The sequence below is a fragment of the Sphingobium herbicidovorans genome (assembly GCF_002080435.1).
Classification (GTDB): Bacteria; Pseudomonadota; Alphaproteobacteria; order Sphingomonadales; family Sphingomonadaceae; genus Sphingobium; species Sphingobium herbicidovorans.
In genome coordinates, this window is record NZ_CP020538.1 from 1,477,455 (window position 1) to 1,535,125 (window position 57,671).

45 protein-coding genes and 4 pseudogenes (2 of these 49 cut by a window edge) are annotated in these 57,671 nt (G+C 62.1%); 23 read left to right on the plus strand and 26 right to left on the minus strand.

What is annotated here, in order from left to right:
• Window positions 1-394: the 3' end of a hypothetical protein gene (locus B6S01_RS07195; protein ID WP_037464368.1), read on the plus strand. The gene continues 761 nt to the left of window position 1, outside the view; only the last 394 of its 1,155 coding nucleotides appear in the window; the start codon falls outside the window, past its left edge; the stop codon is at window positions 392-394.
• Entirely contained in the window at window positions 387-3,851 is a 3,465-nt protein-coding gene (locus tag B6S01_RS07200) for a DUF4062 domain-containing protein (protein ID WP_037464366.1), read from the plus strand. Before B6S01_RS07195 ends, B6S01_RS07200 begins: the two co-directional genes overlap by 8 nt.
• Before the next feature lie 42 nt (window positions 3,852-3,893).
• Here B6S01_RS07200 and B6S01_RS07205 read toward each other — a convergent pair whose 3' ends face one another.
• The 6 genes and pseudogenes from B6S01_RS07205 to B6S01_RS07225 all read right to left on the minus strand — a co-directional run bounded on the left by B6S01_RS07205 (window position 3,894) and on the right by B6S01_RS07225 (window position 9,979).
• On the minus strand, window positions 3,894-5,246 hold the full coding sequence (locus B6S01_RS07205) for a DUF4209 domain-containing protein (RefSeq protein WP_156103343.1): 1,353 nt from the start codon (window positions 5,244-5,246) through the stop codon (window positions 3,894-3,896).
• Window positions 5,247-5,284: 38 nt separating this feature from the next.
• Window positions 5,285-5,779: pseudogene (locus B6S01_RS22225) on the minus strand (DUF7380 domain-containing protein); the annotation flags it as partial.
• A 347-nt stretch (window positions 5,780-6,126) separates the two neighbouring features.
• Entirely contained in the window at window positions 6,127-7,167 is a 1,041-nt protein-coding gene (locus B6S01_RS07210; protein WP_037464362.1) for an IS110 family RNA-guided transposase, read from the minus strand.
• A 185-nt stretch (window positions 7,168-7,352) separates the two neighbouring features.
• Window positions 7,353-8,201 (minus strand): hypothetical protein, encoded by an 849-nt coding sequence (locus B6S01_RS07215; protein ID WP_037464359.1) that lies wholly within the window; start codon window positions 8,199-8,201, stop codon window positions 7,353-7,355.
• Window positions 8,202-8,414: 213 nt separating this feature from the next.
• Window positions 8,415-9,389 (minus strand): radical SAM protein, encoded by a 975-nt coding sequence (locus B6S01_RS07220; RefSeq protein WP_037464356.1) that lies wholly within the window; start codon window positions 9,387-9,389, stop codon window positions 8,415-8,417.
• The gene (locus tag B6S01_RS07225) at window positions 9,386-9,979 is read right to left on the minus strand and encodes a cysteine hydrolase family protein (protein WP_037464353.1); all 594 of its coding nucleotides are present in this window, start codon (window positions 9,977-9,979) and stop codon (window positions 9,386-9,388) included. Before B6S01_RS07225 ends, B6S01_RS07220 begins: the two co-directional genes overlap by 4 nt.
• 76 nt (window positions 9,980-10,055) lie before the next feature.
• Here B6S01_RS07225 and B6S01_RS07230 point away from each other — a divergent pair, with 76 nt between their 5' ends.
• From B6S01_RS07230 to B6S01_RS07250, 5 genes are all read left to right on the plus strand, one after another.
• Window positions 10,056-10,790 carry an NUDIX hydrolase gene (locus B6S01_RS07230; protein ID WP_037464350.1) on the plus strand — a complete coding sequence of 245 codons (735 nt, stop codon included), beginning with the start codon at window positions 10,056-10,058 and terminating at the stop codon, window positions 10,788-10,790.
• Window positions 10,787-11,773 (plus strand): SPFH domain-containing protein, encoded by a 987-nt coding sequence (locus B6S01_RS07235; RefSeq protein WP_234810759.1) that lies wholly within the window; start codon window positions 10,787-10,789, stop codon window positions 11,771-11,773. The genes B6S01_RS07230 and B6S01_RS07235 overlap by 4 nt, the downstream gene beginning before the upstream one ends.
• A gap of 7 nt (window positions 11,774-11,780) precedes the next feature.
• On the plus strand, window positions 11,781-12,674 hold the full coding sequence (locus B6S01_RS07240) for an NAD(+)/NADH kinase (RefSeq protein ID WP_037464347.1): 894 nt from the start codon (window positions 11,781-11,783) through the stop codon (window positions 12,672-12,674).
• Between the two features lie 10 nt (window positions 12,675-12,684).
• Complete coding sequence (pncB, locus tag B6S01_RS07245) at window positions 12,685-13,989, plus strand: nicotinate phosphoribosyltransferase (protein ID WP_037464344.1); 1,305 nt, start codon at window positions 12,685-12,687, stop codon at window positions 13,987-13,989.
• A gap of 413 nt (window positions 13,990-14,402) precedes the next feature.
• Window positions 14,403-15,068 carry a hypothetical protein gene (locus B6S01_RS07250; protein ID WP_197053212.1) on the plus strand — a complete coding sequence of 222 codons (666 nt, stop codon included), beginning with the start codon at window positions 14,403-14,405 and terminating at the stop codon, window positions 15,066-15,068.
• 593 nt (window positions 15,069-15,661) lie between these two features.
• Here B6S01_RS07250 and B6S01_RS07255 read toward each other — a convergent pair.
• Window positions 15,662-16,156, minus strand: a complete 495-nt coding sequence (locus B6S01_RS07255; RefSeq protein ID WP_062792986.1) for a hypothetical protein — start codon at window positions 16,154-16,156, stop codon at window positions 15,662-15,664.
• A 169-nt stretch (window positions 16,157-16,325) separates the two neighbouring features.
• Here B6S01_RS07255 and B6S01_RS07260 point away from each other — a divergent pair, with 169 nt between their 5' ends.
• The 5 genes from B6S01_RS07260 to B6S01_RS07280 all read left to right on the plus strand — a co-directional run bounded on the left by B6S01_RS07260 (window position 16,326) and on the right by B6S01_RS07280 (window position 19,493).
• Complete coding sequence (locus B6S01_RS07260) at window positions 16,326-16,607, plus strand: hypothetical protein (protein ID WP_037464335.1); 282 nt, start codon at window positions 16,326-16,328, stop codon at window positions 16,605-16,607.
• Complete coding sequence (locus B6S01_RS07265; RefSeq protein ID WP_037464333.1) at window positions 16,600-16,932, plus strand: HigA family addiction module antitoxin; 333 nt, start codon at window positions 16,600-16,602, stop codon at window positions 16,930-16,932. The genes B6S01_RS07260 and B6S01_RS07265 overlap by 8 nt, the downstream gene beginning before the upstream one ends.
• A gap of 263 nt (window positions 16,933-17,195) precedes the next feature.
• A complete protein-coding gene (locus B6S01_RS07270; protein ID WP_051908196.1) occupies window positions 17,196-18,560 on the plus strand; it encodes a hypothetical protein in 1,365 nt (454 codons plus the stop codon).
• A gap of 9 nt (window positions 18,561-18,569) precedes the next feature.
• Window positions 18,570-19,244 (plus strand): hypothetical protein, encoded by a 675-nt coding sequence (locus tag B6S01_RS07275; protein ID WP_081570321.1) that lies wholly within the window; start codon window positions 18,570-18,572, stop codon window positions 19,242-19,244.
• Window positions 19,245-19,262: 18 nt separating this feature from the next.
• Window positions 19,263-19,493 (plus strand): hypothetical protein, encoded by a 231-nt coding sequence (locus tag B6S01_RS07280; protein WP_051908194.1) that lies wholly within the window; start codon window positions 19,263-19,265, stop codon window positions 19,491-19,493.
• Here the strand turns inward: B6S01_RS07280 and B6S01_RS07285 are convergent, their stop codons facing one another.
• The 10 genes and pseudogenes from B6S01_RS07285 to B6S01_RS07330 all read right to left on the minus strand — a co-directional run bounded on the left by B6S01_RS07285 (window position 19,494) and on the right by B6S01_RS07330 (window position 30,899).
• Entirely contained in the window at window positions 19,494-20,924 is a 1,431-nt protein-coding gene (locus tag B6S01_RS07285; protein WP_037464330.1) for a hypothetical protein, read from the minus strand.
• 5 nt (window positions 20,925-20,929) lie between these two features.
• Complete coding sequence (locus tag B6S01_RS07290; RefSeq protein WP_051908193.1) at window positions 20,930-22,645, minus strand: hypothetical protein; 1,716 nt, start codon at window positions 22,643-22,645, stop codon at window positions 20,930-20,932.
• A 472-nt stretch (window positions 22,646-23,117) separates the two neighbouring features.
• The gene (locus tag B6S01_RS21020) at window positions 23,118-23,294 is read right to left on the minus strand and encodes a hypothetical protein (RefSeq protein ID WP_156103341.1); all 177 of its coding nucleotides are present in this window, start codon (window positions 23,292-23,294) and stop codon (window positions 23,118-23,120) included.
• A gap of 134 nt (window positions 23,295-23,428) precedes the next feature.
• The gene (locus tag B6S01_RS07295; RefSeq protein ID WP_156479353.1) at window positions 23,429-24,181 is read right to left on the minus strand and encodes a hypothetical protein; all 753 of its coding nucleotides are present in this window, start codon (window positions 24,179-24,181) and stop codon (window positions 23,429-23,431) included.
• Between the two features lie 18 nt (window positions 24,182-24,199).
• Window positions 24,200-26,497 carry a TonB-dependent receptor gene (locus B6S01_RS07300; RefSeq protein ID WP_037464325.1) on the minus strand — a complete coding sequence of 766 codons (2,298 nt, stop codon included), beginning with the start codon at window positions 26,495-26,497 and terminating at the stop codon, window positions 24,200-24,202.
• A 203-nt stretch (window positions 26,498-26,700) separates the two neighbouring features.
• Window positions 26,701-27,285, minus strand: coding sequence for a TetR/AcrR family transcriptional regulator (locus B6S01_RS07305; RefSeq protein ID WP_156103340.1), 585 nt, complete (start codon window positions 27,283-27,285; stop codon window positions 26,701-26,703).
• 242 nt (window positions 27,286-27,527) lie between these two features.
• A complete protein-coding gene (locus B6S01_RS07310) occupies window positions 27,528-28,031 on the minus strand; it encodes a hypothetical protein (RefSeq protein WP_197689929.1) in 504 nt (167 codons plus the stop codon).
• Entirely contained in the window at window positions 28,022-29,296 is a 1,275-nt protein-coding gene (locus tag B6S01_RS07315; RefSeq protein ID WP_081570324.1) for a hypothetical protein, read from the minus strand. Before B6S01_RS07315 ends, B6S01_RS07310 begins: the two co-directional genes overlap by 10 nt.
• A gap of 444 nt (window positions 29,297-29,740) precedes the next feature.
• Window positions 29,741-30,166 (minus strand): annotated as a pseudogene (locus tag B6S01_RS21585) (tyrosine-type recombinase/integrase); the annotation flags it as partial.
• 241 nt (window positions 30,167-30,407) lie between these two features.
• Window positions 30,408-30,899, minus strand: a pseudogene (locus B6S01_RS07330) (SDR family NAD(P)-dependent oxidoreductase).
• A gap of 529 nt (window positions 30,900-31,428) precedes the next feature.
• Here B6S01_RS07330 and B6S01_RS07335 point away from each other — a divergent pair.
• The 4 genes from B6S01_RS07335 (at window position 31,429) to B6S01_RS07350 (ending at window position 36,320) form a co-directional block, all read left to right on the plus strand.
• Entirely contained in the window at window positions 31,429-32,076 is a 648-nt protein-coding gene (locus B6S01_RS07335) for a TetR/AcrR family transcriptional regulator (RefSeq protein WP_037465090.1), read from the plus strand.
• A 119-nt stretch (window positions 32,077-32,195) separates the two neighbouring features.
• Window positions 32,196-33,248, plus strand: coding sequence for a Gfo/Idh/MocA family protein (locus tag B6S01_RS07340; protein ID WP_062792988.1), 1,053 nt, complete (start codon window positions 32,196-32,198; stop codon window positions 33,246-33,248).
• 6 nt (window positions 33,249-33,254) lie between these two features.
• Window positions 33,255-34,202 (plus strand): hypothetical protein, encoded by a 948-nt coding sequence (locus tag B6S01_RS07345; RefSeq protein WP_051908188.1) that lies wholly within the window; start codon window positions 33,255-33,257, stop codon window positions 34,200-34,202.
• A gap of 90 nt (window positions 34,203-34,292) precedes the next feature.
• A complete protein-coding gene (locus tag B6S01_RS07350; protein WP_081570328.1) occupies window positions 34,293-36,320 on the plus strand; it encodes a molybdopterin-containing oxidoreductase family protein in 2,028 nt (675 codons plus the stop codon).
• Window positions 36,321-37,117: 797 nt separating this feature from the next.
• Here the strand turns inward: B6S01_RS07350 and B6S01_RS07355 are convergent.
• From B6S01_RS07355 to B6S01_RS07375, 5 genes are all read right to left on the minus strand, one after another.
• The gene (locus B6S01_RS07355; RefSeq protein WP_037464297.1) at window positions 37,118-37,855 is read right to left on the minus strand and encodes an SDR family oxidoreductase; all 738 of its coding nucleotides are present in this window, start codon (window positions 37,853-37,855) and stop codon (window positions 37,118-37,120) included.
• Complete coding sequence (locus tag B6S01_RS07360) at window positions 37,855-39,072, minus strand: hypothetical protein (protein ID WP_231567973.1); 1,218 nt, start codon at window positions 39,070-39,072, stop codon at window positions 37,855-37,857. The genes B6S01_RS07355 and B6S01_RS07360 overlap by 1 nt, the downstream gene beginning before the upstream one ends.
• A 28-nt stretch (window positions 39,073-39,100) precedes the next feature.
• The gene (locus B6S01_RS07365; RefSeq protein ID WP_157704811.1) at window positions 39,101-40,231 is read right to left on the minus strand and encodes an MFS transporter; all 1,131 of its coding nucleotides are present in this window, start codon (window positions 40,229-40,231) and stop codon (window positions 39,101-39,103) included.
• 105 nt (window positions 40,232-40,336) lie between these two features.
• Window positions 40,337-42,679, minus strand: coding sequence for a TonB-dependent receptor (locus tag B6S01_RS07370; RefSeq protein ID WP_051908186.1), 2,343 nt, complete (start codon window positions 42,677-42,679; stop codon window positions 40,337-40,339).
• A 352-nt stretch (window positions 42,680-43,031) separates the two neighbouring features.
• Window positions 43,032-45,281 carry an arylsulfatase gene (locus B6S01_RS07375; RefSeq protein ID WP_081570330.1) on the minus strand — a complete coding sequence of 750 codons (2,250 nt, stop codon included), beginning with the start codon at window positions 45,279-45,281 and terminating at the stop codon, window positions 43,032-43,034.
• A 203-nt stretch (window positions 45,282-45,484) separates the two neighbouring features.
• Here B6S01_RS07375 and B6S01_RS07380 point away from each other — a divergent pair, with 203 nt between their 5' ends.
• From B6S01_RS07380 to B6S01_RS07390, 3 genes and pseudogenes are all read left to right on the plus strand, one after another.
• A complete protein-coding gene (locus tag B6S01_RS07380; protein ID WP_051908184.1) occupies window positions 45,485-46,747 on the plus strand; it encodes a TetR/AcrR family transcriptional regulator in 1,263 nt (420 codons plus the stop codon).
• A gap of 127 nt (window positions 46,748-46,874) precedes the next feature.
• Window positions 46,875-47,317, plus strand: a pseudogene (locus B6S01_RS07385) (IS630 family transposase); the annotation flags it as partial.
• 66 nt (window positions 47,318-47,383) lie between these two features.
• Window positions 47,384-48,510, plus strand: a protein-coding gene (locus B6S01_RS07390) for an IS3 family transposase (RefSeq protein WP_202819442.1) whose coding sequence is annotated in 2 segments (ribosomal slippage) — window positions 47,384-47,615 and window positions 47,615-48,510 — 1,128 coding nt in all. Because the reading frame shifts where the segments join, the coding sequence is not laid out codon by codon here.
• Window positions 48,511-48,723: 213 nt separating this feature from the next.
• On the opposite strand, the gene B6S01_RS07395 is transcribed toward B6S01_RS07390, so the two are convergent.
• Entirely contained in the window at window positions 48,724-49,731 is a 1,008-nt protein-coding gene (locus B6S01_RS07395) for a GlxA family transcriptional regulator (protein WP_081570331.1), read from the minus strand.
• Window positions 49,732-50,073: 342 nt separating this feature from the next.
• Here B6S01_RS07395 and B6S01_RS07400 point away from each other — a divergent pair, with 342 nt between their 5' ends.
• The 3 genes from B6S01_RS07400 (at window position 50,074) to B6S01_RS07410 (ending at window position 52,978) form a co-directional block, all read left to right on the plus strand.
• On the plus strand, window positions 50,074-50,784 hold the full coding sequence (locus B6S01_RS07400; RefSeq protein ID WP_197053224.1) for a sterol desaturase family protein: 711 nt from the start codon (window positions 50,074-50,076) through the stop codon (window positions 50,782-50,784).
• Window positions 50,785-50,862: 78 nt separating this feature from the next.
• On the plus strand, window positions 50,863-51,933 hold the full coding sequence (locus B6S01_RS07405) for an alpha/beta hydrolase (protein WP_051908391.1): 1,071 nt from the start codon (window positions 50,863-50,865) through the stop codon (window positions 51,931-51,933).
• Window positions 51,934-52,363: 430 nt separating this feature from the next.
• On the plus strand, window positions 52,364-52,978 hold the full coding sequence (locus B6S01_RS07410) for a CPBP family intramembrane glutamic endopeptidase (protein ID WP_051908392.1): 615 nt from the start codon (window positions 52,364-52,366) through the stop codon (window positions 52,976-52,978).
• Window positions 52,979-53,081: 103 nt separating this feature from the next.
• Here the strand turns inward: B6S01_RS07410 and B6S01_RS07415 are convergent, their stop codons facing one another.
• Genes B6S01_RS07415 through B6S01_RS07425 form a run of 3 tightly spaced genes read right to left on the minus strand, consistent with a single transcriptional unit; the run spans window position 53,082 to window position 56,505 of the window.
• On the minus strand, window positions 53,082-54,332 hold the full coding sequence (locus B6S01_RS07415) for an ABC transporter permease (RefSeq protein ID WP_037467526.1): 1,251 nt from the start codon (window positions 54,330-54,332) through the stop codon (window positions 53,082-53,084).
• Complete coding sequence (locus B6S01_RS07420; RefSeq protein WP_037467528.1) at window positions 54,329-55,771, minus strand: ABC transporter permease; 1,443 nt, start codon at window positions 55,769-55,771, stop codon at window positions 54,329-54,331. Before B6S01_RS07420 ends, B6S01_RS07415 begins: the two co-directional genes overlap by 4 nt.
• A complete protein-coding gene (locus B6S01_RS07425; RefSeq protein ID WP_037467546.1) occupies window positions 55,768-56,505 on the minus strand; it encodes an ABC transporter ATP-binding protein in 738 nt (245 codons plus the stop codon). The genes B6S01_RS07420 and B6S01_RS07425 overlap by 4 nt, the downstream gene beginning before the upstream one ends.
• Window positions 56,506-56,656: 151 nt before the next feature.
• Between B6S01_RS07425 and B6S01_RS07430 the strand changes: the two genes are divergently transcribed.
• Window positions 56,657-57,671, plus strand: the beginning of a protein-coding gene (locus B6S01_RS07430) for a TonB-dependent siderophore receptor (protein WP_037467529.1). 1,178 nt of this gene lie beyond the right edge of the window; only the first 1,015 of its 2,193 coding nucleotides appear in the window; the start codon lies at window positions 56,657-56,659; its stop codon lies beyond the right edge, outside the window.

Genomic DNA, 57,671 nt, shown 5'->3' on the forward strand with positions numbered 1-57,671 from the left:
CGCCCGCGAACGGCGGCTCGCCGCGTCGATGCCCAAGACGCTCCACGTGCTCCGCAACACTCTCCGAGGTGCCGCGTTTCTGGAGCAGGCGTTGGTGCTGGGGTGTGCCCGGTGGCAGGTCGAGCAGGCGATCTGCAATATTCGGTCGGCCGATTTTCTTGCCTATCAGCCAAGCGGTGCACGCAAGCGCCTCGCCATGATCGACGCCGTCCGTCATCGGGTGCTGGAGCCGGCCTCAATGGACGTCGATCTCACCGTCATCTCGAACGATCAGATTAGCGCCCAGATCGGGCTCGACACCGCCTTCCTGTTGCGGCGTCTCGAACCCGACCGTGAGATCGGGGACGCCGTCGCTGAGCGGATCGAGCGCATTCGGGAGCTCGGTTATGGCTGACCCGCCCCTGGAGCGGGGGACGGCGGACCGCCTGCGGGTCTTCATCAGCTCGACAATTGGCGAGTGCGCGACCGAGCGGGAAGCCGCGCGCGCCGCTATCCGGGGTCTCAACTTCGAGCCTGTGCAATTCGAACGTGAAGGCGCGCGAGCGGAGGCGCCCCGCGACTTCTATCTGCGCAAGCTCCAGGACTCGCACATCGTCATCGGCATCTATCGCAAATCCTATGGATGGATCGACGAAGCCAAGGGGATGTCCATTTCCGGGCTCGAAGACGAGTTTCGCGAGACGCAGCGGCTCGGCAAGGATTTCCTAGCCTATGTGCTGAAATCCACGCCCGACCGCGATGCCCGGCTCGAAGCGATGGTGAGCGAGATGATGGGCGGTGCACACGTCCTCTATTTCTTCGATGACGGCGAGGATCTCAAGGCGCGGTTCCGAGATGACCTGACGGCGCTAGTCACCGACCGGGTTACGCTAGCGCAAACCCCGTCGCCAGCCATCGGCACGGCGAGCGCAACGCTTGCCGCCATCTTCCGCGGCGAAGCGCTGCGCGTCCGGCGCAACGGACTGCTCGATCAACTTTCGCGGTCCGCCGCACTGGCTCGGATCGTCTGGGTGACAGGAGCATCGGGCGCGGGCAAGACGGCGCTCGTGGCCGAATGGTCGCATGAGCGCGAAGCGGCTTATGTCAACGCGCGCGGCATGGACGCCCGCACGGCGCTGCTCGCCGCGGCTGAGCGGCTGGGGATCGCGCGCGGACCGGAGCTTGCGACACCCTTGTTCGAGGACGCCCGCTCGATGCTGGTCGCGCGCTGGCGACACGGCAATGGCTGGCCCTTGGTGCTGGACGATCCGGAAGATGCCGATGCGGTCTGGTCGGTGCTCGGCGCCTGTCTCGGGCAGAGCGGCACTGGCTCGGTGGTGATCGTCACGCGCGAAAAGCCGGAAGGCGCAGCAGGAGACGAGCTACCCGTAGAGGGCTTCACCAGCGATGAGCTGGTGGCGCTGCGCACGCTCGCCGGCGCGTCCGTCCCGGCCGGCCAGGGAGATCTGCCGCTCCTCCTTCGCACGAAGGCGGGGGCCGTGACAGGCAGCCAGCGCTACGACGCGCTAGATGCCGTCTCGCGCGAGATCCTCGGTTATCTGTCGCTTGCGCCGGCGATGCTGACCCTGTCCGACATGCAAGCTCTGCTCGGCAGTGCGGCCGCGACGGCAACCGAAATCACCGAACATGTCGCCGCTATGGACGATCTCCTGATGGAGGCCGCGGCCGGGTACGGCTTCATCCACGAGAGCCTGCGCGACGAGATTGGGCAGATTGTCCTTGAGCGTCCCCAATTGCATGGGCTGCTCGTCGATCGCTTGTCGAAGCGGCTCGCGCGCACCGGAAGATCCTGGGCGGCCTTCAGCCTGCGGCGAAGCGAGATGTCCGAGCGGGTCACGCGGCTCGCCAATCGGGCCGCCTCGGAGGCGGTGTTCAGTGGATCCACGCGACACCTGACCGATGCGCTCGACTATCTCGTTGACTATTATCGGTCGCGTTCGGAGAAGGGCCGCCTTGTTTCGGTTCTGATTGCGCTCGGCGAAGCGCGCGCGAACCAGGGCGCGACCAAAGCGGCCGAGCTGCTGTTGCAGGAGGCGCGCGACACCGCGGCGCAGATCGACGATCGCGAAGCCGGCGAGATGATCGATCTGCTCCAGGCCTCGATTGATCTGAGGCGTTCGGCATCGGCGACCGCCCTTGAGCGCGTGCGCGCGCTTCGCGACATTGCGCGAGCACAGGGTCGCAAGGATCGCGAGGGGCGGCTGCTGATTGACGAAGGCGTCGCCTATCTGAGCGTGAACGACACCGACGCAGCCGCGCCGATCTTTCGGCGCGCCCGCGAGGTTTTCGCGGAGCTCGAGGATGGATATGGCCTCGAGATCGCGACGCGCAATCTGATCGCGTCGCTCACACTCTCGAAAGAGGGGAGAAGCGAAGCCGAAGCACTCCGCGCCGAGCTGGAGGTCGACGAGCGCGATTCCCCACGTCATCGCGCGTGGCTGTGCAATTTGGAAACTCCGCGCCTCCGCATCGAGAAAAGGTTCGAGGAAGCCGAAGCGATGGCCCGCGAGGCGATCGCCATCGGCGAGGAACTGGGCGACGGATATCTGGTGGCGATCAACCAGATTATGCTCGGCAACGTGCTGCGCGATGCGGATGATCTCGCTGGCGCGAGAGAGGCCTATGCCGAGGGCGGCAAGCTCGGCCAGTCAGTGGGCAGGCCAGACATTGAGGGACGTAGCTCGCGTTTGCTCGCCTCAGTCGACAACCAGGCCGCCGCAGCGGCGGACGGCGTGGAAAGGCGCTCACTCGCAGCACGTGCCGAGCAATATGCGACCCACGCCGCTGGGCTCTTGGCGGACAGTTATGCCTGGGTCGAGCAGGCCTTCGCGCTTGAGGAGCGGGGAGACGCCCACCGGATTCAGGGGCGTGACCGTGACGCAATGTCCGACTATGCGCTCGCCATCGGCGGGTATCTGCGCGGGGATGATCGCACCGAAGCCGAGCGCCTGTTGCGCTACTTCGTACCGTTCATCGCCGAGGAGGAAAATCCCGAAACGCTGATCGCGCTCGCCTTCGATGGCCGGAGCGATCTCAAGGGGTCGAGTGCTTGGGTCGAAGCAATGACGGTAGCGCTATCGCGCTGCCCCAGCGCGGCCGCACCCAGCGTCCTCGGCTCTCTGGTCCGGTCCTTTCTCCCCGGCCGGAATGGTGCATTTTGGTTCGATTGTCTGGTCCGGTGCCTCCTTGCTGTCGACGAGCGGCGCGGTCTGAGAAAGCAGGGATCGCTGGGCTCTATGCTCTTGCTGGCGATCCTCGGCTTTGGTCGGCATCGCGCCTTCACTACCGCGGAATTGCTTACGCTTACGGGGATCTGCGCGAGCGGGCTGGACCATATGGTCGTGCGTCATCGCCCCGACGACGATTTGAACCTTGTCCTTCGGCTGGGCAGCACGCAGCGCCTGCTTTTCACCGTGCGCACCGATGCCAAGAAGCCCGAATCCATGTTCGTAGCACTGGTGATCGGAGCCTTCCTCGATGCTTTTGCGTACGAGCTTTCGGACATTCTCTCGCCGGACCTTCTTGAAGAGGGGGCCGCGATCGACGTCCATGTCTTTGCCCAAGCAGTCGAGAGTCAGACGGTCGCGGACTTTTTTAGCGAAGGCCTCAAGGACAAGCCCGTTTCGACAGCCCGGATCATCGCGAAGGAGGGCGAAGAGCCACCCATCGTGGTCTTCGTGCGGACGGATGCGATCGAGGTATTGGCGGCGAGCGAAGAAAGTGGAGGGGAACTCGAGATCATGCTCGCACGCTTCCTCGACGAAGTCATCTACCTGACCACGGGGCGCAGTGTCGATGACGAGATTTTCTCCGCAAAGATTCGAGATCTGCTCATTTCAATCCTGCGGTAGCGCGTCTCAGTCCGCTAAGCGTACGAAATAGACATCGAAACTTTAGAGTGACGCCTGCTCGATTGCGGGAGCGACTCTCTCCTTCCAGTGCCTGACCAGTGGCAGGCAGGCGAGGCGGTAAATCATCCAAGAGGCATATACGCCTGTCGGGTGGTAACACTCGCCTGCGGACATCTTGCCGTGCGCCATCTCGTGTCGGAGCTGCGGACCAGGGCTGTGATGGAACAGCAGGTCGATCTCGTTGACGATGTCGCGCCCAAAAATCTCTTCCAGCTCCGGACGCAGGGACTCTAGCATGCCGGACAGTGATCGATCCTCCTGGAGGAGGTCGGGCTTGATCTTGGAGGTCTCTCGATTCCCGTTGAGCATCACGTGGCGGAGAGAGTTCTCCAGCTGTGGGATCAGCAGGTAGGCGGCCGACGCTGCGTCGCCCTGCAGGAGCCGGGCAAACCCCAGGGCAAACACGTGCTCATGCCCTGGAGGCACGAAGGGACTCATTTGCGCGATGGCCGCGAAGTGCCTGACCTCAAGCGGGAACCGGACCATGGCGGTGCGACGGGCGGGTTCGATGTAGCCGCCGACTATTTGGTGCCGCCAGATGTCGAGCGACCGGAGGTACTGCTCCTTGAGCCAGGCCTCGTCGGGCTCGCCGTCAAACGACGTGGCCGGCGTCTCGGCCACCGTCTTCCCTTCGTGATCTGCATAGCTGGCGCCGAAAAGCGATGAGAGGAAGCTGTCCTTTCGTCCGTCCAAGGCCTGCTGTCGTAGGTCGTCCACCGTCGGTGTCGGCACTAGCAGCGCGAACTGAAGCAGCACGTCGGGTAGGGTCAGCCCCTCGAAGATCTCTATGGTCCCCTGCCGCTCCTGCGTCAGGTCTAACGGCAGGCTGAACTGCCCGAAATCGTCGAGGGATGCCTCTTGGAGCTCACGCAGCTCCTTCCGAAGCTCAGCGATGCGGTCCTTGAACCCGCGAGCGGCCCGGAGCTCACCGATGGCCTTGCGCGTCCAGAATGCCTGCGCCGACGCTGAGCCCACTTGCTCGCGCATCCGAAGCGTCTCGTCGACGGACCGCTCCTGGCAGCGGCGCTTGGCGTCCTCGTCGCGGATCTTGGCATATCCCTGGGCGGCCAAGTTCCACACCGCCTGCACCGCCATCGGATAGTCGCCTCCATCGCGCGCCGCGGCGAGCTTTTCCGCGTCAGGCGCCACCCTAGGCCAGTCGGCCAGACCGTAACCCACTCCGAGGTTTGCGACTCTCTCGAAGGCGACGTACTGGCCGGTCTCGCGGGCCCGCTCGTACAGCACCTCGAATGCCGCTCGCACAGACTCTGGGATTTCGCCGCGCTTGCGGGCCATCGCGGCGATCTGGAGCGCTCTGTCGAGCCACGCGACCAAATCGAGGATGCTATCGAGATCCGCGAACGGCGCGCGTAGGTCCCATCCAGACGGCGCTCGATGGTCTCGCTGTATGCTGCGATAGCTGCCGCCGCGGCGCCGCCCTGCTTGCGGTCGTTGTACCATACGACATCCGCGATCCTCGCCCTCAAAGCTGGATGCGCGATCCCGTCGATGACGCCCGCGAGCACAGCGTTCTGCTCGCCGCGGAAGTCGCTCGCCGTATAGGACCGCCCTTCCGGGCCAACGAACCTCGGTCCCCAAGGCTCGGCTGGGTCTTCGACTTGCAGGTGGAGGGTGCAGAGGAACATTAGCAGCCGGTAGCCGCGCGCCCTGGCTGCATGGCCCGCCTCGTCGGCCGCCTTCGCGGCGCGATCTAGGGCTCCTTCGAGCGCAAGGTCGTCGGCGCGATCTAATCCCTCTAACGCCTTCTCCAGATCGATGGAGGCAAGATCTTCAGCCGATGCGAGCAGAACCGCAGCCGAGGACTCGTCCTCGGTCGCCTCGTGTTCGTCGTTCGCCTCGTCGCCCATGACTACGCGCCTTAACAGAACGAATAGAGAACTTCTAGGCTTGCAAAAGTCCGTATATTCATGCGTCCTGACGGAACCGGACCGTCTTCTGTGGATGGCTCGCGCGTTGCAAGTGTAAAGTGGTGATCTGGCCGTTGGTCGGGTGCAGTCGTCTGTCCGGCCTGTTGGTGCAGTCGGTGCAGACTGCTGGCCCTGATGGGGTCCGCGAACAAGGTCCGATCGGCTTAGCAGGCTATTACGCCTAAGACAGTCCTTGGGTTGTCCTTGTTCCCGGTCCGACCGGTTTTGCCATCACATCCTTCGCTCTCACAACCTCGTGAAGCTGATCTCCTCAGCTAGCTCTTGATCTATGCTCCCGCCAGCATAGGCGCATGCCCGCGTTCGAAGACGCCGCCGCGTGCCATGAGCGCCCATGCCATCCGCGCCATCTTGTTAGCGATGGCGACCGAGGCGACGCGCGCGGGCTTTCTGGCGAGCAATGTGACAAAGCGCGGATCGACCGTGGCGGGTTTCTCCTTGGCGTATCGGACCAGTGCGGTGGCGCCGATGACCAGAAGTTGTCGCAGATATCTGTCGCCCATCTTGGTGATGCGCCCCAAGCGCTCCTTGCCGCCACTCGAACTCTGACGCGGGGTCAGCCCCAGCCAGGCAGCGAACTGGCGCCCCGACGAGAACTGACTTGGATCGGTCACCGACGCTGCTAGCGCGGTCGCACCGACCGGCCCGATACCGGGGATCGTCGCCAAGCGCCGGGCCCGCTCGTCGTTCCTCTGCAGAGCGGCGAGACGCAGGTCGAGCTTGCGCAACTGGGTGTGAAGCTGGAGCAGTTGTCCTGCTAGCACTGCGACGACGTTCGTCGCCTCGGTCGGCAGATCGAGTTTGGGCTCGCCATCAACGATCTCCCGCGCTATCTGCAAGGCCCTCACGATCCCCACCGGGATGGCGATACCCAGCTCGGCGAGCACGCTGCGCAGCATGTTGACCAACTGCGTGCGCTGCTTGATCAACAGGCTGCGCACGCGGTGTAGCGACAACGCCGCTTGTTGCTCGCGCGACTTGATGGGCACGAACCGCATCGTCTGACGCGTGACCGCTTCGCAGATCGCCTCGGCATCGGCAGCATCGTTCTTGCCGCGCTTTACATAAGGCCTCACATAGGCTGCCGGCATCAGCCGCACCTCATGGCCCAGCCTCGTCAGTTCGCGCGCCCAATGATGCGATGTCCCGCAGGCCTCGGCGCCTATCAGGCAAGGTGGTAGCTTTTCGAAGAACGGCAACATCTGCGATCGCCGCAACGCCTTGCGAAGGACGACTTCACCGGTCGCGCTGATACCGTGAACCTGAAAGACGTTCTTGGCCAAATCCAGGCCGATCGTGCTAATCTCCATGGCGGGTGGCTCCTGACTCGGGTTGCATGACAGCAACCCATCTTGGCACTTAGATGCCGTGAGCGGGAGCCATCCACCTCATCCGCTCTCGCGCCAGTTGCCGTCGTCGGGGAGCTGCTGAACGAATGGCAGCTACCAATGAATGAATCCGAGGCCCGCAATGGCGGCTACGTTGGCGGTCACGGTCAGGGATCAGGCCAATTACGCCTCATTTCCAGAAGGTTGATGATCTTTTGATAGCTATGATCGGGACGTATCTCACCGGTAAAGCCCGCCTCGCGAATCTCTTCCTCCCGCTCCCTTTTTTCGAAAGAAATCAGCCGAGGATCGAAACTGATGCTTCGGAAGACTATGTTCGGATCGACCCGGACATTACGGACCGGAGGCACGGATTGATCCTTCGGCCAATCTCGGGCGATTAGCATTAGTCGCACTTCCTGCTCATGCTCGAAGTAGGTCCGCTTCCACAGAAGTGACTCGGCCCGCCCCTGCACTGTGCGAAAGAAGGTGGGGCCGTACCCATCCGTGTTGCAGGCGTTGACGATGCGCTGACCAATTTCGCGATCGTCCAAATACTCGACGCGCCCGATTACAAAGTGGCTATCTGCACCATCGGCATGCCAGATCTCCGCTGCCGAGAATAGATTCCGAACGGTGGTCGTTACGATGACGCCTTCCCCATCACGGGCGTTATTACGCTGGCTTTTCGGGTCGATACTCACCCGCGAGTAGGCTCGCAGCAAGGTGTCGGAACCGGGATTGAGCGACCAGCATTGCGCCCATACTGGTGCCAGATAGGCGGCAAGAGACTGCTGCCCTTTCGGCGGAGAGAGTCTGCTACCCTCCAGCATACAAAGGGCGGTGGGATCTTCGCGAGGATCTTCCCAAGTATGGGGCGCGACCAGACCTATTTCCTGTGACCGAAGTATGTTCAGGAAGCGGCGCAACGGGAATATGCGCCGGATAATAACATCCAAATCGGGGAGCCGCGCAACTTGGCGGCACGGATCCGCACTGATCTGCGTAAACTCCACTCTCTGCCTCCCTCGCCAAACACAGCTGTCTTAGTACGATGGATCACTGTCGTTAGGGCCGGATGAATAGACGACAGCTTTGAACAAACCATCTGAGCCCATGCGCAATGCACGAGCCGTTCCTGAACTAAGGGCAGGTTTCCACGAGCCGTTCCGAATGCGCAAATGGCCGCTTTGTCGGCGGTCGCAGTCAATTGAGTCGCCCGGACGGATTCATGCTAGCAGCGGTTCGAACTTGGCGAACTGCTGGGTACTCGGGCAATCGGCGCAGTCGCGAGGTGGCCGCGCGCGCTGGTGCAACTGCAACTGGCGCGGCAGAGCCTGAATATCCGCGATACTATTAAGGTCATCAACTGAAACGCCGAAATGCTCAGGCGCAAAGCTACATGGCGCAATGCGGCCGACTTCGTCGATAAACAGGAAGGTTTCCGCCACCCGGCAGTCGGCGACGGGCATCGGCCGGCCCGCGACGGTGTCGGCGAGTCGCTCCAGATAGGCGGCCCCGCCAACCAAAGTTGTTCCCATCCGGCCCAGTTCGGCGCGCAGCTGCGGCATTTCAGCGGCCAGTTGCGCGACATCGTCGGGGCGCAGGCGATGGTCGGGATAGAATTCGGGTCGATCGCGCCCGCCCAGTTGATTGAAGCTGATTTCGTCGATGCCCCAGCCGGCGAGGGTGCGGCACAACATGGCGAAACCGTCGATGTTGTCGCGCATCAGCACGATGTTGGCGCGCACCTTGAGCCCCGCGCCCGCAGCGTCCCGCTCGCCTGTCAGCGCTGGCACGCTCTGCGCGAGCTTGTCGAACGCGCCGCGCCAGCCGCGCATGGCATCATGGAAGCTGGACATGCCATCGATGCTGATCGTGACCTCGCGATAGCGCTGCACAAGCTCCGCGCGCACGCGCGGCGCGCCCAGGCGGGTGCCGTTGGTGGTCAGGCTGAGTCCAATGCCCCATCGTGCCGCGCGTTCGTCCAGCTCGGCACGCGGCGCCCACAATAATGGCTCGCCGCCGAGCCAGCTCAACAGCACCGGATGTCCGGTTTCGCCCCGCCACGCGCCGAGCAGGTCGATGAGCCGCGCGACCTGCGCCGGGTCCACCTCTTCGCGCGGCAAGGCGAGACGTTTGTCGTAGGCGCAGAACGGGCATGCCAGATTGCAGTGGTTCGAGACGCGCCACAGGACAATCATGCCGCCGCCTCCAGCCGGACCGGTGCGTCCGCAAACTCATCGGCGATGACTTGCTCGATCGGTCGCGTAATGCCGCGGGTAAGCCCCATCGGCGCTTCGACCGTGAATCCACGCGCGACGAGGCCCTCAATTGCCCAGCGGACGCAATAGTCGGCAGCGACGCCGATCACCGTCACTTCCTTGACGCCCCGCGCCGTCAGCTCCGCAAAGAAGGCGTCCCGCGCAACCTGCTCACCTGTCGCGACCGCCGTAACCGTGAGATCGGGCTCGGCCCACATGTCAAACACACCCTTTTCGAGGAGGTAGACCGGGACGGCAGGATCGATCGCGTCTGGATCGAGCACATTCTCCCATCCCGGCGTGCCTTTCTCGCAATGTGGCGGAAACTGCTCGGCCTCCGCCGAAGCCGCATAGATCTCAGGCACGTGCGTGTCGGCCGTGAAGAGTACGCCAGCCACATCTTCGGTACGTAGACCCGCAAGCCATGCTTTCATTGGTGGTACGATCGCCTCCGCTCCAGCCACCGGCAGCGCCCCGTCGGCGGCCACGAAATCCCGCTGCATGTCCACCACGATCACGAAACCCGTCATAGGGTACCTCCTTGGCGTTTGACATATACGCAATTCACGCATAAGTAAAGCGCATAACGCATATAAGGTCGACTCGATGGACGAAGCTGCCTTTCTCGAAAACTATGATCCCGCCGCATATGAACGCCCGTCCGTCGCCGTGGATCTGATCCTGATGAGCGTGGTCGATGGCGCGCCTGCCGTGTTGCTGACGCGACGCGACCAACACCCGTTTGTCGGGCAACGGGCGCTGCCCGGCGGCTTCGTCGGGATCGGCGAAAGCCTCGATGAGGCGGCACATCGCATCCTCGCCGCGAAGGCGCGGATGTCGGATGCCTATATCGAGCAGCTTTATACGTTCGGGGCGGTCGATCGTGACCCGCGGACGCGGATCATCAGCGTCGCCTATTTCGCACTCCTTCCGGCGGACCGCTTCGCGGCTGCGCTGAAATCCGCCCCCGAGCTGGCGCTCGCGGAACTCACCGTCCCATGGCGCGGCGAGACAGGCGGCCCTATCGAGGCGCGCATCGGTGACGGCGATCCTCTGCACCTCGCTTTCGACCACGGCGAGATGCTCAGCCTCGCGGTGCGTCGCCTGCGCGGCAAGCTCGATTATTCCGGGATCGCCTTCGCGCTCCTGCCCGAGCGTTTCACGTTGCGCGCCTTGCAGGACATCTACGAAGCCATCCTTGACACCAAGTTCAACAAGCCCGCCTTTCGCCGCCGCATGCTGGATCGCGGCTGGCTGGAAGCGACAGGCGAGCGCGAGACCGGCGCGTCGTTCCGTCCAGCCGAACTCTATCGATACCGTCAAGCAGAAGGGGAACAATGATGGCCCACGTCCGCAATTTCAGTTTCGCCGCGCAGCTGCGCGCCGACGCAAGCAGCCATGTCATCCGATATCGCAAGGGCCGGGTGCGGCAGAGCGGGCGGGGTCTCGTCTTCTGGTTCCGCCCGGAGACCGCCAGCATTGCCGAGCTGCCGATGGACGACCGCGAGATGGCGCTCTTCGTTAAGGGGCGCAGCCAGGACTTCCAGACCGTGGCGGTGCAGGGCACGCTGACGTGGCGCGTTGCCGATCCCGAGCTGCTCGCGGCGCGCGTGGATTTCACGATAGGCCTGCGCAGTGGTAGCTGGACCGCTGAGCCCATTCAGCGCATTGAGACGCGTCTTGCCGGCCTGGTCAATCAGGCGGTGCTGCAATATCTCGCACAGGCACCAGTGCAGGCGCTGCTCGATAGGGGGCCGGACCCCTTGCGCGGCGCGCTGCAGGCGGCGCTAGCGCACGATCCGGCGCTGGGCGAGATCGGTCTCGAAGTCGTCGCGATCCGGCTCACCAACCTCGCGCCCAGCGCCGAACTGGAACGCGCGCTCCAGACGCCCACCTTCGAGGCGCTCCAGCAAAAGGCGGATCAGGCGACGTTCGAACGTCGGGCGCTCGCCGTCGAGAAAGAGCGTGCCATCGCCGAGAACGAGCTCGCCAATCGGACCGAACTCGCTCGCCGCGAGCAGCAGCTGATCGCGGAGGAAGCCGCAAACGCCCGCACGCGCGCGGCGGGCCTCGCCGAGGCGCAGCAGGTCGAAGCGGCGGCCGAGGCGGAGCGTATTCGCACCGTGGAGGGCGCCAAGGCAGAGGCCGAGCAGGCGCATATCGCAATCTACCGCGATCTGCCGCCCGCCGTCCTCCTGGGGCTCGCGGCGCGCGATCTGGCGGGCAAGCTGGATACGATCGAGCATCTGAACGTCACGCCCGATCTGCTATCCAGTCTCCTCGGCGAGTTCCGCCGCGAAGCGTCTGCGCTTCCGGCCCGGTGAGGGCGCGATGCCGACCAACAGCCCTCGCGCGGTATTCGTCACTCGGGAGAGCAACTATGAGCTATTGCTCGCGCGTCATGCGACGCGCGAGCAGGCACGGTTCTTTCTCGAAACGCGCGGCCAGCGGATTGAGACGCTGGAGGATCGCGACTGCCAGCTGCACGATGCGCTGAAACAGGCGCGGCTGGCGGTGCCGGACGACTGGCGGCAGGCACATGTGCGCCGACCCGACCTCGATCGGTTCCTGTTCGGTCCGGAGGACGTGATTGTGCCGGTCGGCCAGGACGGGCTGGTCGCCAACGTCGCCAAATATCTCGCCAGCCAACCCGTGCTGGGAGTGAATCCGTCGCCCGATCTCTACGACGGCATCCTCGTCCGCGTGCCCGTGCGACGGCTCGCCGATCTGCTTCGCGCAGCCGCAGCAGAACAGGCGCCGATCGAGTACCGCACGATGGTCGAAGCCCGGCTTGACACCGGAGAGCGCCTGCTTGCGCTCAACGAAGTGTTCGTCGGCCATCGCAGCCACCAGTCCGCGCGTTTCAGCATCGTGGTCAGCAGCGGCCGGGAGGACCATAGCTCCAGCGGCCTCATTGTGGCGTCGGGAACCGGCGCCACGGGCTGGGCCCGTTCGATCATGGAATCGATGGGGACGCACGTGCCGCTGACGCCCGAGGAGCGCGCCGTCGCCTATTTCGTCCGCGAGGCCTTTCCAAGCATTGCAACCGGCACGAGCATACGTGCGGGCAAACTCGCCCACGAGCCGATCGAGGTTACCTCGCGGATGAACGATGGCGGCGTGATCTTCGCGGACGGCATGGAGCAGGACTTTCTGGTGTTCGATTGGGGTCGCCGCGTATTTGTGGCACCCGCTGCCCACGCCCTTCACCTCGTCACCGGCTGAGGATCGACCAATGCCCGTCACTGACATCGCAACGCGCGTCTATAACCATGGTTGGCGGCTCGATCCGGTCGTCCGAAGCCTGCTCGACACCGACTTCTACAAGCTGCTGATGCTGCAGATGATCCGGCATCTGCATCCGGACGTGCAGGCGACCTTCTCGCTGATCAATCGCAGCAAGTCGCTGCGATTGGCGGACGTGATCGACGAGACGGAGCTGCGCGAGCAGCTTGACCATGCGCGCACGGTCCGCTTCTCCAAGAAGGAGCTGATCTGGCTTGCTGGCAACAGCTTCTACGGCAAGCAGCGCATGTTCGCGCCGGACTTCATCGAATGGCTCGCCGATTTCCAGCTGCCCGACTACGAGCTGCGCACGATCGACGGTCAGTTCGAACTGCAGTTCGAGGGGCCGTGGACGCATACGACGATGTGGGAGATTCCGGCGCTCGCCATCGTCAACGAGCTGCGTTCGCGTGCCGGGCTCAAGGGCAAGGGCCGCTTCGAGCTCGACGTGCTCTATGCTCGCGCCAAGGCTAAGCTCTGGGAAAAGGTCGAACGGCTGCGCCAGCTTCCTGACCTAGTGATTTCAGACTTCGGCACCCGCCGCCGCCACAGCTTCCTCTGGCAACGCTGGTGCGTCGAAGCACTCAAGGAGGGTTTGGGCACGCGCTTCATCGGCAGCTCTAATGTGCTGCTCGCAATGGACAACGACCTCGAGGCAATCGGCACCAACGCGCACGAGTTGCCGATGGTGCTGGCCGCTCTCGCCGAGGACGATGCCGGTGTGGCAGCCGCGCCCTATCTGGTGCTGGGGGAATGGCGGGCGCACTATGACGGGAACCTGCTGATCGCGCTCCCGGACGCCTTCGGCACCACTGCCTTTCTGCGCGACGCCCCCGATTGGCTCGCCGACTGGACCGGCTTCCGTCCCGACTCCATGCCCCCGATCGAGGGCGGCGAGCAGATCATTGCCTGGTGGGAGGCGCATGGCCGCGACCCTCGCACCAAGCTGCTGATCTTCTCCGATGGGATGGATGTCGACAGCATCGAAGCGGCGTATCGTCACTTCCATGGTCGGGTACGGATGAGCTTCGGCTGGGGCACCAACCTCACCAACGACTTTCGAGGCTGCGATCCCGACGGCGGGCACGAGCTGGAGCCGATCTCGCTCGTTGCCAAGGTGACCAGCGCCAACGGGCGTCATGCCGTGAAGCTCTCTGACAATCCTTCCAAGGCGACCGGCGATCCTGCCGAAATCGAGCGATACCTGAGGATTTTCGGGCAAGATGGTCGAGTGCAGCAGGTCGTCGCAGTTTAATCAGCCGCTGACCGACGCGCCTAAGTTATTTTAGTTCGACCTGCCGCGTGAGGTGGGTCCGACAATCGTCTGCGATGAGTCTCTTAGCGGCGGTGGGTGCCGGCTTCGGTGGATAGGCGCCGCTGGGTTGGAGGATGAACGAATGGCGGCTTGTAGGAGCGTCGGCGGATCGCCGGAAGGACCGCTATGTTGGCGGCCCTAGCCGTTTATGGCTCACGCTGATGACCTCCCGCCCAGGAGGCGCTGTTCAGCACGGCCTTTGCCGCTTCCATAAGCTGATATTTGTTTACCAAGACCACCTGGGGCGCTCGGAAGGTCCGAGGGCCGCATCCGGATGGATTCCTGCAACTCTATCTCCCATACCGCTTTGTTCGCGCTGGCGCGCCGCCGGCAGATTGGCCATCATGGTGGTCATGACCACGTGGACAGACTTCGAACGTAGCATTGCTGCTGCCCGTCAACTCACCGCCATGTACGCTGAACTAAGACGGGCCCGCGGACTGGGGGCTCGCGGGCGGCTTAATGCTGACAATCAGGACCTACTATGGATGCCGCGATCGGCGGTGGTGGCTGCGATCTCCGCTATGGACGCGTACATCCATTCTGTCCTTGACGAACGCATTCCTATCGCGCTCGCGCAACCGATTATTCCTGAGGCGCTTGCGGCGGCTATGGCGGACTTGTTGCCGATCAAGAACGCCGCCAGCTTTAGGCAGGCATTCCCGATTCTCACTGCCTCGAACACCGCTACGGCATTAAGCGCACGATTGAGAGATCGGAGCCTACAGTTCCTGTCCTATCAGGCCCCCGACAAGATCATCGCAGCCTACAGTCTCATCGGACTAGAAGGAATTTTCGATGAGGTCGCCAACTTCTGGCCAGGGCCCGGGACCACCGCGCAGGAGATCAAGAACCGGTTGGCGAACTATGTAAAGCGCCGCAACCAAATCGCCCATGAGGGCGACTACGAAGTTGGCGGCGCTGTGCGTCAGATGCAACCCAAGTATGCCAACGACTGCGCGGACTTCATACACAACCTGACAAGTCGTTTCGATCGCGCCGTCTACGGCGAGCGCTAAGCGACGAGGCGGAACAGCTTGCCTGTACTCGTCTCCACTTGACCGCAACAGCGGGAAGTAGAGAACGCTGAATAAACTGCGGATGGCGGTTCTCTTGGCCAATTACCGTCTTTGGCCAGACATAAACGAAAGGCGGATTTCGACAACCTCATCTGAACAAGCGATTGGCCTCTGTGGATGACGAAACCGCCGGCGCTGGCGGCCTTAGGCCCCGCAGACACAACTAGGGCTGCCGGACCAACTACGTACACGATCAACATTATGTCCATCTGGGCCGCCTTCCCCTAGATTCACAACATCCATGATCATTTCCAAGGGCGCAGAGCTTTCGAGACAAGGCTGAATGCCCTCGAGCACGCCGCAGTACGATCACGCATGCCACTTCCGGGGTATGGCGCTTGCGATGGCCTCGCCAATGAGGAGCATGAGCGTTCAAATAATTTCAATCGCCCATATTCATGCCCCTTGAAATGTAATGCCTCTGTTTCCATTTCCAGATTATGCAGCCACCGCTCTCCCTCGAGCAGAATTTCAGCGAGGCGTTCGCCTCGACCAGCACAGCGCTGGTGGTGGCCTGGCGCTATCTCGGGCGGTTACCCGCGAGTGAACCCAAGTTCCGCTCGCAACGAGAGGGCAGGATCGACTGGCGTGCTTTCGCCGAATGGACTGCGCCCGACCGGGACCGGAGCGCCTTCGTTGCAGCGCATGAGATCACGCACCTGCTGCTCGATCACCTGGACGAGGCGAGGCGCAGCCCGACGAAATTCTGGAATACGGTCGGCAGCTTCGCGACGGGGGCCAAGATCCTTCCGCATATCGATTGCGAAGGTCAGATCCTCCTCGATATCGATAACGGGCTGTATCTTCCCGCCAATCTCAATCGCCTGTTCGATCTGCCGATCGTCGATGGCCAGCATCGCATGGTCGCGGTGCAGAACTTCATGTCGGCAAAGAAGCGCGATGCGCTGATCGATGCTTTTGTCGCCCGGATTTTGAGCAATCCGTTCCGGCGCGACGCTGGCTTCGACGATGTAGAGGCTGACCTTGCCGATCTCGCGCAGCATGTCGTGGCGCAGGTTCGCGAGCATTCGCGTGTGCGGCTGGTGTTCAGCTTTCCGCCGCCGTCGGGGGCACAGTCCTCGACCCGCGACATGGTCCTGAGCTTCGCGCTCTGGACCGGTTGTCCTCCGCCCGAGGGCGATGCCGTCGCCGCGCATTTCGCGCTGCCCGCATCGTTCAGGGTTGGAGTCAATTCACATGGTTTCGCGTATTTCGGACCTTCGGGTCGAACAGGCCCGGCGGCATGGCTGCATCGTCGGCCTGCCCAAGGATTTCGCCGAGGAAGTGGCGGCGCTCGCCGACTTCCTCATGGACTGCCACATCTGGTCGGACGTGACCTTGCTGTTCGACGGCGAGGTCGTGGCCCATCGCCCGGGCCGCTGGCGGGTGCCGGTCGAGGACGGATGGTGGCTGATGTTCGGCTGGACGCCGCCGTTCGGCCCGGTCGAGTTGCAATTGTGGCATGAGGGCGATGGCTGAGACACGAGATTTCCCCCCGCAGCTGCCGGGCGTATTCCTGCGCGACCGGGTGCTGCGCAAGCCCGGCGCCAAGATCACGCAGGAGGCGCTGGCCGACGCGCTCGATGTGTCGCGCTTCACCGTGAACCAGATCATCAACGGCCACCGCGCGATCACCGCCGACATGGCGGTGCGCCTGGCCCATGTGCTCGGTACGTCGGCCGATCTGTGGCTCGACATGCAGAAGCGCGTCGATCTGTTCGAGGCGCACAGGAAGCTCGCGGCGGAAAGCCCGAAGCTCACCGTCTTGCGGGAAGCCGAGGCCGGGCCGCCGGCGAGCGACTGACGTGCCCGGTAGCGACCGGCCCAAGCCGCGGAGCCTAGACGGCCGGGTCAGCCACTGATCGCCGTCCAAGGCGATGAGCAGCAGTCGCACACAACCTCAAGCCGAAGTAGACGTCGCCGCAAAGAGCTACGCATATTCCGTAGTTTCTCGAACTCGCCTCCATTATGAATAGAATTGTGCGGCGCTCAACCTAGCCAAGACTTGCGGGAATCATCATAAGGTGAGAGCCTGATCACTTCAGCGTTGCTTTGGGGGAGTAAGCGATGCGGAGTTTGGCCTTAGTTGTTGGTGCGGGTGCCCTCATTCTGGGCTCAGCCGCCATTCTGCGTGGACCGCTGGGAGATGCAGCGGCACAACCGGCCTCCGATCCGGCTGCGGAAGCGAAATTCCTCGAATATACGCGGTATCCGGTTCCGGCCGGGGAGACCGGAAAATTCCAGCTCAACGTCGATTTCCCGAAGACGCGCCCTGCCGCGCGCGCCATGCCCTGGGATGCGATCGACTTCCGGCAGCAGCCCGAAGCCTATCTGCGCAGCGTGCTCGACTATTGCTTGGCGGATGCCGAGGGCCGCGACTTTCAGTTCGGGGGCAGCACGAAATGGTATCATGCACCCTGGCTGGCGCGCGAGCCGATCCGCGGCCTGACCAACGAACGCGGCTCGGTCGTGGGCGAACTGGCAGTCGGGCATGGCGGTGCGAGCAATGTCGCAGTCGGCTATTACAACGACCTCGGTGCCTGGGCCTTTTCGAAGGTCTGGGCGAACCGGGGCAATCCACAACCCGCTGCCGTCGATTTTCCGGTCGGATCGGTCTCGTGCAAATTGTTGTTCACCGATGCCGACCCCGCACAGGTGACCTATCTCAAGGGCTCGCTCGAATGGCGCGCCGCGCCGCGCGGGACCGCCAAGACCGTGCGGCTGCTGCAACTCGACGTCGGTGTGCGTGATGCGCGGGCCAATGCGATGACCGGCTGGCTGTTCGGGACGTTCATGTATCTCGGCGATCCGCAAGCGCCGCGCCCATTCGCCTTCAAGAATCTGACGCCGGTCGGGCTGATGTGGGGCAATGATCCGGACCTCGGACCGATCAAGGTGAAGACCGGTGCCAAGCCCGTCGAGGGCTGGATGAATCCGGTGGTCGTCGAACATTATCGCGCGATCCGGTCGCAGACGCCGGGCCTCGGCACCGATCTCGGCCTGTTCGGCCGCGTCAACGGGCCGGTCGACAATCCGCGCTCGGGCTGCCTCGCATGCCATGGCCGCGCGCTCGATGGCGGTCCAGACTGGACCTCGGCCGAGCGAAGCCGCCAGCTTCCATTTGTGCCACCCAACTTCAACGCGGCGAACCCGACGGCGCAGGAAGATTCGGCGGTGCGGCGTTTCTTTCGTAATCTCAAGCCCAATGAGCCGTTCCTCGCTGGCAAGCAGTCGCTCGACTATTCGCTGCAGCTCGCGGTCGGCCTCGAAAATTATCACGCCTGGCGCCAGCAAGCGCGCGTGATGCTGGCGCCGCAGCGCGCCTCCGACTTCAAGGCGGTGCGCGAGCGCAACTGGATCGACGTCGTTCCCGATGCCGAGGAGCCCAAACGTGGCGATGCGCCTGCCGAAGCTCGCGAACGGCGCAGATAGGAAAGCGACATGCCGACGACTGCCGACAGCTCTGCACCGGTGACATCCGCGCTCGCCGCGATGCTGCATCCTGGCGATGAAGGAGCGTTCCATGCCGCGATCGCCCCGGCCGCCGATCCCCGGCAGGCGGTCGAGGCATGGATCAATGCGGGGCTCCCCCAGGGTGCTCCGGCGTTGCAGGTCCGCTCGCTCGAACTCCATCTCGTGCGCGCGTTTAACACCGCTGATCTCGGCTCCGGTCCCGAGACCGTCGTGGTCGGTGAACCTGAATTTCTCTATGTCGCCGATGTCGGGCTGGCGGCACGGGCGGGCTTGCTGCTCGCCTGGGCGAACGGCATCGGTGCGGGAGTTCCGACCTTCCCCGAATTTGCCAACGCGAAGCTGCGCACGATCGTAGACACGCAGCCGCGCAACCTCATCTTTCCGCTGATCGCCGGCGAGTGGATCGGCAGCATCCGGGCCGGCACTGATCCGCAAGCAGCCAAGGCGGCGATCGAAGGGCTTGCCGCGTACGACGTGACGATCAGCGGCACCTTCGTCGAGGGCAAGTGTCACCCGTTCATGGAAGCCGAGATTTGCGCCCAGCTCGAGGCGGGTCTCGATTTCCTTCGCTATGCCGAGCCGAACCGCGTGGTGCGGCTCGTCGATTTCAGTCCGGGCTGGGACGCCCGGCGACTTTGCTGACGAGCAGGGAGACGGAAGATGGCGCCAGCATGTTTTGAAGGAACCGGTACCACGATCGAAGAGGCGCTCGATGCCGCCCACATGCAGATCCCGATCCCCGTGGGGAGCGACATCACGGTATCGCGCGTAGTGGACTGGGGCATGCAATATGGCGGGTTCATTCCGCAGCGGACCTTCTGGGTGATCGTCGAGGAAGACCCGAACGGAACTCATCCTCTGAACGCCGGCGCCGAGCCGGCCGGCGACTGATCACGTGTCCGGCATCTCACGCGCCGCGCGTCGGCGCGCGAGATCCTCGAACCAGGCGGGCAAGGTCTCATAGGTCGGCATGGGGTCGTCGGCTGCCATGATCAGCGAGCGCGACCAGAGAATGCCGGTGTCATAGTAGTGGCGGCAGTCCATCGCGCCATCGACCTCCAGCCAGTGGCTGGCCTCGGGGAGCAGTTCGGTCGGCAATGGATGGCGCGCGAACGGGTTGTGAAAGACTTCCAGTTCGGCGCACCAGGGTTCCCAACCCTGCGGCCAGAGCGTGCGGTACTCGTCGGAAAGTACATCAAGACAGAAGGGAATGCCTTCAAGCGCGCCAGGATTGCGATCGTAGAAGCGCCCATATCGTACATAGCGGCCGACATGGGACTGCATGCCGCGGCTCAGCGCGACGCGGTTGAATTTGCTGAGCGCGCAGGCATTGGTGAAGATAACCGCTGACAGCTCGGCATGGACATCATCGCGAAACAACCCCGCCGGAAATTCCGAGGGACCGAGCAGTCGCTCGACCTCATAGCCGGCGGCAACGCGCTTACCATCGATCTCGATCGCTTCCGCGCCGAAGCCATAGAGATAGCCGAGCAGGGCTTCACGGCTCCAGACCATCGATCCCGGGGCATGGAAATCGGCGAGTGCGATCGCAAAGGGGTGCCCTGCGACATGGTCCATCTCGGCGTAGCGACGCTGCAGCTTGCTGCCGATGGTCTTGGCGAAGCGCAGGGCGGCCGTTCCGAAAAACAGTTCTTCATTCTCCTCGGGCTGGATCGATGGCATGGCACCGACCGGTTCGAAACGCTCCTGCGGATTGGCGGTGACCGCCTCGACCCAGGCGGTGCCGCCCTTGCGATTCTCGATGCGGAAGTCCGGGAATTCCATGGGCTGCGTCACCAGCAGGCCCTGCTCGCGGAACGAGGCAAGGAGCTGTGCCTCCCAGAGCCGGGTATGGAAATTCCCGGTCTGGCAGTCGGCGGCCCAGTTGCGATCGGGGCGCGGTAGCGAAAGATAGAGCTGGTTGAGCAGCCAGGCGACATTGCGATGGCTCTTCGCCGTCAGCATCTTGAAAATCTCGCTCGGCTCGCGCCCTTCGACATCGTACAGCGCTGTTCGCCGCTGGATGCCGGATGGCACTTGTTCGGGCGGCTCACCCTCGCGCAGCTCGACACGCGCGCGATCGCGCGCCGTGTCGATATCGGCAAGACCCAGCAGGTCACAGGTCCTCGCCCAGACACCGTCGGTCCGACGCCGCATGACGATCAGTCCGAGATCGCCATGATCGGCGTGACGCGTGATGATGGCCAGGGCCTTGCCGTCGTCGGCTTCCCAAGCCTCGTGCGGGATGCGATCACCAAAACCATGGCCGTGCGGCAGTGCGAGTGCGTAGATGTCGAACCTGCCGAGCGGAACCTCGATCATGTCGCTCAGCGTGCCGCGGCGTCGTCGGTGCCGGCATAGCCATCCCAGATGTCGCGACCAAAGGACGGCGAACCATCGCCCCAGCCCGAGGTTTGCCAAAGAATATCGAAGGCCTCGTTCAGCTGATTGCCGGGTTGCGCGAGGGGGTCCGCCAGTTCGACGACGGGGAGCAAGAAGCCAGGCCGCCGGATCAGGCGACCGCCGCCCCGGGCGCGGGTCAGCTCGACATCCTCGACGCCGTCGAAGCCGATCGCCAGCAGCGCCGGGCCGCCAAGCCCCACTTCTGCCAGGCACACCGCCAGTCGCTCGACCCCCGCGACGATGCGGCCTTCGAGGTCGCGGCCATCGACCAGGATGCGGGGATCATCATCGATCCGCGATCCGATTGTCGCCTCGAACTCGATCGCGCCCGGCCGCACGAGGCGGGTCCGCCAGCGAGATTCAACATTGGGCTTGCCGACATTGCGCGGCACGTCGGCACTCCACCACTGATCGCCATCGGCATCGGTCGCGACACGCGCATGGACATCGGGCGCGAACTGCAGCTGCGCCTTGGCGACTTGCGCTGGCACAAGACGCGGGCGTTCGGCAATGATCGCCGGCACCAGCCGGATCTTCACGCTCGGCTTGCTGACGATGCCGGGCACGCGGCCGGTCACCTCGTCATTGCCGAGCCGTTCGAGCAGCGCCTTCGCCGCTTCCCATGGATCGGCGGCGGCAGCGGGTGGCGCCGCGACCACCCCGGCGGCAACCCGCACCCGATCTCGCGCGACACGCTCGAAGGCGTCGAGCGCGCCGGCGAAGGCGGTCGCCGCCTTGTTCATCTCGTCCACCGCGCGAACGGTCGATGGTTGGGTGCCACGGCGACGATCCTCGTCGGTCTTGGGCGAGCAGAGCGCGATATTGGCGTCGAGCACGAAGAGATATTGGCCGGTAAGATTGCCGAGCGCCTCCGCCCGCGCGCGCACCTCGGCCCAGGCGGCCTGCAGCGCGCGATCGTGGAACTCGAACCGCGCGCCGCGCCAGTCCTCGTTCATCTCGTAAAGCGGGTTCAGGATATCGCGACGGAACGGCTCGCCGAAATTGTGGTCGTGGAAGAAACGCTGGAGCCTGACCGGAAACTGATCACGGACCTTGCCGAGCAGGTCGACATCGAGCGGATGCGGTTCGGCCGGTGCTGCCGCTGGCGCGGCGACCACCGCATCATTTAAGATCGCCCGCAGCGCGTCGCGAAGGCCAAGGGCCAGACCGACACGCGCAGCGCGCCGTTCCGCCTCATCGGCATCGTCAGGGCAGTTGTATAGGATTGGCCGCCGAAAATGCTGCAGGTCGAACGGCAGCGGATGGTCCTCGGGCGAACCATGGGCGATGTTCATCACCGAGATGATCCGCCGCCAGCTGAGCGCGCGCAGCGCCCAGCCATGTTCGAGCAGGACATTAGGGTTGGGCATGAGACGGCCATCGGACCGGGTCGCGACATAGGTCAGGTCGGAGAGGAAGGCGGTGGCGGCATCGACCTTGGCAAAGATCGTCTCGACCAGCGGCGGCGAGCCGGGCACGCCGCTGGTATCGCGGTCGATCGCCAGTTCGCGGTGCGCCGGATCGATCTCGGCGTCGGCTTTGATCGCCGCAATTGCGTCGCCGAGCGCGCGCTCGATCAGATTTCGCCCGGTCAAGGGCAATCGGTCGATCTGCCAGGAGAAGAATATGTGCTGCGTCATGCCTGCGCGATCCTAATCGCAACAGGGAGCCGCTTCTAGCAAAGACCGATCAAGAGGCGGGCGGCGATAAGGGCTCCCGCTGATCGCCCAGCGGCTCGATGCCTCGTCGCCAACTATCGCTTCCACTGTCGGGCGGTAAAGCACACATACGCCACGGTCACGATCGTCGCTTCCAGTATCGCTGCCCGGTTCGCGCCGATTTCCAAACAATCGTTATCCCTCGTGGCCCCTCGGCCTTTGCCAGCTGGCGATTACTTATCCGGACGCCTAGCTGAACCTATGGCAGCTTTCGAGGAGGTGCTCCAGCATGCCGCATGTCTGCGAGTCGGCGGCAATTTCCATCCGGTAGCATTAGCAGAAGCCGACCAACCTTGGTCATTGCCACCGCACGGATAAATGTCCGGTCATGCGGAAAGCCGTCAATCGTACCTGTCGAAGCCGACGATCGGCAGAGCGCCAAATCCGAGCCGTGTTACGATTTGGTGGAGCTTATAGGACTGACAGCAGCGGCTGCGACATATTGAGGCGGCGGCTGGCGGATTTCCGCAATCACGCCGAACACCTCGGTGATCGAGAAGTTCGGCTTGATCTGCGTGACCTTGCCAATCCGATGGCGAAGTCCGCGCCGGTGACGCAGACTGTCAACCAACCGGAACTGCAGCCGAGCGGAATATCATAAGGCTGTCAAAAGCGCCTTGATTGTGGGGGGGCTAGCAACACTACAACACCTCTTCCACGTGGCTGCCAGAAGTGTAAACGCGGTCACTTACGCCGATCAGCTGACTACCGCTGTCTTTGCCCGCTTTTCCTATTTTGATTATTGATCACCTCCATCCCCATGGAGAGGGCGGGTGGCACGGGCAGGTTGGCAGCCTTTAGTTCGGCGACCAAGCCCTCCATATAGTTACTGTATCCACCCTGCTTGATCCAACTCTCCTGAACAGCATTGTTGGAAACAGGTTCGATCCACTTGGTTTTGCGCCCCAGCTCATCAAAATAATGGATGTCAGTGACCCAGGTATGGGGCTTGCTGCCGTCCTTCATCGTACCTTCATACTTGGTAGCACTGATCACCACATTTTCATCTCCCGTGATGTGGTAATCCGTGATCCGCCAGTCAGGCGTACCGCGCCAGAACACCTTCGCCTCTACGAGACCGAATTTTACTCCTTCCGCGGGGTCGCCGTGCTGCACCGGCATCGGGCCTGACCCGGCAAGGTCCAAGGTGGCGTTCGGCGCCCATGCCGATAGCTTTTCGTCCCCGGGCAGAGGAGCAGGGAAGCTGTGGGTCTTGTAGGCCACACGATAGCCTTCAATGCCTTGGCGCGCCATGTAGAGGTTGCGTGCGCGGCGTTCCTCCTTGGTGAGGCCGGGCGTGCCGACCGGGTAGAGCGGCACGCCGTCAACGACGCGGACGGGCGCGGCGTGCGAGGCAGCGGAAGTCGCCTGCTTCTCAGCTGCAAGCGCAACGGTGGGCAGCAGCAAGGCGAAGGCAGTCAAACTCGACAACGGCATCAGGCGAGGTGAAGAGTACATGGATAGTTCCTTCCTGGATCAGAAGTTCACCCGGGCGAGCACCCCCACTTCACGCGGCCGGCGAACCGTCACGGGCGAATAGCCGGTGGGCGCACCGAACAGGCTAAAGATCGGGCCACCGGCGGCAACCCGTGTTCGTTCATTGAAAATGTTGCGACCGAAGACTTCGATCGATGCATTGAGGCGGGTGAAGGTAACGCCGGCGAAGGCATCAGCCCTGAACGTTGACGGGACGACGCGACCATCGTTCGAATCTTCGGCGCTCGGTGCATAGTTAACGAGCCCACGAATATATCCGCTCGCACTCTTGCCCAGCGCAACGCTATATTCGGTGTTGGCGCTGATCTGCCACTTCGGCAGGGATCCAAGTGAAGCGCGGGAGTTGCAGCGGCTGAAATAGCGGCCCGCCTGGACGGCTGGTATTCCATTGGTGTCCGGCTCTCCATCCCCGTTATAATCGTTGCATGGGATCGCCGCGTTGTCGAAATGCGCATTGGCGTAGCTGGCGGTGAATTGAGAAGTCCACCCCGCCATCATGACGAGGCGCATATCGAGTTCGATTCCGCGTACGCTGGCGTCCCCATTATAGGTCGGACCCAGGCTGCCGGAACCGCAGGGATTGGTGCCATCGGGCGGCAAGCCATCACGCGTCGCAAAGACCGTTCCGGGGATCAGGCCGATACCGTTGGGATTGCCCGTGCAGACGATGCCCTGCACGTTCGAGATGAAGCCATCGAACTTCTGATAATATCCAGCTAGGGTGAAGGACAGGCGATCATCGAAGAACAGGCCCTTCACGCCGACTTCGAAGGAATCCGACTTCTCCGCGCGATAGCCGAACTCGTTCGCCGGGATTTGCGGATTGCTTTCGATCAGGAACTGTTCGTCACCCCCAGGACGAAATCCGCGGCCCCAACTGGCATAAACGGAGAGATCATCATGGAACTGGTGAGTGTAGCTGGCGCTACCGGTCCAGGCGTTACCAAACGGAGTTGTCGATCGGCGTGCGCCCACCTCCACGATGTCATCTGGGGTGAAGGTGAAGCGATGGGTTGTGAAATAGCCCATCTCAATCTGGTGTGGCGCGTCGCTTGTGTCCACCTGGGTACAGGGCAAACCAAAAGCGGCAAGCGGACCGGGCGCAGCAAGGCAGTTACCATTCGCTCCCGTGAAGTCAATCAGCACGCGCGCATCCAGATTGGTGTTCTGGCGGTAGATGCCCACTCGATAATTCCAGAAATGTTCGCCGGTTCGCTCGAGCCGAAGTTCATGCGTCCACACGCGTGTGCGCGAGACTGTATTGTTGTACAGCTCCACTGGTAGCCGGAAGAATGGCGTGCTGAGTAGACCGTTGCCGGTATCGAGATCTTGTACAAGATCATAGGTGGTCGTCTGCCGTCCACCGATATAGCTAAGGCGGTGACCGGGCAGATCCCAGGAGGCATTCAAGGTCGTGATGGACGTGCGGGTGCCGTTACGGTTCGCTCCGTCCGCTACCGACCGGCGGTCGCGAGCCGAAATCGTCCCGAACTCGCCCGTGCCCTCTACCTGGGCTAGCGCGATCGCATCTGCGTCCAGTTCCTGGTGGACAAGGTCGAACCGCAGATCGGGCGTGGGCGCCCAGGCGACGCTTGCGCGGCCGCTCCATGTTTCAGATCGGTCGCGGATGTCATTGACAACGCCGCGCACATCGGCGCCGCGTCCTTTTTCGTAAAGCCCGGCCACGCGCAGGCCGAGCTTGTCTCGGACAATGGGAAGGGAAAAAGCGCCCTGAATGTTCACCGTATGAAGGTTCGTCAGGCTGCCCATCAGATAGCCCTCGACATCTGTCAGCGATGCTCGCCTTGTGCCGATCAGAATCGCGCCTGAGGGCCCGGTGCCCGCACGGAGTGTTCCTTGAGGGCCGCGCAGCACCTCGATTTGGCCAACGTCATATTGCGACTGGATCTGCGCCGCGCGCTCCGACAACACTTCGTTGAAATAGATGTCCACGGTCGGTCGGGTGAGGCTGAGTGCGTTGAATTTCACACCGCGCAGAGAGACCGTGCCGCCGCTGATATCGAGGCCGGGGACAAGCTTTTGTATGTCGGCGAAGTTGAACAGGTTGAAGCGTTCAATATCCCGTCCGGTGACGACGTTGATAGATTGCGGAACGTCGATCAAGCGCTCCTCACGCTTTTGCGCCGTCACAATGATTTCTGCAGTAATTGATGGATCTAGCGCATCGGACTGCGCCAGCGCAGGTGTAGCCGCCAAGGCAAACACGAGGACACCGACTGCCGTCGAACAGAAAAGAGTGACCCGGTCCAATTTCATTATACCCCCCTTTTCGGGCATGCTTGCCCGATCGCCGATACATTCTGTTCGGCGTCGATGTGCTGTGTATTGCGGTGATGTAGAGGAGCCGGGCCGGCTATGGTGAGCGGATCATCGTCGCACATCCTCCCTAGGGCAGTTATGTTATGAACCCATGGGTACAGTTTTGGACGACGTCGTCAAGCGGCTTTTTGCATCTGGGTTCACGTCTTCAGACAACCTGAAATGATGTCGATCGCCTGGTCCGCCTCTGCAATGAGTGCGTCAATTTCGGGCGGCGTTTGGGCACCTATAAGACATTGATAATGAGAGCCCCCGTGCAACAGGGCGCGCAGTGCTGCGGCAAGTTCGCCTGCGTCCACCAGTTCGCCGTCAGTTTCGGCCTCGATCGCGGCGCTTACATGGAGCCAGATGTCATGTTCGCTTCCCTCTGCGAAGATATCGGCAAAATTGTCGTTTTCAGCAATCATGAGCCGCATCATCGCAAGAGAATAAGCGTTCATCACGAGGATGAGGTAGGTGCGCCCAAAAGCCCTGAGACGGTCGATCAAGGCGCCTTCACCAGCCAGCTGAGCCCTAAGATGATCCATCGTCGGGCGCGCGCCTTCAACGATGATCGCTTTCAGCAGATCCTCGCGCGATTTGAAATAATTGTAGATCGTGACTTTGGAGCAGCCGACTTCTCGAGCGATGTCGTTGAGCGTCGTGCCTTGGTACCCACGCTGTTCAAAAACGCGTGCAGCCCCGGCCATTATCTGCTGGCGCTTCGCCTCTGTCTTCTGTCTCAAGCCAATGCTCCTGCTGCCGACCTACCGGTTGGCTATATTCGTCCGTTTCGACACACCAGCCTAAAAAGCGAGGCCCAAGCTGTTTCAAACCTCAGACTGAAGAAAAGATGAGGTGTGACATCACTTGTTTGGCACGGCGCTGAGCTAGCCACCTTCAACCGTGACAGCGGGCCGCATCAATGATCGCCTTTTGGATGGGTGCCTTAAGTATCGGACGCTCGCAGGATTCAACGAAATACACCTTAGGAGGACGGGCCCTCGACGCAATCCGGTCCGCCACCCTTGACCCGGTTGCCGACCATCGATGCGCTGCTTCGCTGACTAAACTCCGCCCGGATGTGGCACAGCGGGGCGGACTGGCCCGCCTTCATCCGGTTGCCAGCGACATCCACCAAGCCCACCACATTGCCGCTCAGCGTTCCGGCACCCTCTCCGGAAGCAAAGGCTCCCGCGACGAGTATGCCACGCTTCGAGGCTCCGATCCGATTGTCCCTCACTATGACTTCCGAGAGGCGGTTCCGGTGAATGGCCGCTGATCCCTTAAACTTCTCCGCCGTCAGCGCGCCGCCGGTCACAACGATGCCAGTCTCCGCCCCGCTGATGCTGTTGCCTTCGTAGCTGAGGCCTGCAATTTCATTGCCGGAACTGGCACCGGGAGCGCCCACATTTAGCACAGGAGCGGAGAAGGCGCCGATCGCGCATCCTTCGATGGTGTTGCCTACGACCCGCACATTCTTCAGGGACAAGCCGGTCGCAGGCGGGCCGCCCATTTCTGGGAAAGCTGCGATGGTGGTGATGCCATAGGAGCAGGATTTAAGGGACGCGATCCTGTTCTGCGCAATCCGGATATCTTCCATATGGATGTTGCGGGTCGCGACATCCCCCCCATCAGCGCTTCCACACCGGCAATGAACAGCACATGGCCATTACCCAGCACCTTGTTATTCTCGATGCGGATGCCGGTGACGCGCACATCAGACACCTGCCCATTCACCGAAACCGCGCCCCAGATATAGACGGCGGGATCTCCTGCCTCGGGATCGAGAGCGATATCGTTTCCAGAGATGTGGAGGCGGTTGAGCACAGCGCCACGGTTGGCGGCGAAGAGAGTCTGAAGTGGCTGCACCTGCACCCCGCCCGCAAAGGCGCGAACGGTGTTGCGCGATATCTGGACATCCTCGACGACGACATCCTTCGCCGTGGCCGCGCCCTTCGCCACGGCAGCGGTCGCGCCTGTCACTGCGATAGCTGTGTGCAGCTTACTGGGAAAGCTGCCGCCGAAATGCGCGGGGCCAAGGAACGTATTCCCTTCGATCAGGATGTTGCGCAATGCGCTCCGCTCATGTCCCGCGCTGACGCCGCTAAAAGCAATGCCGCCACCCTTGTGAAACTGGTTATTAATGACGCGGACATTGGTCATGCTAGCCGCGCCGGTCGCGGGACGGAAGATTAGGCCGTCGATGAAACGCTCAAACTGTGCATTGCGAATGGTGAAGTCGGAGCTTTCAATAACGAGGGCAGCGCCTCCCAGCGGTGCGCCGCTGGTCAGGGTCTGAGCGTTGACCGTGTCAGTCGCATCGTCAGGCCCATTGGTGAATCGCACCCCCTTTCCGTCAATCTCGTCGCCACCATTGCCGGCGAGGACAGGCATGAAGGACTTTGTCTGGAGGACAGCGAAATCCATCTCTGGCTTTTTCGCAATCTGGAGCGGGAAGCGGACGACGCGTTCCTTCACCGCGAAGCGTATCCGGTCGGCCCGCCCTACTCCTGGCACGCCCCGCACCTGCCGCCGTTCGCTGACGGACAGTTGCGCCAGCGCCAGGCCGCCATTAGCGAGGCGGATCGCCTCGGCCAGAGCGAGCCTGTCGTCGCCCTGCTGGCCGAGGGCATCGCTGTCATTGACCAGCAGGGTTGCGCCGGAGGCCTTGGACGTATCCTGGCCGGCCGCCGCAGCACCCGCGCCGCAGAGGGCGCCAACGACGATGACCAGCTTCCATGGGGTGGGTTTCATCCGGTATATTCCTTGCTCAGATCAGATGTTGACACGTGTGAGATAGCCGGGTTCGCGAGGAGGGCGGGGCCGGGGACGGGCACATAGCCCGTAGGCGCGCCGAAGAGGCTGAAGGTGCGGCTGCGCCCGGTTTACGTGTCTCCCCGTTGAAGTTGCGATCGAGAAAATCCAGCGAGGCCATGATGCAGGCCAAGATCAAGCCCGCAAACACGTCTACCAGAATGTCAGGTTGCCTCCCGGCCCCGCGTCCTTATAGTGAGCGGTAGATCGCGCGCATTCCTCCTACCCAATCCTTTTTATGAACTTGACGGTACAGTTTACGATCAGGCTGTACAAGCCGCTTCTTTCACAGTGTCGTTCTTTTTAAATGTTCTGGGAGCAGGGCACCCAGTGCTCGGCTGTGCTGGCCGCGCCACCTGTCAAAGGGGCCGCATGGGTCAGTTAGTCATCAACGAGCCGGGCACGCTGGCGGGCACGAGATGACCTTTGTGATTAATGCGACTTGGAAAGACATAATCGTCCACGGTGCCGCCCCGGCGTTCAAGCCAAGCTAACAGGCTGGCCCGGGCGTCAGGGAGTAGTTCGAATTGAACCGATCGACTGGTTTTTTGCTGCATCACGATTGCGCGCGTTCGGATTAGTCCGCCGGTGACAATGTCGCCGATTTCATCTGCACGAGGTCACCGCCACGTAGCTTACTGTCGATCGTCAGGTCGAACAGGGCTCGATCCTGCAGCGGCGGTGCTGATTGAGGTAGAAGCGGATCTCCCAAATCTGCTTCGGCTTCAGCACCCGTTTCGCACCGACAGTGCACCCCGCATTCCAGACTTGACGCTTGGAAGATGTGATTTCGGATCCAGGCATTTCCATGTTCATTCGCCGATGGCCAGAACTGGCCATCGGAAGAACAACTGCCTCCCAAAGAGGAAATGCCTTGAGGCCCGTGCCGACCAACTTTCGCCGTTTACCACCCGGTTAGCGAACGGCCGGTTGTTCCGGAACCTGTCGTCTGAGGTGGTGCCGCCTTTTCCTCCAGAGAATCCCCTGCAGGGTGGGTAGAGGACCTTCGCCTGGAATTATCTTCCGGTCGAAGGCTGCTTTTAGTGGCGGGTCACAATCCGAACTCACGGAACAGGTTGGGCGACCCGGTCCCGACAGTCACGCCACCATCCGCCACGATATTCTGCCCGGTGATGAAGGACGCGTCGTCAGACGCCATGAATGCGATGACGGCGGCGATCTCTTCGGCGCGGCCGTCGCGTTCCAACACCGCGGCTTTTGCCTACATCTCCGAAACGACGTCGGGCGTTCTGTCCTGCATCGCATAATGATGAAGCCGGGACTGACGCATTTGACCCGGATGCCCTCCAGCGCCGTGCTCCAACGCAAGGGATCGCGTCAGATTGATCACGCCTGCCTTGGCCGCATAGTAGCCGTTGCTGCCATAATCCCCGCGCACGCCAGATAAGGAGGATTTGCTGACGATCGTTCCCTTGCGCAGCGCAAGATGCGGAATGGCGGCGCGCGTGGCGTAGAAGATCGAATGAAGATTGATGTCGAACACCTTGTGCCAATGCTTGTCCCTGGCGGAAATAGCGACCATACGCCGCCGCTGCGTCGGCCGGCTTGGTGACGAACAGCGTCTTGAAGTCGGGACGGGCCGCGAGCTTGCGGTGCTCGCGTTCGAAAGTCTCGGCGAGTGGACCCTTCTTTGGTCCCTGATCGCTATAGATGCGGTAATCTGCAATTGAGGGTACAAAGAACAGCGACAGCGTCTTGATACCAAGAGGGCGGTTTCGCAGCTCGTTGCGGAAGTGATACGCAGTTGGCCGTGTCGCACCGGCTTCGGGCGCTCGCTGATCAGGATTGGTCAGGCCTGTATGTCACGGCTGCCACAGACGCAGCGGAACCACTTCACCGCGTCGTCGACATCGAATGTCCAGCCCGCTCCTTGAAGCCTTCGGCCGCCTCCCAGTCGCCTTACACAGTGACCGTCCGCACGCGGCACTCCACCCAGGCGCGCATGATCGTCCCCATCATAGCCCATGCCGGGCCGCGCCAATATCCGCTTGAGCCTGTGGTGCGGCCTAGGTTACCGCAGCGCAGGTGCATTGAGAACGAGATGGGACGACGTGAGCAATCTTTGCGCGGAGAAGAGGTTGTTGCCAGCGAACAGCCGCGCTGCTTACTTACTCCGGCGTCGCAGCGCCACCCGCGCGGCCATTCTGCTCGCGGCGCGGGATGTGTTTGCCCACGCCAACTACCCGGACGCGCGGGTGGAGGACATTTTCCGACAAGCGGGCGTGAGTCGAGCAACATTCTACATGCATTTTGCATCAAAGCTCGAGCTTGCTTTTGCAATTTACGACGAAATCGCACCTCAGTCCGCCGCGTTGTTCGCGAGCCTGCCGCGAGCTGCGCAGCACGGGCTTGGGGGTGTCGAGGCTTGGCTTCGCCGGTTCGTCGCCTTCCATGTCGAGCATCGCTACGCGACGCCGCTGATTGCGCAGCTACAGCTGTTTGAGAAAGAGTTCCGGGGGCGCATCCTTGAGGATACGGAGGCCCTAATCAACGCGCTCGGCGACGGCGGATGCGAAAGCTTCCGACGGGCACAAGGTCAGAGCGAAGCCGCGGCGCAACAGCGTGTCCGTGCCAGGCTGCTTCTTAATCGGATCGCCGCCGCGTGCGCTGCGATGGCTCGCGGCGAGATCTCGGCCACTGAGACGCCACTATATCTGGACCTGCTCGCGCGCGAGCTCGTGCAGTTCATCAAGGACTGACGCAGACGCTGACGCCAACTAGCTGGACGCCACACCAGACTCGGAGTACAGTCTCAAAAAGCGCAAGGGCGAGGAGGTCTGGCAAGATGCGGCGTGGAAGCGCGATTAGGGTTGGTTTGGTGGGCGCGAATCCCGGTTACGGCTGGGGATCGAGCGTGCACCGCAGGGTGATCGAACTTCTGCCGGATTTCGTACTTGAAGGCGTTTGCACCACCCGCGAGCAGACCGCGCGGGCCGCGGCGGAAGCTTTCGGCGCACCGTTATGGTTTACCGACTCCTCCGAGCTGGCGCGTCACCCCGATGTTGATCTGATCGCGATCTGCGTAAAGGCGCCTTTCCATTATGAGATCGCGCACACTGCATTGACCGCAGGCAAGCACGTCTACTGCGAATGGCCGCTCGCCTTCAGCATTGAGCAAGCCGAGGAACTTGCCGCCCTTGCAGTCGAGCGCGGCCTAAAGGCAATGATCGGGCTGCACATGCGCGGATCGCCGGCTATGCGCCAGGCGCAACGCCTGATCGCGGACGGCTATTTGGGAGATCTCTTCAGCATCAATCTGCACGCGCGGCTGTTCGGTCCAATCATGCGGGCCATGGCGATCCGGTCCGGCGGCACCACGTTGCGCTCAATTTACGGTGGCCATCTGCTTGATGCCGTCGATCATTATTTCGGGGGCATCCAAGAGTTCGAGACGCGGGGAGCGATACATTTGCCTCCCCTAGACGAGACCGGTGCGCCAATCGACAGAGACGCCTTCGATCACCTCCAGTTTCACGGCCGTCTAAGCAACGGTGCGCTCTTCAACATCGATCTGTCCGGCGTAACGATGACGGGGATGGGCACAACGTGGCGTATCGACGGTCGGGAGGGGGCGCTCATCCTCGCGACACGCGATCCCTCTCTGCCCGCCATCGAATCTGTGGTGTTGCAGGGTGCCAGGCAAGGCAGCGCGTTTGAGGCGATTCCGATCAGCGCGGAGTTCGAATGCCCAGGTGTCCCGTCCGAGCCTGACCGCTATCCCGCTTATCCTGGGTCATTCGCTTCGCGTGAGGCTTTGAGCGCAATCGCCAACCTCTACACCGAGCTGGGTGAGGCAATCCGAGACGACGCACAGCTGTCACCCGACTTCGGTCGTGCCGTAGAAATTCAGCGGCTGCTCGCCATCGCATGATCGGCGATGCACTTAACGATCGATGCCAATGCTGGAGAAGCAGATATGACTACGCATTCTGATCCCAAAAACCTTTCCCCTCAGACGGCGGCCGAAGAGATCACCTCGGGAAGTCCCGTCTTCTATCTAAACGGGCGGCGGAAGATCACCACCCCGAGCAGCCTGCTTGTCAGCTCCTCACCCTGGCTCAATGACGCGCGGGTGCGCGAGTGGACTTCGACGGAGAGCCTGCGCCGGAACGGGCATGACTATCCACTGCTTTATGGCCTACCCACGCTCATGCAGGCAGTCGATGAGACATGCGATATCGACCACGTCGAGCGGCTCGTCCAAGAAGAAAGGTGCAAGAACCCCGCCTTCGATCGATGGCTCTCCGAAGGGTTCATGTCGAGCTACGCCAAGGAGGATCTGCGCGAATATCCCCAGGGATCAGTCGGACGCCAGCTGTTCGAATATATGGAAGAGCATGATCTTTCGCCAGAGTTGAACTCGCGGCTGCTCGCCGATCCCACTTGGAAGCCGGCGAATACATTCGATTTTTGGAACTTGCGTATGGGGCAGACGCACGACTGCTACCATATCCTCGGCGAGATCGGCTTCGGATCGGTGGCGGAGTATTTTATCACCGGGGTAGTCACGGGCAACTGCTTTCGCTACCTCAGCCCTGAACTAGCGGGCGCGTTGATGGCCACTAACACGCTCATCATGTTCCCATGGATGACGCGCACGATGCTGCATTATCCGGGTGCCTGGCCGACGCTGTGGCGAAACCTCACATATGGTTACGACATCGGCCAGCAATCAGACATGATCTTTGCAGCCAAGTTCGAGGACATTCTCCATCTGCCACCCGCCGAAGCTCGCGATGTGCTGGGATGGCGCGGCTTCAAGGGGCCGATTGATAGTCGCGAAGCATCGCTGATCTTCGGCGAAGGTCGAGAAATTATTCCCTGAATCAAAGATGGTGCGTTGAAAGAGACAGCCCTGTTGCACTCTTCTGCAGGAGAAGGTGCGAGTAGGCAGAGGTAAGAAAGGGACGTCTAAGTGGCGATTCCGGAGGAGAGGCTATTCATCTGCCGCAGTTGCGTGGCAGGGTGCGGCCTGATTGCCCATATCGAAGGCGGTCGCGTCCTGCGTGTCAGCGGCGACCGCGCCGATCCCGTCGCCCGAGGCTATAGCTGCGCCAAGGGCCGAGCAATCCCGACGCGCCACGAACAAGCTGGACGCCTGTCGGTGCCGTCGATCCGCGGCCGTGAGACCAACTGGGAAGACTGCCTCAATGACATAGCGGGCGGGTTTAAACGGCTGCTGGCGAAAAGCGGCCCCGACAGCATCGCGCATTATGCGGGTATGGGTCTCTATGTCGACGCGCTCGGCTGGTGGAGCCTCGAGCGCCTGTTTGACGCGATCGGCTCGGCACAGCGCTACACGACCTATACGGTCGACATGTCGTCCGTGTTGCGGGCGTGCGAGCTGGTGATCGGGTTCCCATTCCTGCCGCACTGGACTCCGGAAGATGCCGACACGCGGCTCGCGATCCTGATCGGCACCAATCCCAGCGTGTCGCATGGGCACACGATCGGCTTTGCCAACCCGACCGCACGGTTGCGCGACTTCCGGGCGCGAGGCGGCGAACTGTGGGTGATCGATCCGCGCGCGACGAAGACGGCCGCGATGGCGAACCGCCATATAGCGCCGCGCCCCGACAGTGACGGCTTCGTGCTCGCCTGGCTGATCAGGGAGATTCTTCGTTACGGGGCGGACGAAAAGGAGCTCGCCACCGCCTGCACCCCGGCCGACGTGCAGGCGCTGCGCGATGCGGTAGAGCCATTTACGCTCGATGCGGTCGCGGCTGCCGCCGACGTGCCGGCGGAAGACCTGATAGAGCTGCTCGGTGCGATCCGCCGCCACAAGCGGCTGGCAATCCTCGGCGGGACCGGAGTGTCGTTCGCGCCGAACGGCTTCGTGACCGACTGGCTGCGGCTTGCCCTGCTGATCGTGACGGGTTCGCTCGATCGGGCCGGCGGCATGCGCTTCAATCCGGGCGGTGCGATGCGCATGGAGGCGATCAAGTGGCGTGGTCATGCGTCGGCGGACGGCGCTGCCCCGCCTGGACCACGTAGCCGGCCGGAACTGCGCCAGGTGGTGGGGCAGCGCCCGTCCGCAGCGCTGGTCGACGAGATCGAGGCAGGAGAGATCCGTGCGCTGATCCTCGCGGGCGCCAATCCGCTCGGCGCGCTGCCGCAGCCGGAGCGGCTGCGCGCGGCGCTTGCCCGGCTAGACCTGCTGGTGCTGGTGGATTGTTTCGACACCGAGCTCACGGCGCTCGCCACTCACGTGCTGCCTTCCGCCTGGCAGTTGGAGCGGGCTAACATTAGTCTGCTCGGCGACCGGAGTCATTATGCGCCGGCCGTGCTCCCGGTAGCCGGCGAGCGCCGGCAGAGCTGGTGGATGTTCGCGCAAATCGGCGATCGGATCGGCCGACCACTGTTTGATGAGCCGGTGGCGGACGAGGAGGACATTTTCCGGCGCTTCACTGCGCATGCGCGCGACGGGCTGGACGCGCTGCGCGCCGCTGGAAGCCATGGGGTGGCAGCCCCGGTGCTGTACGGATGGGTGCGTGACAAGGTACTGGAGGAGGGACGCTGGCGACTGGTGCCGGGGCCGATGCCGGCACTGCTCGCCAAGGCCTGGGCGGAGCAAAGCGGGGAACCGAGGCTGGTGTCCGGGCGGCGGATGAACAGCAACAACTCAGTGCATTATGCAGGCGCGGAGGCGGGAGGGCCGCCGGCGATCGCGATCAGCGCGGACCTTGCCGAAGCAGGCGCTATTTCCGACGGCGCGACGCTGCGTATCTGCACGGCTGCGGGCGAGCTGATTGGACGCGCAGCGCTGGACCCGTCGCTGCGGCAGGGGGTGGTCTGGGTGAACCACGGTTGGCTCGATCAGAACGTCAATCAGCTTGTGGACGGTGATGCAATCGAGCCGCTGCACGGCCAACCTGCACAATCGGGGATCCCGGTCCGCCTCGAGCGCATCAAAATCGATGTGCGACGGGGCGCAGACAATTGAAGGATGAACATCATGCTGGGCAGGATCGTCATCAGCGCGGCGGCGGCGTCGTGGCGGCTGCTTGAATACGTCGATCCGCGCGGCTGCCGGCGTCTCGCCAGGTGCGACTGCCGACGCCGTCCCCCGGCGACGTCATCATTGTCATGTGTAATCTCGACAGCCACAAGAGCGCCAGGATCCATCAGCTGATCCGCGCCGCTGGCGCCAGGCTGATCTTCCTGCCACCCTAATCAGATATACGTCGCCCTTTGTGCTTGAAGAGTGCAAGGAACGGCGCCGCATAGGCCGCGTCGAGCGACCTCGGCCGGCAGTTGAGCGGCAAGTGCCGCTGGCCACTCTCCGTAAAAAAAGTCAGCACCTGCACAAACCACCGCTGCATATCGGGGGTGACGTTTCGCTGCGGTACGTCGAGCGTTCGGCTTCTAACCGGCCGATGAGTTGGAGTTTAATCAGGGCACGGACCTACTAGGCACGATCAACGAGGATCGAGGGATCAAGCTGCGCGCGCAGATGATCAAGTTTGCCGAAGGCGATGCCATCGGACTGCTTAGTGCGTCGAGGCGGCCTGCCTCGGTCCGCACCACCGGCGCAAGCTCAACCACTATGGCCTCACGCACCTGGCAATCTGGGATGACGAGTTCGAGCGGCCCGTGGCCAGGCAACCACGCTGGGCAAAATCTTCGTCGAGGAGGCTATGTGGTAACACCGACCATCAAGGCCAGCACGGCCCTGATCCAGGCGGTGGGCGGATTGAGCTGTTGAAGCCTGTTCGCGGCTGAAGGCACCGTCGGATTCAGTCAGCCGGTCTGGATCGTCGGGGTGACCATGATCTCGTCGATCCGGACATGCCGCGGCAGGCCGGCGACATAGAGGACCAGATCAGCGCAATCCTCCGGCTGCAGGAGCCGCGCGCGGGCCTCGGCCGCCGGAGGCGTGGGCAGTTGATCCAGCAGGGGAGTGTCGACGCCCCCGGGTGAAATCACGGTCGACCGGATGCCTTCCAGCGCGACCTCCAGATTGAGCGACTCGTTCATCGCGATCAGGCCGGCCTTGGCGGCGGTGTAAGCGGGGCCGGAATAGACCGCCACGCGCTTGCCGGACCATGATCCGATGTGGATCAGCACTCCGTCGCCAGCGGCGCGCATCGGGGCAAGTGCGGCCGAAGCGGCATTGAACGCGCCCGACAGGTTGGTGGCGATGAGCGCGTTGGCCGATTCCGCCGGAAGATCCGCCCAGCGGCGCTGCGGGATATTGTACCCTGCAGCGCCGACATAGAGATCGAGGCGGCCAAAGCGTGCGACGATCCGATCGACGACGGCACGCGCCTCCGCCGGATCGGCGATGTCGAGCGGCTCGACCACCGCCGTCCCGCTGCCTTCCGCAGCCTCCGCGGCCGCTGCAGAAAGCGGCTCTGCGCGCCGCCCGCTCAGCACCACGACGGCCCCAGCGCGCGCGAGGGCGAGGCCGCTGGCTCGCCCGATGCCGCTGCCGGCACCGGTGATCCACGCAACCCGCCCCGCGAGTGACGGCGCCATCAGGGCACAAGCTCCCCGGACAAGATCGCGCGATCGTCCGTCAGGATCGAAACACCCTTGCTGCGCAGTTCGTCGAGCGGGACGAGGTGGGCGCGCACCATGGGCGGCGTCTCGCACTTGATGAAGCGCAGGGTCATCGTGCCATGGACGTGATCGAAACTGTCGATCCAGTTGCCGCCGATACCAGGGTCTGATTCGGCGACGATGACCCGGCAACTGCCGTCCGCTTCCAGCACGGCGCGCGCTTTGTTGATGTGGCCGCCAAGATGCTCATAGGTATCAAGATTCTCCTGAAAGATGTTGAGCAGCTGGAAGATCCACTGCTCCGCGGGCGGCACCTCGAAGTGGAGCACGAGCGCCATGTCGCGCGGCTTGTCCCACGCACCGAACGCATGGTGGCGATCGGCGACGCCGCCATTGCTGAGGTAGACGGTGCGCGAGAATTGGAGCTGGTTGGGGCGGTTGCCGAGATTGTCGAACCACCAGGCGCGCGGCAATTCGGCATAGCCGCGGACCATCTGCGCCGCACGGGCGAGATTGGTGGCAAGCTCATGCGGGCGGAGCGGCCGCTGCTTGGGCTTGTCGAGCCGTTCAATGTGCATCACGGGATTGATCTCATTCGGCCGATCCTGGTGAACGACGCGGACTAGGAGGCCGACGGTGCTGTCGTCGATCGGTAGCCAGTCCTTCCCTTCCACCTTCTCACGCGTGCAATAGACCTCGAAATTGCCGTCGGCGTCGAAGTGGATCGCGTCGCTCTGTAGAAAGGCGGTAGTGTAGAGCATCGCAGGATCAAATTCCTTGAGGCTGTCGACGCCCGCCGCTGCCCAGTCTCGCTCGCCGACGTTCCGATCCTGATCGGCCTTCCAGGCGGCCATCACGAAATAGGCGATCGTGCCGCGATTGCCCCAAACGCGATATTCGTAGCCGGGCTCGTACCATTCGGACAGCAGGTGATCCTGATCCGGCGAGGTAGCGCTCATGCTGCTGCGGAACGGAATGTCACGCAGGCGCGGATGATCCGGTTCGCTATTCTCTACGAATCGCTCCAGACCGCTGCGCACGTTGCGCGACAGGTAACGAAACCACTCGGTGCGATCGAGGTCGTCGAGTTCGCCCCAGCGGGCGATCTCGTGCCCCGTCAGCCGGATCGTCTCGCAGAAATCATCCCATGCACGACCGTCCAGCAGGCGCTGGGCTGCTTTATCATTGGCCATAGTCATCCTTTCGATGTTGATGTGTTGATCAAGGGCACTGGCTGCTCGTAGATTGATCGAAAGCGCTTCCTCGGATCAGCGAGGCAAGCAGGGCAACAAAGAGCAGGGCAGAGAGCGCCGCGAAGCCGCCACTGACGCCGAACGCGGCGCGCAGCGGAAGCACGACGAGCGGGCTCAGGAATTCGCTAAGAAAGATGGCGCCGAACATGAAGCCGATCGCGCGCCCGCGAAGCCCGGGAGAGGTGCGCGCGATCAGCAGGCTAGCGAAGAAGGGCGAGAACAGACCGGTGCCGAGCCCCATCAGGAAGCAGCCGAGCGCGGCAAGGCCGGCCGTACTGACCATCGACAGCGTGGCCGTACCCAACAGATAGGCGGTTAGGATCAGCCGGAAGGTGCCGGCTTTGCCCAACCGGCCCCACACGATCGGGAACGCCGCCGCCGCCAGGATCGTGGCGAAAGCGCTGCATGCGATCACGCGTGAGCGGATGATCGGATCCTCGATCCCGTTCGCGTGCAGCAGGAACGGCACCTGCGTGGCGGGCATCATCATCAGCCCCGCCATGGCGACGATGATCGCGTAAATCGGCCATAGCGAGGTCAGCGACGCCAGCGGCTCGGCAAACGCGACCGCGGCTTGCGGCGAGCGCGGGCGAATGGCGGGCACCGATGCCACAGCCGCAAGCAGCAGCGGCACGGCAACCAGGTAGATTGCGAACGGCGCGCGCCAGCCGCCGGGCTGGGCAATGATACCGGAGATCAGGACTGCGCTCATCGCCGCAATGCCGGCTATCGAATCCTGCGCCGCGATTAGCCGGCGGCGCGCGGCCTCGTCATAGCGCGCGCCGATCAGCCAAGTCGCGACCGTGGCGATGCTCGCGCCGGAAAAGCCCATCACGAAGCGCGACGCTAGCAGCACAACTGGATCGTCCGCCCACAGCCCGGCGGAGCCGCCGAGCGCAAAGCCGGTGAAAGCAACGATGGTCATCGACCGCGGGCCGATGCGGTCGATCAGCCAGCCGCCCGCGGGCGCGCCGACCATCAGCCCGATCGCGGGCGTAGTCATGATCCATTGGGCAAGCATCGTTCCGCCCGCCTGCCCCCGGAAATGCGCTGCGATCATCGGCAACACCGGCGCGATCGTGCTGAACGTCAGCGCCATCAGTGGCGGCCCGGACAGCATGACCGCGATCAGCAGCCACCCGCGCCATCCGGGGATCGCGCGGAGCGCCGCCTGCGCGTCATCCTGTCCGACCGACGGCTTCATCTAGTAGCGGGCCCGCAGGGTGACACCGACTATGCGCGGCTCTCCCAGGAAGCCAGTGATCTGGCCGGCGTTGAACCCGGCGACGGCAAGACTCGTGAAGTAGTTTTTATTGAACAGGTTGCGGGCGAAGACGGAAACGTCAATGGCACCGTCCATGAAGCGCAGGCCGGCGCGTGCATTTACCAGTGCATAGCCATCGACGACCGTAAAGGCGGACAGGTTCGAACTGCTGTTGTAGCTGGACTTATAGCTGTAATCGGCGCCGAAATAGCCCTCGGTCCTGCCGCTCAGCGGCACCGTGACGTCGCCGCCCGCCGAGACGGACCAGCGCGGCGCGCCCGGGATCTGTCGCCCGGTGAGATCGCAAACGGTCTGCAGTCCGAAAAACTCGGGTGCGCACGGAGCGTTCCTGAAGGACAGGAATTCGGCATCGACATAGGTGGCGGCGGCGTAAAGGTTGACGGCTCGGCTCGGCATATAGCGCACCTCGAGCTCCGCCCCACGGGATCGGACCTTGCCTCCATTGGTGAGATAGCTGGCCGAGCGCGACGGGTCGAGGATGGTGGTCTGATAATCGTTGATCGTGGTGTTGAAGATCGCGCCGTTCAGGATCAGGTGCCGGTCGAGCAGGCTGCTCTTCACTCCGAGCTCGAAATGATCGACCGTCTCCGGCCCCACCGTCGGCGCGACGCCGGGCGGAACGTTGGTAAGGTTGATCCCGCCGGATTTGCTGCCGCGCGCATAGGTCGCGTAGGCGAGGATTTCCGGCGTGAAGTTGTATGCTACGTTGATCTGGCCCGTCACGTTGCTCTCGTGCGTCCGCGCCGTATAGGCGTTGGTGAGCCCAAAATTATTGCGGATCCCCTGCGCTGGGACTCGGATCGCGTCGGGCAAGCCGGAGATGTCGGGGCTTTCCGACGTCGTCTGGTTGAAGACACCGCGCTTGGTCTCGTCATTGTAGCGCAGGCCCAACGTCACCGCGAGCGCCTTGGTTGCATGCCACGTCGCCTGCCCGAACGCCGCGTAGCTGCGTCCGCGAAGAGTCGAGACACTGCGGACGGTGAAGCCGTTCAGGGCCGCGTTGTTTATCGCGTTGGCGGCGCCGAGCGCGAAGGCTGGTGCATCCGGCCCATATTGAGTGAGCTGATTGACATCCACGTCGTGGTCATAGAAATAGCCGCCGACGACATAGTCGAACGTCCGCTCGCCGGTAGAGGCGATGCGCAGCTCCTGCGAGATTTGGTGGTCGTCGATCACCTGCTGCGCGCGTGAGAAGATATCGAGCGCGATACCGTCCGCGTCCACCCGCGGATCGAAGCGCCACCGCCGCCATGAGGTGAGCGAGGTGATCGCAGCGCCGTCCAGCTCAAGCACCGCCTCGCCGGTGAAGCCGTACTGCTCCATGTTGATCCGCTGCCGTCGATTGGCGTCGTTGCGCCGGGCAAAGGGATCCACGGGGAGCGGCGTATAACCCACCTGAGCGGCCCGGGTGAGAAATGGCCGCGGGAGCGGGGTGCCATCCACGCGGCGATCGATCAGGTCGGGGATCACGGCATAGCAGCAGCTGTCCTGAAGGCTGGAATAGTCCGCGATCAGGCGGAGCCTGAAGGTCTCGCTCGGACGGAACAGAAGCTGCGCCCGCGCCGAATCATTGTTGCTCTCGTTCACGCCCTGCCCGCTGATCGTGTTGCGGACATACGCCCCATGCTCCCCATGGGAAAGCGTCACGCGCGCAGCGACGCTGTCGCTTAGCGGTCCTGCGAGGCTCAGCCGCCCGCGATAGGTGCCGCGGCTACCAATCGTGCCTTCCACCATCGCCTCCGGTTCGAAGGTCGGCGCGCGGGTGATGATGTTGATTGCGCCGGCGGTGGTGTTCTTCCCGAACAACGTGCCTTGCGGCCCGCGTAGCACCTCGATGCGATCGAGATCGACCAGCTCGAAGGTCGATTGGCCGGGCCGGGCGAGATAGACGCCGTCGACATGGACGCCGACGCCATTCTCCAGCCCGACATTGCTGAACAGGGCATTGGCGCCGAGGCCGCGGATATTGACGTTGGTGTTGTTCGGGTTGACGACCGAGATCAACATGCTCGGCAATTGTTGCTGGATCTGCTGCAGTCCGAAGCTGCCCCGTGCCTCAAGCGTCGCTCCGCCGATCGCGGTCAGCGCGATCGGAACGTTCTGCGCGGTCTCTTCGCGACGGCGCGCGGTAACGACGATGTCACCGGGTGCGAGTTCCGCGACAGCGGAGTTTGGAGCGGGCTCGCTCTGCGCCAATGCTTGGGAGGCCAACATGGCACAGGCGAGCGACGCCACCCCGAGCGACGCGATATGTGCACCCATGAGACGTCCCCTCTTTGCCCCGGCACCCCCAGGAAGAGGTGCCGCACAGCCGCAATTTTCCGGATTCTGCTTACCAGGATGTGAAAGAGGTTGCCTGATCAACGGCGATGAGTTCCGGCTTTCAGCCAGTTCTACTTGAAGACGGACATCGGGCGATGGATTGCACCATGGAGGGAGAATATGCCGAGGAGACTTGGCAGCGCCAACACGTCTCCCTACGGTCTTCTGTGAACGGCGGCAGCGGGCATCAGGATTAGATAGATCCGCGTTTCCATGCTCGTCATTGTTATGCATGACAACCACTCTCCTGTATCTCTTTTATTATGTGCGGCTTGGCCGCCAGGCGGCTCACTTAATCGGTGTTGACTACGACTTCCTTGAGTTGCTCCTTCGGAAACGCAAACGCCTGCTTTTCCGCATAGGCGTCGCTAACTGGTGATCCGACATCGAGACCAATGTCCGTGCTCGACCAGGAGATAGACACTGTCGGCGTTGACTTGAGCTCCATGCTGCCAACGGATCGCCCGTCGATCGTGAGGGTACCCCTGCCTACAAAGTCCCCGGTTCTTTCGAACCGATATCCCAGTTGCGATTGTCCGATGGGTACCTGCGCGCTAGAAGTGACGACCAAATGCTTACCAAAGTCGTTGAAGTCAAAGTGAAGGCGGTTTTCCTTGACGTAGAATACGTAGCCTCCAAATCGATCACCTGACGCTATAAGGACGCCTTCGGCGTTTAAGTCCTTTCGATCGACAAAAGCGGTTACAGCAAATGACTTATTCAGAACGCGTGGTGAGGCGTCAGAGGGGATCTGCTGTGTACCGGCGAAATACCGGTACTCGTTCGGTGCTTTGAGAGCCTTGTGAAAGGCCGGGTCGCGGAGGCCGCGGTCGTCCAGCGGTAGAACGTTGTACTTTTTGGCTTCTTGCAGCCATGTTTCTTTGAGCTTGGCGACTATCTGTGGATGTCTGCCGGCTACGTTGCGGGAGGCAGAAAAATCATTCCGCTGATTATACAACGCCCATGCGTCCGTTTCGAATGGTTGTCCGGCAATGTGCAATGCGGTGGCCTTCCAGCCCTCGTGCCAAACCGCTCGTTGCCCCCACAGCTCGAAATATTGCGCGCGGCGCGCTTCTGGCGCCGCCGGATCGGCAAACGTCGCGGCGATACTAGCGCCTTCGAGCGGCTGCTGCGCAACGCCTCGGAAAGAGGTGGGGACCTCCACGTCAACCACGTCGAGTATGGTCGGTGTGATGTCAATGATATCTACGAACTGCGGTCGTACCGCGCCTTTCTTTTGAATACCCTTCGGCCAGGAAACAATAAGAGGCGCCCGTAAGCCTCCTTCGTTAACGCTCTGCTTGTACTGGGTGAACGGTGTGTTGCTGACCATTGCCCAGCCCAGCGGATAGTTGCTGTAGGTGCGATCGGATCCGACCTGGGGCAAACGTCGCACCAGATCATCCAGCGCCTCTGTTGCTCGTGCTGTGTTGGCGACGCTGAACGTCAGATTGGTTGTTCCGTGCGCCTCTCCCTCCGGGCTAGCACCATTGTCCGACATCACGACGATGATGGTGTCGTTGCGGAGCCCTGCGCGGTCGAGGAAGGTCAGCAGCCGCCCGATTTCAGCGTCGGTATGCTCGAGAAAACCGGCATATGCAGCTTGAAGCCGGGCGGCGACCTTCTTCTCTCCGCGGCTCAAGCTATCCCACGGCTTAACATCGGAATTGCGGGGCGGGAGCCTCGTATTTTTCGGGATAAGGCCGAACTGCTTCTGTCGTGCAAAGCGCTTTGCACGAATGCGGTCCCATCCCTCCGCGTAGACAGCATTATACCTATCGATAAATCGTGCCGGCGCCTGATGCGGCGCGTGAGTTGCACCGGGTGCAAAATAGAGGAAGAACGGCTGCTCGGGGTCGCGCGCTTTCACAGCCTGAACTAGGCCTATGCTTCGGTCGACCATATCCGTCGTGAAGTGATAATCAGGAGACTTTGGCGCAGGCACAAGCGTATTGTCCATGACCAACTCTGGGTGGAACTGATCCGCCATGCCACCAATGAAGCCGAAATACTGGTCAAAGCCGCGCTGGAGCGGCCACTGGCTCTTGTCGTTCGCGCCGTGCGCCGCCGACATGGGAGCGAGATGCCATTTACCGACGGCAAAGGTGCTGTAGCCAGCCGGACGCAAAACCTCCGCAATCGTCGCCGCAGCATGGCTGATCTCGCCACGCTTCCCTGGCGCATCAGTTACCACATTAGTCAGATTGCCCATGCCGACCGAATGGCTGTTGCGCCCCGTAAGCAATGCGGCGCGCGAGGGTGAGCAAATCGCCCGCGTGTGGAAGGCGTTATAGCGCAGCCCCTCGGCAGCTAGCCGATCGAGATTCGGCGTAGCGATTTCTGAGCCGAAGCTTCCAAGGTCGCCAAACCCCGTGTCGTCCAGGAGAATGTAGATGATGTTCGGCTTACTGGCGTGAGCGACACTCTCGGGATTGTGTCCTGCCATCGGTCTCCCGCGGGCGACATCAGCCTGCGCCGCCTCGGCGTTGGCCGCGGTAGCCACCACGAAAAACATACCGGTTATGAGCTGCATGGCTCGCATTGTGTCCTCCCCGCTCGCCTACACCAGGTGCTTGGCTCGCCCGGCCTATAAGTGGTACGGTACAGAGATGTACCAACTTTGCAATAGCCATTTGCGGGCCTTCCGCATACGGACTGCGATAAGGCTGAAGCGGAAGGGGTTTGGGATTGCGAGCGGCGAAGCAGAGCATACCGGAGCATAGTGGTACCCCGCGCGACCGGCTAATGGCGGCTGCGGAGGCGCTGTTCCTGCGAAACGGCCTCGTCAGAACGAGTGTTGATGCAATCGTCGCCGCTGCGAGGACGAGCAAGCGCGATTTCTACAAGCATTTTAGGGATCGACAGGGGATCTTCCTCGAGATCGCTCAGCAATCGCTAATGGTGCCCAACACGCAGATGGATGCGATCCGGCAGACAATTGAACAAGATGTCCATAAGCTTGCATTCAGCAGTGGCGACATTCAACGGTTCCTGCATATGTCCGCCCGGTTCATCTACGATATGCATCTGGATGCGCAGAGCCTAGGTCTCTTCCGGGCCGCCTTAGCCGCCTCGATGCTGCACCCCGAAGTATCTGGGGCCGTGTACCGCGCGAGATCACGGACGTTGGTGGCAAGCTACCTTGAAGACCATCGGGAGGACCACCGCCTCACATTCGACGACGCTCATCTGGCCGCCATCAGGTTCGGTCATCTTGCCACTGATGGGTTACGATTCATGCTGGGAGCGGATCCACTCTCGTCGGAAGAACGAGAGAAATTAGCGTGGGAGGTTTCTGGTCTCTTCTTGGACGGGCATGCCGCGCCTCGGTTTCGCGCGGGGGATGAACTATCCAGGGTTGACCTCAGCGGCGACCCCACTCCGTCCGACGCTAAGCCGCGGCGCATTATCGAAGCATTCGCGGATACACGCCTTTCTCCTGCAGTATGGGACCGGATGCTTGACACGGCCTGGGCAGAGTTCGGAGCGCACGGTTATGATGACACAAGTTTGGGTGTGGTTGCGCAGAAGGCGGGTGTCTCGAGAAACGCACTCTATCGACAATATGGGTCAAAGGAGAACCTCTTCCTTGCAAGCGCAGGCAGGGTCGTCGATCGGGTTTATGGAGGCTTTACTGTGCCCCAGGGACAATGCGGGCAGGTACACGAGGCCTTGATTGAACTAGCTTTGCAACTACTTCAGCGGTTTCTAATTCCGGAGAACCTAGACTTACACAGACAGCTGCTAATCCACGCTGGGCAAAGACCTGGAATGACAAGTAGAATATACGGCTATCTCACCGACACTGTGCTCAAGGCTCTCTCACCAGTGTTCAAGCGCTTGGGCGATCTGGTGATCAAGCAGGAAGTAGCCGCTCGGGCACCCTGGCGCTTTTTCGTGCTTGCGAGCTTTGGGACGCGGTTTATCTTCGTTCCGCCAGAACATCGCGAACAGCGTGAACTCGCAACAGAGGCAGTTTACCAGTTCCTGTACGGGTGTCGAAGATGACGATCGCGCGCTCAAAGAAGCGGGCACTTCTGTTAGAGCGGTTTTCGACCGCTTTGAATCGATGAGGGATTCCTTTGCGGGCTGATTTGTGATTCAGAATCTGTGCTGGTGAAGGAGGCCAGCGTGGATGGGTCACCCTCTCTCTATGGATTTGCGCGTCCGGCTTCTGGCAGCGGTTGATGGCGGGCTGAGTTGCCGAGCGGCGGCGGTGCGGTTTGGTGTGGCGCCATCGACGGCGATCCGTTGGCATGCGCAGAGGCGCGAGACGGGTGCCTTTGCTTCCAAGCCGCAAGGTGGCGACATGCGATCCCGCCGAGTGGAGGAGCGAGCGGCCGACATTCTGGCCTTATGGGAGGCGCGCAAGGACATCTCGCTCGAAGAGCTGCGCATTGCCTTGGCCGAAGCGGGTCTGACGGTATCGGTTGCCGGGCTGCACCGCTTCTTCGCGCGGCGGGGCATGACGCGCAAAAAAAGACTGGGCATGCCATCGAGCAAGACCGCCCCGACGTCCTGAGGCAGCGCCACGACTGGTTCGAGAGCCAGGTCGATCTGGAACCGGAACGCTTGGTGTTGGACTTGTAACGGTTTTGTGCCGGTCACTTGAGAGTTTAAGGCTCGTTCAAGGAGACCGACGAGATGATGAAGCATAGTGAAGAGTTCAAGCAGGAGGCTGTGCGCATTGCGCTGACCAGCGGGTTGTCGCGCGGACGCGTCGCGTCAGATTTGGGTGTCGGCAAGTCGACGCTGAACAAATGGGTTTCGCATTATCGTCCATCGGACCTGGTGGCAGCGCCGCAGGCAGATCTGGCACGAGAGAATGAACGGCTTCGCTTTGAGAACCGCGTGCTTCGGGAGGAGAGGGAAATCCTAAAAAAGGCGACTCAGTTCTTCGCGAGCCAAAGGCCGTGAGGTTCGCCTTTGTGCACAGCTGGCGGCATCGTTGGCCGGTGGAGCTGATGTGCCGTGTCCTTCAGGTGAGCGAGCGCGGTTATCGTTCCTGGCGCTCGCGTCCAGTAAGTCATCGGGAGCGGACAGACATGAGGGTGCTGGCCCATATTCGGGAACAATATAGCCTCAGCCTTGGCAGCTACGGTCGTCCAAGGATGACGATGGAACTCAAGGAGGCGGGCCTTGATGTTGGTGAGCGTCGGGTCGGCCGCCTCATGCGGATCAACGGGATCAAGCCGGTCCGCACACGCAAACACAAGGTGACGACGGACAGCCACCATCGCTTGGGTGTCGCAGCGAACTGGTTGGATGGCGACTTTGCCGCCGATGCGCCAAATTGCAAATGGGCTGGCGACATCACCTATGTCTGGACATCGGAAGGCTGGCTCTACCTTGCCGTCATCCTCGACCTGCACAGCCGCCGTGTCGTTGGCTGGGCTGTCAGCGATAGGATGAAGAAGGATCTGGCGATCCGGGCATTGGATATGGCGGTGCGCCTGCGCAATCCGCCGCATGGCTGCATTTTTCATTCCGATCGCGGCAGCCAATATTGCTCCTATGACTACCAAAAGAAGCTGCAGGCCTACGGCCTGCGTCCATCCATGAGCGGCAAAGGCAATTGTTACGACAACTCCGCCGTCGAGACATTCTTCAAATCCCTGAAGGCGGAAATGATCTGGCGGCAGAGCTGGCCAACCCGGCGGCAAGCAGAGGCCGCCATCTTTCAGTACATCAATGGCTTCTACAACTCACGGCGGCGCCATTCATATCTGGGCGGGATCAGCCCAATCGCCTTTGAGGCCAAGGTGGCATAATGAGATAGGTGACCGGCGCAAAACCGTTACAAGTCCATGCCATGGACCGCCGTGGCCTGAGAACACCGGTCACCCAGAACCGGCATTTGACGGGCCTGTCTACGCCCACCCGAGCAAAGGTCTCATTACTCGCTCCTAGGTCGTGACGGTACGCTTGTAGGAAGCAAAACGGGTGAACGGCATTGAGTTGCCGCCGCCCTGTCTTCAGGCGGCTTAATCTCGCGTGACAGAGGTGGCGGGTATCCACAGCACTTGCGCCAGCGGATCCGGTTCGTTGGCAAGAGTGCGCGCAGCCTGACGAATGGCCTTGGGCACCTCTCCCGAAAACCGTTGAAAGGCGCGCCGCATGCGCTCCGTTTTTCCAAACCCGGCGGCTTCTGCTACAAATTCGATCGAGGCGGCGCCGGTTGTCAGCATTGCACGCGCAGCCTCGAGGCGCATACGTTCAACAGCCTTCGCGGGCGTCACTCCGGTCTCCTCACGAAAAAGCCGGGCGAATGTGCGGGGGCTCATGCTCATCTTCTCCGCCAGCAGATCGACGGACATGGGTTTCGCGACATTCGCCCGCATCCACATGCGCAACGCATCGAACCGCTTGGACGCACAACCAGTCGCCTGGAGCCACGAAGGCTCGACGTGACCCTCTGCGGTGCGGGTATGAACAAACATTTCGTGCATTACCGCCCGAGCGGCGTCCGGGCCAAGATCGTCCTGGATGAGCGCGATGGCCATTTCGATACCTGCGCTTATTCCTGCGGAGGTCCAGTATTTGTCCTCGCGGAGGAACACAGCATTTCGATCAACGACGACCTTGGGATAGCGGCGCGCAAAATCATCGATCCAGCCCCAATGCGTCGTGGCGCGGATCCCGTCTAGAAGCCCGGCCTCGGCAAGCGCGTAGGATCCTACGCATACGGATGCTACGCGTTTCGCAGTGGAAGCTTCGCGCGCCAGCCACTGGGCAACCGCAGAAATGCTGTCCATGTCCCCCAACCCATATCCACCGGACACAATCACGGTGTCGAAAGGGCCAGAGCCGAAGGCCTCTGCCTCAAGTGAAACGCCGGCGCTACTCCTGACAACGCCGCTTGTAGGTGCGCAAAGAGTAAGGACATATGCGCCAGGCGAGACCAGATTAGCAAAGTCAAAGGCTGCAATAGGTCCCGCCACATCCATGAGCTGGAAGCGCGGAAAAATTGCGAACGCGACCAGCCGCGTCATGGCAGAAAGAGAGGGATTATTGTCATTGATGGTGATCCTCTACTTTGGCATTCAGACATAAGGGATCCCATTAACCTGAAGCATAGACATCATACAGTGCATCGGGCGAGCTCGCAAATGCTGCCGAAATTTGCCGAACGAGGCCGATCATAGACGACTTGTAAGTTTTCATCGAAAAGAGCGCATCAAGACGCCTGCAAAAATATGGGGAGGAGGCGAATGCCCTTATTGCTGATCGGGGGTGCCATGGTCGGATGGTTCTGCCTGATGATCTATCTGGGCCACCGCTATCCCGTCGTGAAGATACCTGCCAAGGCGTATCTGACCAATGCGCTGGCCGCCGTGGCTGCGGGCCTGATTGGAATACCGCTTGCATATATCACTGGCGCAGCCGCGATCTGGGCGTCGCAGGCGACTGGCCTACAACTAAATCTCATCCATCCGGATCGGATTGGGTTGGGCCTGCCTGTGGTGGACGAGGCACTTCGCATTCTAGCGATGATCCTTGTGCCTTTGGCAGTCTATGATTTCTGGCTCGCATTCTCTCACCGCTTGGAGCACCATGTTCCAGCGCTCTGGGACATCCATCAGGTTCATCATTCGGACCGCTGGATGAACCCGCTAACGGTGTTCCGGGACAATTTCCTCCAGATCCAGTGGCGCAGCTTCTTCTCGATGCTGACAATCGGCCTGTTCGTCGATCTGAATTTCAAGGAAGGCGGACAGGCCGCGGTCTATTCTCAACTGTTCCTTTTCGCCTGGGCTGCCCTTTGTCATTCGAATATTCGCGTGGAATTGCCGTGGCTGGAAGGGATTCTGGTCACGCCGCAATACCACCGGATCCACCATTCTACTCAAGCTGAACATATCGATAAGAATTTTGCCGATGTGTTTCCATTATTCGACATGCTGTTCGGCAGCTATGTTCGGCCGAGAAAGGGTGAATTCCCGGAGACCGGGCTGGCGTCGGGAGAAGCCATCGACGGGATCGGCGGGGTAATTTTCGCTCCCTTCCGTTCCTGGCTCAAGCGTCTGCGGCTCCGCTTCCGCTAGAGTTTCGGCCAAACCCATCATCACATAGCTGGCTAAGATGCGCCCCCTCGCATCTATAGCTACAATTAGGAGTAAGCGATGCGCATCACGGCAGTTCTGCTCGGTATGAGCCTAACACTGTCGTCCTTGGCAGTGGCCCAGGACCGACCAAATCCGATCTCTCCCGATCGCACCGTCACCGTGCCGAGGTTCCGACTGCCGCCGTCTGTCTACCTGAGCCGGGAGGCTCGCGAGCGCATGGCGAAACGACCCGCCGACACCGGCGCTGCTCTCGACAGCATCGCTAGGGGCGGCTCTGAGGTCGCGCGGCGGATCCGCAATGGACAAGACAAGGTCGCCCTCGCACGCTCTGCTGAGATGGGCAGGCGCTACGGCGTGACGATTGAAGCGACTGAGATCGCAGGCATCAAAGGCTATTGGGTTCGTCCCGAGAAGGTCGCTCCTGCCAATAAAGGCAAGGTGTTGGTCAATTTGCCGGGCGGGGGCTTCGTGGTCAGTGCGCCCGGCGCTGGCGCCATAGCAGAAGCCGCGCCGTTGGCAGGAATGGCCGGGATAGCCATACTGACGATCTCGTACAGCCAGGCACCGGAAGCGAGATTTCCTGCGGCGAGCCGCGATGTCGCTGCCGTCTATCGTGAGCTCCTCAAGACCCATAAGGCGAGGAATATCGGCTTCTTCGGCGGCTCTGCTGGTGGGCTGCTGACGGCGCAATCGCTCGCCTGGTTTCAAAAGGAGAGCTTGCCCACGCCTGGCGCGGCCGGCGTCCTTTGCGCTTCGGCTGACGCTCGCTGGGCGGGCGATGCCTGGTACTGGTTCAAGCCGCTGCAGGGTCTCACCGCACCGCCAACACTGGATGAGCGCTTCTATTATGGGGATCATGATCTCTCCGATCCGCTTATGTCCCCGATAGAGTCCAGCGAAGTGTTGAAGCGTTTTCCGCCCACGCTCCTTATCACCGCCACCCGGGCGGGAGAGTTGAGCGCGGCGGTGAATACCCATCGCTTGCTCGTCAAAGCAGGGGTTGAGGCGGATCTGCATGTCTGGGATGGTTTAAATCATTGCTTTTATACGGACGATAAGATCCCAGAATCGCGAGAGGCATTTGGCGTCATGGCGCGCTTCTTCACGCGGCACCTTGGCAGCAGGTAGACGGCTGAAGTCTGGAGCACGAATTGAGCAGCCTCTCGAGCCGTCTTCTTCTGCTACGAAATGGAGGCGTGCAACGCGAGATACGATCACAACAGTTATGCAATGAGTGACCGCGGACTGTTACCAACGCAAACCGCCGCAGCTAACACATCAGGGGGATTCTATGTCGGTTTCGAAAAGGGCAACTGTCTTCCTCATTCTGACCTTCGTCCTGAGCTGGAGTCCGATAATTTTCGCTTCGATTGGCGGCCACCGGGACATTTCATCGGCGCCCTTTTCCTTCTTTATCGCTCTTTTCGGACCTGTTGTAGCGGCTGTGATTTGTTCCCTCGCTTTTGAGAAGGGCCACCGGCTAAACGCGCTTGGGCTTCGTCTTCGGATCAGTGTCTGGCTTATTCTGGCACCCGTGATTGCAGTCGCCCTAGCAGTTATGAACATTGCCATCACTGCTTCACTTTCGACGCATGAGCTTGCCGGCCTCGATGGCATGGCGAGACAGTTTGCGGATTTGCGTCATCAAGATTATTCAGATCCTCGATCTTATCTCCTCGTGATGGCGAGCTTCACCGGGCTGACTTTTCTCGGCAACTCCGTACTCTACACCTTCACGGAGGAAGTCGGCTGGCGTGGCTACCTTTACCATCTATGGCGGCCATTCGGCTTTTGGCGAAGCTCGATTGCTACTGGCCTTGTCTGGGGCATTTGGCACTGGCCCATGATCTATTTGTTCGGTCTGAATTATCCCGACCACCGCGCTCTCGGCCTGGCGATCTTCCCTATTTCCACAATTTTGTTTGCCGTCATCCTGACGCTTGTGCGTGACCGTGCCGGCTCTGTGCTGGCGCCAGGCATACTGCACGCTGGTGTCAACAGCCTAGCTTTGATCGTACTGGTCGTGCTGGACCATCCGACATATCCATGGGATGCGGTCGGCATAGGCTACTTGGCAGCCTTAGCGGCGGGGGCACTGGTGACTGCGGCTTTCCAGCAGGCAAAGCCGCAATCGTTCGTCCGCCACCGCTGCTGGACGACACAGCCCAGATGAAAGATGCTCGGCCTACGTCGACCAAACCTCGCCATTCAGAGTGGGAGGCTTGAAGGGCAGCTTGTGCCAATTCAAGCCGTTCCAGAACATCCATCTGCCACCCTCAGCCCCTAAACTTTGGTGCCTTTTCAAAGTCGGCCTTGCCGAAGGGTGTGTCCGTGAAGAGGTAGCCGTAGTAGAAATTGCGCAGGCGCTTGTGGAAGTGCCGGATCCGGTCCTGATAGGCGAGTTGCGCTTGCATGTCCGTTTCGGCGAGCCGAGCGAGTAATGTCTGCACTCCGACGGGCGGCAACAGCCAGCCGACGCTGTGAGCCGCCGCATCACGCGCCTCAATCCCGCGGCGATAGGCTGCGACCTTGCCCGCGACGCTTTCATCCCCGACCTGATGAAAGGCGAGATACCATTTATAGTGAAAGGCGGCGGTCAGCGGCGGACTGTCCCTCCATTCGGGATGGTGCGCATAGAAGGCGCGCATCGTGTCCTCGCGCGGGATATCCCAGGCGCGGTTGACCGCTTCACGTTGGGCGAGCGTCAGTTCCACGCCTTGGCCGACCGGAATGGCCTGGTTGATAGCCACATGGGCGACTGTCGGCAGGATCAGCGTCAGCACGAGCCATAAGCCCGCCAGCGTCGCTGCATTGGCAACCGACGACCAGCGCAGCCGGGCGATCAGCAACGTCACACTTATCCAAAAGGCGAGATAAAGCACCACCATCCCCAACACCGCCAGCAACGTGACGCCCGGCACCTGGGACAAGATCGCGCCAATCGCCAGCGGCACTGCCAGCGCCAAGAACAGCAGTCCGCCGCGCAGCAGAACCCGGCGCGCCCATAGATGCCGCCCCGACCCGGCGATCGCGTCCAGCATGCGCAGGCGGCCAGCTTCCCGTTCACCCGACACCAGATCGTGGAACAACGCAATCACGAACAGCGGTGTCAGATAGACCAGCACGAAGGCGAAATCGAAGCGGCCCGGCAGGGCGAGTTCGGGATTGAACGCCTCTCCGTCATAGAGTTGCGCCTCCAGCCCGAGCGCGCGGATCCGCAGGATATAGGGCGCAACATCGCGCAGGCCGAGCGCGGCGAAGGCCAGCGGCGCGGGCGCATCCCATGTCGCGTGAAAGCTGTAATAGGCCGCGCTGCCTGCGTCCTTCGACTTGTCCACCCATGCGGCGATGCTGGCGATATCCTGCGCCTGTTGGGGCTGGATGCGGGCGATGACATCGCGTTGGCGGGTGACCTCCGCCATACCCGCCGCCACGGCGGCGATGGAGAGCAAAGCGACTAGAAGCAGCGCCAGCACCGCCATGCGCGATCGAAGCAGCAGGCGCAGTTCATAAGCGACCAGTGTCATGGACGGGCTTTCTGAAGATGACGGGCGACCGGCAGCAGCGCCAGCGCGGCGATGACCAGCCAGGCGAGCAGCAGGCCAAGGCCGGGCAGGCTGGCTTTGACCAGATCGGCGGCTCGGGCAGGCTTGAATTGGAATTGCGGGATGGTCTCCCAATGGCCCGCGGAGATGCGCTTTCGCCGATCGGCGCCCGCATCCTTGGCGGTGTCGTTGGCATAGCTGACGGCTTCGGCCTGAAGCCTGTTCAATCGCTGCACCATGTCATAGCGATAGGCCTCGGCCTGTGTCATGAAGCGGCGATGGCCGGTCAGGTCGGTGCCCGCCGCGGCCATCGAAAGGCGCTTTAAGGCAATGGCGGGACTTATGATTCCAAAGCCGTCGTTCAGGCGGGTCTGCGCGGCCTGAATAGCGAAGCTGCGGTCGGCATAATCGTCGAACAGGCCAGATGTGAGTTTCTCGCCCTCCATGGCCAGCAGGCCGCTATAATTGACCGGCAGATCTTCAACACGGGTGACGCCATATTGGCGCAGCGTCTTCTCCTTGAACGCCTTGAAGAAAGGGTCGTCGGGATTGTGGCTGTCACCCAGTTTATGCAGGTCTCGGGCGATGGCGATGTCCGTTTCCAGTCGCGTCGGCAGGGCATGGGCCTGCGCCGCGACATCAGGGGCAATGCGGGGCAGCAGGATGACCAACACGACCCATAGCGCGAGCAGGGCGAGCAGCGCGTCGCGCCCCCGCCGCGCCAGGGCGGACATAAGGATGACGATGATCGCCCACAGCGCCAGATAGGCGGCATAGCCCAGCGCGATCACAAGCATAGGCCCGGCCAGCGCGCCTGGTTGCCCGGCGATCAACAGGAAAGCGATCATGGCGGGCAGACCGACCAGCGCCGCGACCACACCCAGCGCCAGCAGCTTGCCCATGACCACCGCGCGGGCCGATACGCCCTGCACCAGCATCTGACGCAGCGTCCCACGTTCCCTTTCTCGCGCGACAGCGCCATAGCCAAGGAAGATCAGCAGCAACGGCGCGATCACCTGCAAAACGAAGGCGGGTGTCAACTGACCGAAGCGAACGAGCATCGAGGACTGGCGGACATCGCCGAAATTGGCGCTGTTCTGCCGATGCCCCTCCAGGAACATGCTGTTGCCGGTGAAGGCGTCGACCCCGGGATCGAAGGCGGCCAGCAGTCCGAGCGGACGAAAGACAAAATTGCCGAAATGCACCATGCGATGCGGGTGTCGGTCGGGCTGGGTTTCGAATTCCTTCGCCGCCTGCGCCTGGAAACGGGCGCGGGTTTGCGTGATCGACTGCTGGTGCGACCAGCTGATGAGCGCAGCGGCCAATGTCAGAAGGACGAGCAGCGCAAAGGCGACGACGGCGACGCGATTGCGCCGCATCAGGCGGAGTTCGTCGCGCGCGATCAGGGTCACGGCGCTCATGCGGCGGCGACCTCGCGCGCAAATTTGCGGTGCAGTTCACGCACGTCGAACCGTTCCTCTCCCTGGGCGCATGCTTCGTCGACGATGCGCCCGGATTCGAGGAAGCCGATGCGGTCGGCAATGTCGGCCGCCGATAGCAGGTCATGCGTTACCATCAGCACAGCCGCGCCTTTGCGCGCGACATCATGGACCAGCTTGTTAAAGTCTGCTGTAGCGCGCGGATCGAGGCCGGAGGACGGCTCGTCGAGCAGCAGCACCGGCACTTCACGCAGCAAGGCGATGGCGATCGCGACTTTCTGCCGCATTCCCTTGGAGAAGCCGGCCAGTCTTTTGCTCCAAGCGGCGGCTTGCAATCCTGTCGCCTCAAACGCGCCGTCGATTGCATCGGGAACCGGATGGCGACCCGCCAGCGCCAGCAAATAGGCCGCATTTTCCCGCGCGGTCAGATGTTCGTACAGCGCGACATTTTCAGGGACATAGGCGACCTGCTCTCGTGCCTTCTCCGGCTCCGCCGCCGGATCATGACCCGCAACCAGCACCGTGCCGCTGTCCGGCCGGACAAAGCCCAGCAGCGTCGACATCGTCGTCGACTTGCCCGCGCCATTGCCGCCCAGCAAGGCATAAATCTCACCCGCATCGACATGCAGCGCCAGGCCACGCAGCACGGATTGGCTGGCATAGGACAAATGGACATCGGACAAGAGGATGCGCTGGCCGGTCGCGGTCAGGGACATGAATATGGCTCCTTGGCTGTTGGTGCGCAGCATTCCGGCGGATCAGCACATTGTCAATGGTATAATATAACATTTCCATTTGACGCGTGCTCGACTGATCCTTTAGGGGCGGCGCTCGATGAGATGCAGTCTCATTGCAACAGGGGAATTTATGGCAATCCAACTGCAGCGCCCGCGCGCGCATGTCCCTTTACGTCGGCTCCGCGACGTCACGCTGCCACTTGCGATGGGTCTTGCCGGTGCGTCGGCACAAGCCCAAACCGGCGACGCGATCCACCACTCCGAGCAGGGTGAAGACGCCATCACCGTGACTGGCGTGCGCCAAGCCTATCGCGGCGATTTCGCGGTGCAGGAAATTCCACAGGCGATTACCGAAATCAGTGCCGAGACGTTGCAGCAGAATAACATCCTGCGCCTGACCGACGCTCTGGACATGAATGCTTCGGTCGCGCGCCAGAATACATTGGGCGGCCTCTGGGACAGCTTCGCCATTCGCGGCTTTGCCGGCGATGAAAATCTGCCGAGCGGCTATCTGGTCAATGGCTTCAACGCGGGGCGCGGTTTTGGCGGCCAGCGCGATGTCGCCGGAATCGAGCGGGTTGAAGTGCTCAAGGGGCCGGCGGCGGCGCTGATCGGTCGCGGCGAACCAGGCGGCACGATCAACCTTGTGACCAAACAGCCGGAAATCGGTCGGACCTTCGGCGCCGGATCTCTGCAATATGGCAGTTATGATCGGTTCCGCGCCGACGCCGACGCCAATCTGGCGCTGACCGATGGCATCACCGCGCGGCTGTTCGGCTATTATGAGAAGGGCGACACGTTCCGCGACTATGTGTCGCAGACGCGCTGGGGCTTCCTGCCCTCGATCGGCGTTGCGCTCGGCGATCGGACGCGCCTGACCTATGATTTCGAATGGACCCGCGTGGAAGTGCCGTTCGATCGTGGCATCGTCGTCCTCGACAATGACTTCAACACCGTGCCGCGTTCGCGCTTCCTGGGCGAGCCGGGCGATGGCGACACGGTGGCGCGCGCCACCGGCCACCAGTTGCGGCTCGACCATCAGTTCAATGATGACTGGAGCCTGCTGGTCGGGGCCAGCCATCGCGACACGCTGCTGACCGGTTTCTCGTCCGACGCGGAGCAGACCGCTTCGCGCCAGAAACTCT

Coding starts and splice junctions, on each gene's coding strand:
- B6S01_RS07200 (WP_037464366.1), top strand. CDS start 387: ATGGCTGACCCGCCCCTGGAGCGGGGGACGGCGGACCGCCTGCGGGTC.
- B6S01_RS07210 (WP_037464362.1), bottom strand. CDS start 7,167: ATGGAGATTAGCACGATCGGCCTGGATTTGGCCAAGAACGTCTTTCAG.
- B6S01_RS07220 (WP_037464356.1), bottom strand. CDS start 9,389: ATGATTGTCCTGTGGCGCGTCTCGAACCACTGCAATCTGGCATGCCCG.
- B6S01_RS07225 (WP_037464353.1), bottom strand. CDS start 9,979: ATGACGGGTTTCGTGATCGTGGTGGACATGCAGCGGGATTTCGTGGCC.
- B6S01_RS07230 (WP_037464350.1), top strand. CDS start 10,056: ATGGACGAAGCTGCCTTTCTCGAAAACTATGATCCCGCCGCATATGAA.
- B6S01_RS07235 (WP_234810759.1), top strand. CDS start 10,787: ATGATGGCCCACGTCCGCAATTTCAGTTTCGCCGCGCAGCTGCGCGCC.
- B6S01_RS07240 (WP_037464347.1), top strand. CDS start 11,781: ATGCCGACCAACAGCCCTCGCGCGGTATTCGTCACTCGGGAGAGCAAC.
- pncB (WP_037464344.1), top strand. CDS start 12,685: ATGCCCGTCACTGACATCGCAACGCGCGTCTATAACCATGGTTGGCGG.
- B6S01_RS07250 (WP_197053212.1), top strand. CDS start 14,403: ATGACCACGTGGACAGACTTCGAACGTAGCATTGCTGCTGCCCGTCAA.
- B6S01_RS07255 (WP_062792986.1), bottom strand. CDS start 16,156: ATGCTCGCGAACCTGCGCCACGACATGCTGCGCGAGATCGGCAAGGTC.
- B6S01_RS07260 (WP_037464335.1), top strand. CDS start 16,326: ATGGTTTCGCGTATTTCGGACCTTCGGGTCGAACAGGCCCGGCGGCAT.
- B6S01_RS07265 (WP_037464333.1), top strand. CDS start 16,600: ATGGCTGAGACACGAGATTTCCCCCCGCAGCTGCCGGGCGTATTCCTG.
- B6S01_RS07270 (WP_051908196.1), top strand. CDS start 17,196: ATGCGGAGTTTGGCCTTAGTTGTTGGTGCGGGTGCCCTCATTCTGGGC.
- B6S01_RS07275 (WP_081570321.1), top strand. CDS start 18,570: ATGCCGACGACTGCCGACAGCTCTGCACCGGTGACATCCGCGCTCGCC.
- B6S01_RS07280 (WP_051908194.1), top strand. CDS start 19,263: ATGGCGCCAGCATGTTTTGAAGGAACCGGTACCACGATCGAAGAGGCG.
- B6S01_RS07285 (WP_037464330.1), bottom strand. CDS start 20,924: ATGATCGAGGTTCCGCTCGGCAGGTTCGACATCTACGCACTCGCACTG.
- B6S01_RS07290 (WP_051908193.1), bottom strand. CDS start 22,645: ATGACGCAGCACATATTCTTCTCCTGGCAGATCGACCGATTGCCCTTG.
- B6S01_RS07295 (WP_156479353.1), bottom strand. CDS start 24,181: ATGTACTCTTCACCTCGCCTGATGCCGTTGTCGAGTTTGACTGCCTTC.
- B6S01_RS07300 (WP_037464325.1), bottom strand. CDS start 26,497: ATGAAATTGGACCGGGTCACTCTTTTCTGTTCGACGGCAGTCGGTGTC.
- B6S01_RS07315 (WP_081570324.1), bottom strand. CDS start 29,296: ATGAAACCCACCCCATGGAAGCTGGTCATCGTCGTTGGCGCCCTCTGC.
- B6S01_RS07345 (WP_051908188.1), top strand. CDS start 33,255: ATGCACTTAACGATCGATGCCAATGCTGGAGAAGCAGATATGACTACG.
- B6S01_RS07355 (WP_037464297.1), bottom strand. CDS start 37,855: ATGGCGCCGTCACTCGCGGGGCGGGTTGCGTGGATCACCGGTGCCGGC.
- B6S01_RS07360 (WP_231567973.1), bottom strand. CDS start 39,072: ATGGCCAATGATAAAGCAGCCCAGCGCCTGCTGGACGGTCGTGCATGG.
- B6S01_RS07365 (WP_157704811.1), bottom strand. CDS start 40,231: ATGGCGCTGACGTTCAGCACGATCGCGCCGGTGTTGCCGATGATCGCA.
- B6S01_RS07370 (WP_051908186.1), bottom strand. CDS start 42,679: ATGGGTGCACATATCGCGTCGCTCGGGGTGGCGTCGCTCGCCTGTGCC.
- B6S01_RS07375 (WP_081570330.1), bottom strand. CDS start 45,281: ATGCGAGCCATGCAGCTCATAACCGGTATGTTTTTCGTGGTGGCTACC.
- B6S01_RS07380 (WP_051908184.1), top strand. CDS start 45,485: ATGGCGGCTGCGGAGGCGCTGTTCCTGCGAAACGGCCTCGTCAGAACG.
- B6S01_RS07395 (WP_081570331.1), bottom strand. CDS start 49,731: ATGACGCGGCTGGTCGCGTTCGCAATTTTTCCGCGCTTCCAGCTCATG.
- B6S01_RS07405 (WP_051908391.1), top strand. CDS start 50,863: ATGCGCATCACGGCAGTTCTGCTCGGTATGAGCCTAACACTGTCGTCC.
- B6S01_RS07410 (WP_051908392.1), top strand. CDS start 52,364: ATGAACATTGCCATCACTGCTTCACTTTCGACGCATGAGCTTGCCGGC.
- B6S01_RS07415 (WP_037467526.1), bottom strand. CDS start 54,332: ATGACACTGGTCGCTTATGAACTGCGCCTGCTGCTTCGATCGCGCATG.
- B6S01_RS07420 (WP_037467528.1), bottom strand. CDS start 55,771: ATGAGCGCCGTGACCCTGATCGCGCGCGACGAACTCCGCCTGATGCGG.
- B6S01_RS07425 (WP_037467546.1), bottom strand. CDS start 56,505: ATGTCCCTGACCGCGACCGGCCAGCGCATCCTCTTGTCCGATGTCCAT.